The sequence below is a fragment of the Oscillospiraceae bacterium genome, assembly GCA_025757985.1.
GTDB lineage: Bacteria > Bacillota > Clostridia > Oscillospirales > Ruminococcaceae > Gemmiger.
In genome coordinates this window covers 2,125,358-2,182,069 of record CP107210.1, presented here as the reverse complement: position 1 = coordinate 2,182,069, position 56,712 = coordinate 2,125,358, and the positions used below count along the sequence as shown (strand labels likewise).

The window sequence follows — 56,712 nt, the reverse complement described above, 5'->3', positions numbered from 1 at the left end:
CGTTCTGAATCACCTGAGCCTGTATAACTACTTCCCACAGACGGTGCGCGCAGGGTATAGTCCACGCTGCCGGCGACATAGTCCTTGCCGAAAATCAGACTCGCAGTATCTAAGTCATTCCAGCTTACCGTATGCGTTACGACATAGTCCGCCACAAACAGGCTGTGGGGATATTTTTTCTGCTGTGCATATTCCTCGGTGGTTGCCATCTCCGACATGAGCTTGTAGGCGTCCGCCGTCCCTGCGTAGGTAAAAGGCACATAGTGCAGGGTATTATCCGGCAGAGCATCGTTCACCGTGCCGGGAATACCCATTGCCGAGAGGTCAAAGTAATAGGTGCCGCCGGGGGTAAGGGAAAACTGTTCTGATAAAGCAAACTGCGCCGTGAGCTTGGTAACGTCCGCCGGAACACTGGCACCGGGCGCGTAGAGCTTACCGTCGCTGCCAAGCCACATAAAGTAACTGCCTGTATCTCCATTGGGGCGGGTCATGCCGTCGGATGCAGGCGCGGTAAACTCGCTGCCGGTTTTCACGATGATTTGAATATCCTCGGAGCTATTACCCAGCGTGCCGCCGCCAAGGTCAAGGGTAACGACCTTCAGTCCGTCAGAACCCAGTGTGTCAGGGTTCAGGATTTCAAGCACGGGGCGGAAAACGACATTCGGGTCGGAGCTCGCAGCATTGTCGATGCCCCAGAGGCGGGCCGAAATGAACCCGCGAACCGCACGGAACGACGAGTTGTATCTTGTTGTGTCCTGCCCCCACGAATATATGCCATTCCAGTTTTTGATGTAGCCGCTGTTCTTGTTCAGCATTGTGTCCCATTCGTTGCTTTGGGGCACGCCGCGTTGGGAATCGCCCGAACCTGTAGCGTTACTTCCCACAGACGGTGCGCGCAGGGTATAGTCCACGCCGCCGCTGGCATAATTTTTGCCGAAAATCAGACCTTCGTCATTCAGGCCATTCCAGCTTACCGTATGCGTTACGGCATAGTCCGCCACAAACAGGCTGTGGGGATATTTGTTCTGCTGTGCATACTCCTCGGTGGTTGCCATCGCAGACGTGAGTTTGTAGGCTTCTATCGTTCCCGCATAAGTAAAGGGAACATAGTGCAGGGTGCTGTCCGGCAGACTGCCGTTTGCCGTTCCGGGGATGTTTGCGCTGGAGAGGTCAAAGTAATAGGTGCCGCCCGGTTTGAGGGAAAACTGTTCTGATAAAGCAAACTGCGCCGTGAGCTTGGTAACATCCGCCGGAACACTGTCGCCGGGGGCGTAGAATTTACCGTCGCTGCCGAGCCACATGAAGTAGCTGCCTGTATCTCCGTCCGGGCGGGTCAGGCCGTCGGATGCAGGCGCGGCAAAGCTCTCGCTGCTTTTCACAATGATTTGAATATCCTCGGAGCTGCCGCCGAGCGTTCCGCCGCCAAGGTCAAGGGTAACGACCTTCAGTCCGTCAGAACCCAGTGCGTCAGGGTTCAGGATTTCAAGGACGGGGCGGAAACCGACGTCCGGGATGGAGTGCGCAGCATAGTCGAGGTTCCAGCGGCGGGCCGAAGCGTACCCGCGAACCGCAGGGTCCGACGCGTTGCCAAAATAAGCATCCTGCCCCCACGAATACATTTGATTCCAGTTTTGGATATATCCGCTGTTCTTGTTCAGCACCGCGTCCCACTCATTGCTTTGGGGCGTACCGCGCTCTGAATCGCCTGAATCGGTAAACCCACTTCCACAAGACGGCGCACGCAATGTATAGCCCACGCCGCCTGCGGCATAGTCCTTGCCGAAAATCAGACTTTTCGTATTTAAGTCATCCCAGCTTACCGTATGCGTTACATTGTAGTCCGCAATAAACAGGCTGTGAGCGTATTTGTTCTGCTGTGCATATCCCTCGGTGGTCGCCATCGCAGACGTGAGCTTGTAGGCGTTCACCGTTCCTGCGTAGGTAAAGGGAACATAGTGCAGCGACGCATCCGGCAGGCTGCCGTTAGCCGTGCCGGGAATATTCATCGTCGAAAGGTCAAAATAATATCTGCCGCCGGGGGTGAGGGAAAACTGCTCGTTAGGCGAATCATTAGCCAATAGCATTGGCGCAGCCAGCGCCCCCAATGCAGCGGCAGCTTCCGCATACCGGGTCATATCCAGCTCATCGATTTCCTCGTCGGAGAGCGTCTCCTTCGCCTCGTCGATGGCCTCAAGCTGCGCCTTGACTTCTTCGGCGTTATCTTCAGTGATTTCTTCTGCGTTCGGTAAACCGTCGATCATGGCCTGTACCTGATCTGCGGCACTCAGCTCTGTGGGACCATTCGGATCATCGGCTCTCTCGGTGCTGCCGTTTTCGCCGGTTCGGTCCTCAACAGGGACGTATTGACCGCAGTTCTGCGGTATGGCATTCTCCGCTCCACAGACAGGGCATTCCTTGTTCATGTTGTCCGCCGTGCAGGCTGTTTCACAGCTGCACACGGGCGGAGTTTCCGTGCTTTCCTCCGCAAAAGCCGCTGTTGGCATAAGGCATAGCAGCATACACAGGGCAAGCAGGGTGCTGAATATGCGTTTTTTCATTTTGCTTCCTCCGTTTCGCCGTCTCTTGACAGCTTAAAATCGTATTTCATTTCCAGCATGGCAAACAGCTTATACATAACCTCTGTGGCAATCGCCTTGATATCCAGTGTCTGAATAAAGGCAAGCACTTTGGCCTGCTCCTCCTCCGGCACCTTGTACACTCTCAGTTCCGCCGTCAGAAAGCGGCTGATTTTTCGCTCCAGCGGGAAATGAATGTCACATTTGCGTGCCATATAGCTGCGCATCAGCCCCGCCGTGCCGATGTCCATTTCATAAAAATCGCTGTCGCTGTAATCGGGGGAAATTCCCGCCGAAAATCTCTTTTAATTCCGCCGTGGTATGCACATAGATATATTCCGCCGTATCCGGGGCGGTATAGGCTTCGATATAAATCTCCCGCAGATTCTCGTTCAGCTCGGTGAGGGTGAGCTGGATCGCCGTATCCACCGCATAGGCATAAACCGGCGGCAGCTTGCCGTCCGCAATGCTTCGTGCCACACCGAACTGACCGTCGAACATCGTTTCGGTCAAGTCCAGCAAAATTTTATCCTTGGTCGGAAACAGATTCAAATAGCTTCCTCTTGCAACGCCCGCTTCGTCCACGATCTGACTGACCGAGGTGTTTTTATACCCCTGCTCCAAAAAAAGACGAACGCACGCGGTCAGGATTTTCTTCCTTGTTTCGCTGCTGCTTCTCCGCAAATAAATCACCTCACCATAAAAGTGTTAGTATTCGTACTAATAATAACATCTCGAGAATGAAAAGGCAAGTGGTATTTGAGGCTTTCTGCGTTGCGTTGAATTGTGACATTTTCGCAAATGCTGCCTTCTTCCATTACTCACAAAACTTTATGACTTTTTGAATACTTCCCGAAAAAGAAAAGCTGCCGTCGTTTGACAGCAGCCTTAGATAATCTGGAATTACGAACAAGGCTCACATGTAGCATTCGACTCCGAATATCAGCCAGTACACATATGAGGACGGAAAATGTAGCAGCTTTTGAAAAAAATTGCTTTTTTCTGCTCAAAGTGCTATAATCGGTATATACCGAATACAAAGGGAGGAAAGCGCCCATGCCAAGACCGCCACGGTGCCGTCGAATTTGTGGCGTACCACAGGTCGATGCATTCTGTCCCAACGGGTGCGAGAATACCGAGCCGATCCTGCTGACGCTGGACGAATACGAGGTCATTCGGCTGGTTGACTTGGAGCAGCAAACCCACGAGCAGTGTGCCGCGCAGATGGACATTTCACGCTCTACCGTGCAGGAGATTTACGAAAGCGCACGGAGCAAGATCGCAGCGTGTCTTGTCCACGGGAAACCGCTGCACATCACCGGGGGAAACTACCGCATCTGCGGAGGACAGGAGGCAGCCCACTGCGGCCGCTGCTGCCGGATGCAGAGAGCCAACACAGAAAAATTCAACAAAAAATGCAAAGGAGATTCCATTATGAAAATTGCAGTTACCTATGAAAACGGTCAAATTTTTCAGCATTTCGGTCACACCGAACAGTTCAAGCTTTATGAAGTTGCGGACGGCAAAATCGTCCATACGGAAGTCGTTGACACCAACGGCAGCGGTCACGGCGCACTGGCAGGCTTCCTGATGCAGCACGGTGTGGACACTCTGGTTTGCGGAGGCATCGGCGGCGGTGCGCAGGCAGCACTCGCCGAAGCGGGCATCAAGCTCTACGGCGGTGTCAGCGGGGACGCTGACGCGGCGGTGAGCGCGTTGCTCAACGGAAGTTTGGGCTACGATCCCAATGTTCACTGTGACCACCATGACCATGAGCACGGCGAGGCTGGTCACTACTGCGGTGACCACGGCTGCGGCAAGCACGGCTGCCATTGATATGGAACGCACACTGACACAACTTCCGTTCTGGTCATCCTTGACCGAACAGGAGCAAGAAACGCTACGCCGAAGTGCCTTTGTCCGTCATTATGAAAAGGGTGCGTTCGTTCACAGCAGCGACAATGAATGTCTCGGAATGCTGCTTATTCTTTCCGGCGAGATTCGCACCTATCTTCTCTCTGATGAGGGGCGGGAGGTAACGCTGTTCCGCCTGTATCCGGGCGAACTATGCGTGCTTTCCGCCTCCTGCGTGATCAGTCAGATCACCTTTGATACGCAAATGACTGCCGGAATGGATACGGACGTTCTGATTATCCCTGCAATTGTCATTGCTGCACTCAAGGAGAAAAATCTCCATGTCCGCTGTTTTCTCTATGAACTGGCAACGAAACGGTTTTCTGATGTGATGTGGGCGATGCAGCAGATTATGTTCAAGGGATTGGATCAGCGGCTGGCAGAATTTCTCCTTGCCGAAGCGGAGCGTACCGGCTCCGACACGATACGCATGACCCATGAGCAGATCGCCCAGCACATCAGCTCGGCACGGGAGGCAGTGGCACGGATGCTCAAAAGCTTCTCGGAGGACGGGCTGGTGGAGCTGAAGCGTGGTGCAATCACGCTGCGGGATAAGAACAGACTAAATCGTCTAAAATAAAAAGAAATGTGACTTCGTTACAGAAGAAAATCATAGATTTGCTACAATAAAGGCAGAAAAACAGGAAGGAGTATCCAACATGAAAGAAACGAAATACGCAGGAACTCAAACTGAAAAAAACTTGATGGCTGCCTTTGCCGGTGAGTCCGAGGCGCGCAACAAGTACACCTATTTTGCATCCAAGGCCAAGAAGGAAGGCTACGAGCAGATCGCGGCACTGTTCCTCAAAACCGCTGATAATGAGAAGGAACACGCCAAGCTGTGGTTCAAAGAGCTGAACGGCATTGGCGACACCGCCGAAAACCTTCTCTCTGCTGCTGAGGGCGAGAACTACGAGTGGACGGATATGTACGACGGCTTTGCCAAAACTGCCGATGAGGAAGGTTTCCATGAGCTGGCGCAGCGTTTCCGCCTGGTCGCCGCCATTGAAAAGCACCACGAGGAGCGCTACCGTGCCCTGCTGCACAATGTGGAGATGGCGGAGGTCTTCGCCAAGAGCGAGGTCAAGGTGTGGGAGTGCCGCAACTGCGGTCACATTGTGATCGGTGAGAAAGCGCCGGAGGTCTGCCCTGCCTGCAACCATCCACAGAGCTATTTTGAAATTCACGCAGAAAACTATTAAAGTAAAGAAAAGGAGAATTATCATGGATCAGAAGTTTTACATTTGCAAGCATTGCGGTAACATCATTGCCAAAGTTAAGGACGTAGGCGTCCCTGTCGTCTGCTGCGGCGAGCCGATGAGCGAGCTCGTTCCCGGCACCACCGACGCCGCCGTGGAGAAGCACGTCCCTGTCTGGACGGTGGAAAACGGCATCGTCCATGTCAAGGTCGGCTCCGTGGAGCACCCCATGCTGCCGGAGCACTACATCGAATGGGTATCTCTCCAGACCAAGCAGGGCAATCAGCGTAAGGAACTGCATCCCGGCGAAAAGCCGGAGGTCTGCTTCGCTCTCTGCGAGGGCGATGAGGTCGAGGCGGTCTACGCCTACTGCAACCTCCACAGTCTGTGGAAAGCGTAATTCATCTTTCAAAAATCCGGTGCTTTTTTGAGCACCGGATTTTTTTTATCAATGTAACCTCGTCACAGAAAAATGCTTTGTCCTGCGGTATGATATAGCCACAATCAATAAACAAGAAAGATGTGGCGAACATGAAAATCAAGCTCAATCCCGATTAGGAGATTATCAGCACCATCAGAGAAGTGACCGGAGAAGAGGAGAGAATCGAAATGGAGATCAGAAAACGAAACGGGGAGTCTGTTCCCTTTCAACAGGAGAAAATTTTCAACGCCATGAAAAAGGCGTTTGACGGACAGGGCCGGGAGATCGGGAGCAGCGAGCTGGATGAGATCCTCGCCACCGTTCTCGACAATCTCTCCGTCACAGTGCCGCTCACCGTGGAACGTGTGCAGGACGAGGTGGAGCGAACGCTCATGGAGCGCGGACACTATGAGGTGGCCAAGGCGTACATCCTCTACCGCGAAAAGCGGTCTGCGCTGCGCCGTGTCCGGCATACCATCGCTCGGACGGTGGGGGATGACTCGCTTGACGAGGTGCTTCGCCGCATCCAGATGGATTTTACCGAGGAAGTCTACTCCCTCGCGGCGCTTCAAATGAAGTTTGAGAGTTTCTGTCGCCCGGGCATGACGGAGGATGAGCGGGCTGAGGCACTGACCAAGGCGGCGGTAGAGCTGACTACGGCAGAGGCACCCAAGTGGGAGTTCATCGCGGCGCGGCTTCTGAACCACTCCTTTCGCTGTCGCAACGCACAGGAATGGGAGGGGCGCGGCGTCGGCGACCTCTATGGCAGGCTTCGCTATCTGACGGATAAGGGACTCTACGGTGACTATATCCTTGCCCACTATACCCACGAGGAGATTGCCATGGCGGAGGACTTTCTCTGCCCGGAACGGGACGAGCTGTTCACCTACTCCGGCCTTGACCTTCTGCTCAAACGCTATGTGATCCAGTCACGCAGCCGCGTGCCGCTGGAAACACCGCAGGAGATGTTTTTGGGTATCGCGCTGCATCTTGCTATGAACGAAGGCTCTGACCGCATGGGGTGGGTAAAGCGCTTTTACGATATGCTCAGCCGTATGGAGGTCACGATGGCGACACCTACCATGTCTAACGCACGAAAGCCCTACCATCAGCTTTCAAGCTGCTTTGTGGACACTGTGCCGGACAGTCTGGACGGCATCTACCGCTCGCTGGACAACTTCGCAAAGGTCTCTAAATTCGGCGGTGGAATGGGGATGTACTTCGGTAAGGTGCGCGCTGCAGGCAGCACCATCCGCGGCTTTCAAGGGGCGGCGGGTGGTGTTATCCGCTGGATTCGGCTGGTCAACGACACCGCCGTGGCGGTGGATCAGTTGGGGATGCGGCAGGGCGCTGTGGCGGTTTACTTAGACGCATGGCACCGGGATCTGCCGGAATTCCTTCAACTGCGCACCAACAACGGCGACGACCGCATGAAGGCGCATGATGTGTTTCCCGCCGTGTGCTATCCGGATCTCTTCTGGCGACTGGCGGAGGAGAACATAGACGCGCCGTGGCATCTCATGTGTCCGCATGAGATCCTCACGGTCAAGGGCTACGCTCTGGAGGATTACTGGGGTACGGAATGGGAGAAGCGGTATCTGGACTGCGTCAATGACCCGCGCATCGGAAAGCGCAGCGTCACCGTCAAGGACATCGTGCGGCTGGTGCTTCGCTCGGCAGTGGAGACCGGCACGCCCTTCGCCTTCAACCGCGACAGCGTAAATCGTATGAACCCAAACGGCCACACGGGAATGATCTATTGCTCCAATCTCTGCACGGAGATTGCACAAAACATGGCGCCCATCGAGCATATCAGCACTGAGGTGCACACGGAGAACGGCGACACAGTGGTGGTGACGGCCACACGCCCCGGTGAGTTTGTGGTCTGCAATCTGGCGAGTCTGTCTCTCGGTAATCTGCCGGTGGAGGACGAGGCCTATATGGAACGCACGGTGGAAACGGCCATCCGCGCACTGGATAATGTGATCGACCTCAACTTCTACCCGTTGGAATACGCGCGGCTTACCAATCAGAAGTACCGCAGCATCGGTCTGGGCGTCAGCGGCTACCACCACATGCTGGCAAAGCGCGGCATCCGATGGGAGAGCGAGGAGCACCTTGCCTTCACCGATGCGGTATTCGAGCATATCAACTACGCCGCCGTCAAGGCGGACACAGCACTGGCACAGGAAAAGGGCCGCTACGCGCTCTTTGAGGGCAGCGACTGGCAGACAGGCGCGTATTTTGAAAAGCGAGGTTATACCTCAGAAAAGTGGCGGGCGCTTGCGGAAACGGTGGCGGTGCAGGGAATGCGCAACGCCTACCTGCTGGCGGTCGCACCGACCTCCAGCACATCTATCCTCTCCGGCACGTCGGCGGGCATTGATCCAATTATGAAGAAATTCTTCTTAGAGGAGAAAAAGGGCAGCATGCTGCCCCGCGTTGCCCCGGAGCTTTCTATGGATACATGGTGGTACTATAAGGCGGCGCATCTGATCGACCAAAGCTGGTCGGTGCGCGCCGCGGGCCTTCGCCAGAGACATATTGACCAGGCGCAGAGCATGAATCTCTATATCACCAATGACTATTCCATGCGTCAGGTGCTCAGACTGTATTTAGAGGCGTGGAAGGTCGGCGTCAAGACCATTTACTATGTCCGCAGCAAGGCCCTTGAGGTCGAGGACTGCGAAAGCTGCTCGTCATAAGGAGGATAGCATGATGGAACTGAAGAAGAAGCCCCTCTTTAACCCGGAGGGCGACCCTGATGTGCGCCTGCGGCGCATGATCGGCGGCAATACCACCAACCTCAACGACTTCAACAATATGAAGTACGCTTGGGTCAGCGACTGGTACCGGCAGGCCATGAACAACTTTTGGATTCCTGAGGAGATCAATCTCTCGCAGGATGTGAAGGACTATCCCCGCCTGCTGTCAGCCGAGCGCAGCGCCTACGATAAAATTTTGAGTTTTCTTGTCTTTTTGGATTCCATTCAGACAGCGAACCTGCCTAATATCGGCGCCTACATTACCGCCAACGAGGTCAATCTCTGCCTGTCCATTCAGGCGTTTCAGGAGTGTGTCCACTCACAGAGCTACAGCTATATGCTCGACACCATCTGCTCTCCTGTGGAGCGCAATGACATCCTCTACCAATGGAAAACGGACGAGCATCTGCTGCGCCGCAACACCTTCATTGGGGACTGCTACAACGAGTTTCAGGAGCGGAAGGATGCTCCCACGCTGCTGCGCGTGATGATGGCGAACTATATTTTGGAGGGCATCTATTTTTACAGCGGCTTTATGTTCTTCTACAATCTCTCCCGAAACGGGAAGATGCCCGGCTCGGCGCAGGAGATCCGCTATATCAACCGCGACGAGAACACGCACTTGTGGCTGTTCCGCAATATCATCACGGAGCTGCAAAAGGAGCAGCCGGAGTTGTTCACAGCCGAGAGCGTACAAGCGCTGCGCGAGATGATGCGTGAGGGCGTGGAGCAGGAGATCGCATGGGGGCATTATGTGATCGGCGACGACATCCCGGGACTGAACCGGCAGATGATCAGCGATTACATCCGCTATCTCGGCAATCTTCGCTGGACGAGCCTTGGCTATCCGGCATTGTATCCGGGCTTTGAGAGCGAACCGGAGAGCATGGAATGGGTCAGCCAGTACGCCGACGCCAACATGGTCAAGACCGATTTCTTTGAGGCACGCAGTACCGCCTACGCCAAGAGTACCGCATTGATAGACGATTTATAAGAAAACAAAGGAAAGGAGCTGGCAGATATGGCAGCTATGAACATGAATCAGGAGCAGTTTAAGCAGTTGATCCGGGAGGAAAAGCCTGTTTTGGTGGATTTCTGGGCGCCCTGGTGCAGCTATTGCCGGAGGATCGGCCCTGCGTATGAGAAGGTTGGAGAGGAATACGCGGACAGCCTTGTCGTCGGCAAGATCAATATTGACGAGGAGCCGCAGCTGGCGGGGGCCGAGGGAATCAAGGTCATCCCAACTCTGGTGCTGTTCCGGAACGGAAAGGCCGTGGGTTCCATCACCGCGCCCGGCTCAAAGGCAGAGATCGACCGTTTCATTCAGGAAGCCTTGGCGAAATAACGGAGGGTTCAGATATGAACAACAATCATGTTTATGATATGATTGTGGTGGGCGGCGGACCGGGCGGCTACACCGCCGCCCTGTACGCGGCACGGGCGGGGCTGGACACCATCGTGCTGGAAAAACTGTCCGCCGGTGGGCAGATGGCCCTGACCGAGCAGATCGACAACTACCCCGGCTTTGAGAACGGGATCGACGGCTTCTCTCTGGCGGAGAAGATGCAAAAGCAGGCGGAGCGTTTTGGGGCACGCAGCGAATACGCAGAAGTCCTCCGCATGGATCTGACGGCGATTCCCAAGCTCGTGGAGACCAGCGAGGGGATCTTCCGGGGGAAAACCGTGGTGCTGGCCACCGGTGCGGACCCCAGAACGCTGGGCGTGGCCGGAGAGTCGGAACTGGTGGGCCGGGGCGTGGCCTACTGCGCCGCCTGCGATGGGATGTTTTACAAGGGCAAAACGGTGGTCGTGGTGGGCGGCGGCAATTCCGCCGCGGCAGATGCCCTCCTTCTCAGCCGCGTGGCGAAAAAAGTGATCCTCGTCCACCGCAGAGACACCCTGCGGGCCACCAAGATCTATTACGAGCCGCTGGCACAGGCCGAAAACGTGGAATTCCGTTGGAACAGCGTCGTTTCCGCGCTGCTTTCTAGGGACAGGCTGACCGGCGTCCGCCTGCGGGACACCGTCACCGGTGAGGAAAGCGTGGTGGACTGCGACGGCGTATTTGTCAGCGTGGGCCGACAGCCCGCCACGGCGCTGGCGGTGGGTCAACTGGCGCTGGACGGCGGCTATATCGTGGCCGGAGAGACCACGGAAACCAGTATTCCCGGCGTTTACGCCGTGGGCGACGTGCGGACGAAGCCCCTCCGTCAGGTGGTCACCGCCGTGGCGGACGGCGCGGTGGCAGTCCACATGGCGGAGAAATATATCGCGGAAAACCGATAAGGGAGGTAGATTGAAAAAGCCATGTTTAAGGTCAGACCGGATACGACCGCAGTGGGGATGCCGACATATCCGCAAGGCAAACTGCCAGAGTGATGGCAGATAAGATAACCTATGTAAGATTGGGAGATATGTTGTCTCTCCATATCCAGTCCACGCAACAGTGAGCAACTGAACACAAAGCACAGCCACAGATGTACTCTGCGGCTGTGCTTTTATGCGTAGTATACCGCGTGACAAGCGGTTTTACCATGTGAAAGAAAATGACGAGAATTTGATTACCTGTAGGATAGAAATGCAAGGAGAGCACAGGGCAATCAAATACACAAGAAAGCATTTCTTGGCTTTGCAAAAGGCCATCGGGTTTTATTCTGATGATGCTAAATGATGTCGCGGAAAACAAATACTCTGGAAAGAGACACACCAGCTGTGATTGGAAGAACTACAAGATGCTTTTGAAGTGTTTGAGAACGCCGCCAATGGTGATTTGTTATCTAAAAACTTAGGAGCAGCATAGAATAACGCAATCTACCGCCTTATCGTGAGATAGGGCGGTATTTTTTTGAAAAAATTGTAGATTTTTCTCCAACTTTTACCTTCCTAAAGCGATATTCATATATAGAGGGACAAAAAATCCCTCATTCCCCCTTTTCTGCACCTTGATAACCGAATATCCGAATCACCGGCTACATACAACTGACCTTGCCGCAACCCAAGGAGCGTTTCGGCAGGTGCGTCCCGCTTCTGACGCGAGGATACCGCCGTAACGGCGGTGGAGCGCCCCCAGAGGCCGGGAGAGGTGGCGTGGAACACATACCTCAAGCGAAAGGTCAGCAATGATGATACGCACCGTGGCGATACTCTCAAGGTGTCGGCGGTACTGCCAACAATGTGGTACAGGAAGCGGGAGCTGTTTCCAGCAGCCGGGCCGGTGGTTCGCCCTCGTATGTCCGGGAAGTAGTGTCGAATAGGACGTACAATTTGATTTCAGATTATGGCGGCCACTTGTGTTTTCAACAAGTGGCCGCTATGCTTGTGGAATTAAATCCGCAAATTCAAGGAAAAGAGGTGTTCTGTATCAGCAACAAAGGATTTAACCAGCGCGATGCCTACCGTGTCATGCTGCGCAAGTACCCCGATGTAATGAACATCGAACAGATGTGCGATGCCCTGCGAATCAGCACCAAAACGGGGTACAAGCTGCTGCACGAAGGCAAAATCCCGGCGATGAAAATCGGGCGCTCATATCGCATCCCCAAAGCCCACCTGTTTACCTACCTTCAAATTTGCGGTCAACACTGTCGAGCAGAGAATCGACAGTGTTGATTGTTTTGCGCCGATGCGTTATGCTGTTCTTGTCAACAGCAGATCGGGGGCGACCCAAACCAAAGGAGGTATTTTTTTATGGTCGCAGGGCATCTGCAAGAAAAAAATGGTATCTACTATGTGGTACTGACCTACAAAACTTATGACGGCAAACGCAAAACCAAATGGCAATCCACGGGCTTGCCCATCAAGGGCAACAAGCGGCGCGCCGAGGCGATGATGCGTGAGCTGCAAGACGACTTTGAGCCACCCGTTGACCCCAACGGTCCGCCCAGCAAAGCCATGCTGTTTGCGGATTATCTGGTGCAATGGCTGGAAATCGCAAAGTCAACCGTCAAGCTGACAACCTACGCAAGCTACAAAGAACTGTCGAACAGCAGGATCATTCCTTACTTTAGAAATCTCGGCGTTACGCTGGGCGACCTGAAAGCGGTTCATATCCAAGCATTTTATCAGGAACAGTTGGAGCGTGTGAAGCCCAATACGGTCATTCACTATCATGCGGTTATCCACCGCGCCTTGAAATACGCAGTGAAAACAGACCTGATCGATGTGAACCCTGCCGACAAGGTGGACCGCCCGAAGAAAAACGAATTTACTGGGAACTTCTACAGCAAGGATGAAATGAACGCACTGTTCGACGCTGTGCGCGGCAGTAAAATTGAGGTGGCAGTTATGTTGACTGCCTTTTATGGTCTGCGCCGCAGTGAGGTTGTAGGGCTGAAATGGGCTGCTGTGGACTTTGAGCAGAACACCATTGAAATCTGCCACACGGTCACAACGGTTCGGCTGGACGGAAAAGAAGTGCTTGTAGAATCCAATGGCACAAAAACCAAATCCAGCAAGCGCACCTTGCCGCTTGTACCGGTTTTCCGGGAACGGCTGCTGGCCTTGCAGGAGGAACAGAAAGAAAACCGCAAGCTGTGCGGTAGGTGCTACAACAAAAAATACGCAGACTACATCTGCGTAGACGCAATGGGCAATCTGCTCAAGCCGGATTATCTCTCCAATTCGTTCCAGATTATCTTGCAAAATTATCATCTGCGGCGCATCCGTTTTCACGATTTGCGCCATTCTTGCGCCAGTTTGCTTTTGGCAAACGGTGTCCCGATGAAGATGATTCAGGAGTGGCTGGGACACAGCGATTTCTCTACCACCGCGAATATTTATTCGCATTTGGACTACGCTTCCAAGGTTTCTTCGGCAGAAGCGATGCTGAACGGGCTTGGAATGGGTTCAAATCCGGGAAATGACACTTAAAAAAGTGTGATTTCTCTCCAAAACAGGGCGTTTTCTCTCCTGTTATGAAATTGTCAAACTCAAAAATTCCGTTTTTTGCATAAAAAAACGGTACAACGTGCTTAAAAAGCACGTTGTACCGTTGATTGGCGGAGTATCAGAGATTTGAACTCTGGCGGCGCTACAAACGCCCTATCGCATTTCGAGTTAATCTTTGAAAAGGCATTGTGGTGATAACCAAGGCTGATACAGGCTGGTTTGTCCGCTGATTTTGGACGATGCTTGTAGCGGAAATACTGCCCGGAAACCAAAAAACAATGTAGGTACGAAAATAAGCAAAATTGCTCGTTTTGGGGCAAAAATGGCGACTTTTTGGGAAAAATGCAAGATAAGATGCAAGATAAGATGCAAGATAAGCCCTGCCCAAAAAGCTGGATAATGGTGCAGATTTGCGGACACGAATGAGAAAAAATGCAAGAAACAAAAAAATGAGTAAGTGGTTTTTAGGGTTCCACTTTAGAAACAAGGAGAACCCGAAATGAAGAAAGAAACTATAAGCAAAGACCCGCTGGCAGAAAAGATTGAAGAAGTCCTAACGCCCTATCCGGACCCGATGAGCCGCAACGATTTCCGCATCGTATGCCATATCGGAACACGAACCTCGCTTTATCTCCTGCAAAGCGGACTTGTTCCCTGCAAAAACAACGGAAAGAAAACACGCTGCTATAAAATCGCCAAGAAAGATGTTGCCGAGTATCTCTACCGCCGAGAGTCCGACCCGATGCGCTACACTCCGCCCAGCGGGTGGTATTACAACTACCCCAAGCACAAGAAACCTGCCGCATCGTTAGAGCGCAAGCTGAACTATAAGGGTGAAGAACGGCTGCTGGCCAAGGAATGGTACGAGCAGCAACTGGCAAATTACCCGGATGTACTGACCGTTGCGCAAGTCTGCGAGGTCACAGGCTACCAACGCCACACCATTCTGAAATGGTGCAGCAAGGGCTTGCTGAAAACCATCTTACAGACACCCAAGTACATGATTCCCAAAGTATGGCTGCTGGAATTTGTGACATCCGATTTTTTCAACGAAATCAGCCGAAAATGTGGAAAACACTATGCCGCCATCAAGGAAATCGGTGGTTCACGCAAAGCCCGATAAGATGACTATTCGACCTCATGTGAACGCTAACACTTTAAGACTGCTTCCATCGGTCTGATATGGTTCCCATTTCAATTTTCCAGTCACTGACTGGAAAATTGGATATCTGAGATATGCAAGCCCCAAAATCTAGTTAGACAAATCTCCCAAGGCATATTCAGCTTTTACGCAGAACTCAATTTGCCAGACACTGTCTGGTAAATTAGCTAGCCAAATACAACAGGCTTATATGCAACGATCCTGCGGTCATACAAATCAAGAAAAGCGCTCAGATACAGCTTCTTTATCACGGGACCGTCATAGTACTTAAACGCTGTGACATCGGTCAGCCACTTTTCATTGGGTCTGTCTGCGTAAAATTCACGATTCAAAATGTTTTCTGCTGTTGTTTCCGGTGTGGACGGAATATAGCTTGCCCGTTTTCTGCGGCAAACAGACTTTTAAGCGAAGGTATCTCATCAGCCGGCGAATCCGCTTGACATTGTATTGAGTATTTTTGTCACGGTTAATGGTTATCGTCATTTGCCGATAGCCAAGGATTCCATTCTGCTCTTCATACAATTCCTTGACCCATTCGATGATTCGTCTGTTCTCTGTTTCGACTTGGCTTTCCTTTCGCCGTAACCACTTGTAATAGGAAGATCGATTAAGATTAAGAATATCGCATAATCGGTTGACCGAATAGTGCTTCTCCTCATGTACACTGCGGACTGCAAGATGCTTCTTCTCTTGCCTTACTCCGCTCAGACATCCCACCTCTCCAATTCTTTCAATTTTTTTAACAGAGCAATCTCCATCTCCTTGTCTTTGATCTGTGCTTGAAGCAGCTTGTTTTGCACACGAAGTTTCTCGACTTCGGTCATTTCACTCTCCGGCTTGTTCCTGCCTCTGCCATCCACCAGACCTGCAACGCCTTTTTCTTCGTACTTTCGTACCCATGCGTAAATCTGTTGATACGATACGCCATAAGTCTTTATCGTCAGCGGATAGTTCTTGCCATGTTCAATACAAAACGCTACGATCTCCGCGCGTTCCTTTTCTGTTGTCTTTCTGCCCTTGGTCATATAAATCTCCGTTCCGGCTGCTCGCCTCTCCTTGATTTCTTTATGACCATTATACCACTTTATCCAGTTCCGCAGCTGCTTTTTGTCTTTAATCCCGTGTTTTTTGCAAATAGTCCGTAAACTGCCACCGCCTCCAAGATAATCTTGCACTGCTTGCAGCTTTAGTTTCCTGTCGTAGTACTTGTTCCTTCTTCTTGACATAATAAAGCCCCCTTAGTGTAGACTTGAAAATTTTTGCTTCTTTAGATGTCTACTCTAAGGGAACTATATCAGTTCATCCTTTGAACTGCCGGGACGTTGTTCATTCTTTTCGTCGCTGATACTCCGTAGGGGTCAGGCCGTACTGCTGCTTGAACTGCCGGGCGAAGGCGCTCGGGCTGGGGAACGCCAACAGATTGGCCAGCGTGGCGATGGTCGGAGAATAGTTGTCCAAAATATAGCGGGCGTAGTTCAGTTTTTGTGCGCGGATGTACTCGGTGGGGCGAAAGCTGGTTTCCTTAAGAAACAGTGCGGACAGATGATTGGGAGAAAGATTGACCAGCTCGGCCAGTTCCGTCAGGCTGATGGGCTCGTGGATGTGCATCAGGATATACTCGCAGCACTGCTTGATCTCCTTGCGGCAGGATTGCAGCCGCCAGTCCTGCATGACCTGGCAGTATTCCCGGAACGCGCTGAGGGATAAGAACCGGATCTCCTCAATGCTTTCGGTCTCGTCTAAGTGCAGCAAATAGGAATCGCTGATGCTGTAGGCGAGATTCTCCGGCAAGCCGTTGTCGATGGCCGTGCGGCAAAACAGCGTGACCGAAGCCACGGTGGCGTATCGCGCCTGCTGGATCGACGAGGTGCTCATCACCCCAAAGCGAAACGATTCCTGCTTGTTGTAAGCACGAGCCAGAAACTCATCGGCCAGCACGGCGTTGCCCAGTGCGATGAACGACAGAAAGCGTTTTTCCTTGACGCGATTCGAGTCTCCACTTGCCGTTTCCTCCAACTGTGCGTAGGTGCTCGCCCGATAACGCTCACGAATCTTGACCGTGACTTCCTTCAAGTGGTTGTTGGATTTTTCCTCAAAGATACCGGGCCGCATAAAAAATCACCTTTTCGTTGAAATCGTGTTGAGATAGTTTATACCATATAGTCATTATACGTCTTGCTGTGTAAAATAGCAAGTAAGGAATGCGCGGTACAATGCCGTTGCCAAATAACAGACAAGGAGAATAGAATATGAAGCGCGATTTGAAAGCATTGATCGGCCAAATGACATTGGAAGAAAAAGCCAGCCTTTGCTCCGGCTCGGATTTCTGGCACACGCAGGGGATCGAGCGGCTGGGCATCCCGGCCGTGATGGTGACCGACGGCCCGCACGGTCTGCGCAAGCAGGCAGGTGAAGCGGACCACCTCGGCCTGAACGACAGCGTCGAGGCTGTCTGCTTCCCGGCCGGGTGCGCCACCGGTTCCAGCTTTGACCCCGACCTTTTGGAGCACATGGGTCAGGTTTTGGGCGACGAGTGCCAGGCCGAGGATGTCAGCATCCTGTTGGGACCCGCCGTCAACATCAAGCGCAGCCCGCTGTGCGGCCGCAATTTCGAGTACATTTCTGAGGACCCGTATCTGGCCGGTAAGCTGTCCGCTGCGTACATTCGCGGCGTACAAAGCCGGGGCGTGGGGACCTCCATCAAGCACTTTGCCGCCAACAATCAGGAGACCCGCCGCCTGACCATCTCCTCGGACCTCTCGGAGCGTGCGCTGCATGAGATCTACCTGCCCGCCTTTGAGGAAGCCGTCAAGACCGCCCAGCCCAAAACGGTGATGTGCAGCTACAACAAGATCAACGGCGTGTATGCTTCCGAAAACAAGATGCTGCTCACCGACATCCTGCGGGACCAATGGGGCTTTGAGGGGTACGTCGTCAGTGACTGGGGTGCCGCCAATGACCGTGTGAAAGGCTTGGAAGCGGGTCTTGACCTGGAGATGCCTTCCTCCAACGGTTACAACGATGCCAAGATCGTCGCGGCTGTGCAGAACGGCTCGCTGGACGAGGCGGTACTGGACCGTGCGGTGGAGCGCATCCTGAAGGTCATGTTCTCCTATGTGGATGCCCGCCGCCCCGACACCGTGTTCGACCGCGCCAAAGACCACGCCGAGGCCGTTGCCGTCGAGACGCAGTGCGCGGTACTGCTGACCAATCAGGGTGTTTTGCCGTTGGGCACGGATCAGAAGATCGCCTACATCGGCGAGTTTGCCGCGGCACCGCGCTATCAGGGCGGCGGCTCCAGCCACATCCATCCCAGCCGCGTGACCTCCGCGTGGGAGGTTGCGCAGCAAAAGGGCCGCAACGTCTGCTACGCCAAGGGCTTCTCGGCGATGCGGGACGAGATGACCGACGCAGAGTTGGCCGAGGCCATTCAGGCGGCACAAAACGCCGATGTCGCCGTTGTCTTTGCCGGTTTGCCCGAATCGTTTGAGTCTGAAGGGTATGACCGCACTTCGATGGAGCTGCCTGCCTGCCAGAATCGCCTGATCGACGAGATCGCAAAGGTCCAGCCCCATGTGGTCGTGGTCCTGCACAACGGCAGCGCGGTCGAGCTGCCGTGGGCCGACCGCGTCTCGGCCATTCTGGAACTGTATCTCGGCGGCGAGGGCGTCGGTGAGGCCGCCGACCAACTGCTGTACGGCGAGACCAACCCCAGCGGACATCTGGCTGAGACCTTCCCGCTCCGTTTGCAGGACAACCCCAGCTATTTGCACTTTCCGGGCAATGACGAGCGTGTTGCCTATGGCGAGGATGTCTTTGTCGGCTACCGCTACTACGATACCAAGCAGGTCCCTGTCCGCTTTGCGTTCGGTCACGGCTTGTCCTACACCGAGTTCGCTTACAGCAATTTGCAGCTTTCCGCGCCCGCATTGCAGGATGGCCAGACTGTCACCGTCAGTGTGGATGTGACCAACACCGGCAAGGTGGCCGGGCGCGAGGTCGTCCAGCTTTACATCCGCGACAAAAACGGCACACCGGAGCGTCCCAGCAAAGAGCTGCGCGGCTTTGCCAAGGTACTGCTGGAACCGGGCGAGTGCAAGACGGTGACCCTGACGCTGGCGGCACGCGACTTGAGCTACTATGAGGAACGCCTGCACGACTGGTTTGCCCCCAGCGGTGTGTATGAGGTCATGGTGGGTCGCGCCAGCGACGACATCCGCCTGACGGCCGAGTTGTCCTTTACCACCGAAAAACAACTCCCCTTTGTCGTAACACTGACCACCACACTAGGCGAGTTGCTGACCTGCCCCAAGACCGCGCCGACCATCATGCAGTTGTTGGCCCCGCTTGCGCAAAGCGCCGGTACCGACGGGTTGGATGAAGGGTCGATGAACATGATGAAAAAGATGATCATGGAAATGCCGCTGAAATCTCTGGTCAGCGTGATCCCCGGTGATCAGGTCGAGCTGCTGATCCAGCAGATGAACCTGCTGCTGGCGCAGTAAAGGGCTTTGTATCTGAAGTTCTCTCGTGATCCCCTGTTACACGGCGCGGGACATCCGGAAACTCAAGTGAAGAAAGAAGATAGTTTGTATGAAAAAAGTAGGAAAAGTCCTTTTGATCATTGCTCTGATCCTGGTTCTGCTATTAGCGCTGGCTTATGGTGCTCTGCAAGGTCTTTTGGGCCATGGGCCGTTCCGCTTCCTGAACACGATGTACCTCAAAGGCTTGCCCGGCAACGCCGAGATCTACCGCCCCGAAAACGTGGCGCCGGTGGAGAACAGCCCGTTGAGCGGTATGAACCTGTGCTTTTTGGGGTCCTCGGTGACCTTGGGGGCTACCTCGCTGGAAACCTCCTTTGCGGAGTACATTGCCGTTCGCAACAACTGCACCTATGTCAAAGAGGCTGTCGGCGGCACCACATTGGCCGACAACGACAAGACCTCCTACATCCAGCGGATGCTGCACAATATCGACCCCAACGCACAGTTTGATGCGTTCATCTGCCAGCTTTCCACCAACGATGCAAGCAACGCGATCCCGCTGGGGGAAATCAGCAGTTCCCGCAATTTGGAGGACTTTGACACCAAAACCGTCCTTGGCGCGCTCGAATACATCATCGTATATGCCGACACCACATGGCATTGCCCGGTGGTGTTCTATACGGGCACCCAGTACGACAGCCCCGCCTACGGCAAGATGGTGGAGCAGCTGCTGAAGTTGCAGGAAAAGTATGAGATCGGGGTCATCGACCTGTGGAATGATGCCGAGATGAATCAAGTTTCTGAGGAAGATTACAAGCTCTATATGTTCGACGGCATCCATCCCACGCAGGCTGGCTACCTGAACTGGTGGACCCCCAAGATGGAGGCGTACCTGTACGATTATCTGGGCCAATAAAGGGCCGCGTTTTCCTTCTTGACACAACAGGAGGCACCCGAAATGGGTGCCTCCTGTTGCATTTTGAAACTATAAAAACGGTGGTCTTGGCGCGGATCGCACCAAGACCACCGTTTGCTATGGCATACACCGGCGGGTGCGCCCAGAGCCACGCATCGTACGGAGTAAACAAGGGCTCGAATTGTTTGTTCATAAGCAACCTCCTGTAAACGTCCTTGCTGTTTGGGGCGGGAAGCGACTTTATATGATGGTCGTCTCCGTTTCGTTCCCTTACTTTATTATACAGTTTGAGATAGGCAGGCTCTATACGTTATAGACGAAATCTATATGAAATGGACGTTCCTCTCCCGATCGTGCGGCGCAGTTCCACGCCTACCCGGATACAAGCCGTTGGTGTTCCCTTGCGGGATGTACTCCGCTTTCCCGGAACTGCGGAGAAAGCCGTTGAAATCATACAGGATTAGTTGTTTCCGTGTGGTGGCAGCACGTGGAGCGTGCTATAATAATGGCGAGAACCAACCCAACAGCGTAAAAAAGTCGGCATCAAAACCGATGACTGACCATGGACGGCACGCTCTTTGGTTTCCGTTGGGGTAAAGCAGATTTCCCGTAAGATATTCGTAAAAGGGAGGACGAAACGGGTATGAAAATCGTTTGTGGGGCATTGGCCGCTCTTTTGTTCTGTGTGGCAGGCGCGATTTGGTATGTGTATCAAAAAAAGGCGGTGTTTCTGCCGGCACTTTTCGGCTTATGCGGCTTCCCCAAGATAAAGGAAAGCTGTTATTATGATGGAAGCGGCCACTTCCGACCGGCAACCAAGGAGGACAAGGTCGGTTTTTTTATGCAGCATCCAATCTTTGGCGGCTTTTATCATATGTTCTTCAATCTGGAGGATAACGCGCTAAAAGCCATTGCCCCTGCAAAGTACAAGGATTTCATGCAGGCACAGGGCCGTGCGGAACAGACCGACACCGCGCTGGATGCGTTCAATTATCTGACGGGCCTTGTGGAGAAGGGACAAGCCAAATTGGTGTCCGGCCTGTACCCGCAGGAAGCCATGAAGGACCATCCCGATCGAAGCCATCTGACGGGAATGTTTTACTACGGGCAGCCGGGCAAGCCATTTGCCATTGTGGTTCCCGGGGGCGGTTTCATTTCTAATGTGACGGATTGCGAGGGATACCCCATCGCGATGGAACTGCATAAAATGGGATATTCCGTCTTTGTCCTCAGCTATCCGATCGGCAAGCAACTGGGCGAAACAGAGCCGTTGAAGCAGGGGCAGGCAGCTGCTAAGGAACTGACACAGGCGATCCGTTATCTGACGAACCATCAAAAGGAACTTGCGATCTGTATGGATGATTATGCCATCTTCGGGTTCTCGGCCGGGGGACTTATGACGACAGCCTATTCTTTTGCAAGCTATGCCGATTGCTGCCACAATCATCACCTGCCAAGGCCGAAGGCAATTTTTCCTATGTACGGACTGGATTGGAATATCAAAGCACTCCCGGAGGATCAAGGTTTGGCCGTGTTTTCCATCGCAGGGCGTCAGGATGAGTTCGGCTTTGCCAACGTAGAAGCACAGCTTCCGGCGTTGGAAAAAACACTGGGCAGAGAAAATGTGAGCGTCAAAATCATTGACGGTCTGGGGCATGGCTTTGGCATTGGGTCAGAAACCAAAGTGAAAAACTGGCTTCAGGAAGCAGTTGTCTTTTGGGAAGCGCACAGATAACAGAGAAGCGAGGAAAACCGTATGGGCGAGATTTATGCTGCAAAAACCAATCACATCACAAACCCTGTAGGCTATGCTCTGAAGCCGCTGGTGTTTTCGTGGAAGGTAAAAGGGTGCAAAGGGCAGGAACAGCGCCACGCAAGGATCATGATCAGCAAAGAGCCGACCTTTACCACGCTTTGCTTCGATACGGGAGAGGCCGCACTTGACAGCCGCGCCGCAAGGGTAGAATTTGATCCACAACCCTGCACAAGATATTACTGGAAAGTCCTTGTGGCAACGGATGCCGCAGAAACGATCGAGTCCGACGTGCAGTTTTTTGAGACCGCCAAAATGGAGGAGCCATGGACAGCCCAGTGGATCACCTGTGACAGCAGCCAGCAACGTCATCCGATTTTTTCCAAGCGGATCAGCCCGACCCGGGCAGTTGCACGCGCAAGGCTGTATATTTGCGGTCTGGGATTGTACGAAGCATATTTTCTGGGGGAAACCAGCAAAGTATCGAGCAAAATCGGCGACGAGTATTTAACGCCGTACTGTAACAATTATGCACAGTGGATTCAGTACCAGACTTATGATGTTACGGAGCAGGTATCAGAAGGTGGTATGCTGTCGATCCTGCTGGGAAACGGCTGGTACAAAGGGCGGTTCGGATTCAGCGATCCTGAGCGGAAAGAATACTATGGAAGTGAATGGAAGCTGATCGCGGAGATTCACATTGCGTACCAAGATGGCACAAACGAGGTGGTCGGCACCGATGAGACTTGGTCGGTAAAACGAAGCAACCTGTGGTTCTCCAACATTTATGACGGCGAACGGCGGGATGATACCTTGCCGCCTACCCCGGAATGCTGCGCACGGATCGCACAGGCACCGAAGGGGCGGCTTATGGAACGGCTGTCTATCCCGGTCAAGGCACAAATGCTGCGGAAGCCGGTGGCGTTGATCCATACGCCGCGCGGTGAAGAAGTATTCGATTTGGGGCAGGAAATCACAGGAATTTTCCAACTGCGTGTGCGGGAACCGGCGGGGACAACGATTCGCATTCAAACCGGCGAGGTGCTTCAAGATGGGTGTTTCTATAACGAAAACCTGAGAACGGCACTTTCGGAATATATCTATGTCTCAGATGGAAAAGAAAAAACCATTGTTCCCCATTTTACATACTACGGCTACCGTTATGTAAAGGTCAGCGGTGTTTCCAACCTGTCATGCGAGGATTTTACAGCCATCGTGCTGCACAGCGATTACGAGAGCATCGGCAACGTGAAAACGGGCAATGCGCTGGTAAATCAACTGATCTCTAATGTAGAATGGGGCATGAGGGGAAACTTTCTCGATGTGCCAACCGATTGCCCGCAACGCGATGAGCGAATGGGCTGGACCGGCGATACGCAGGTCTTTTCCGCAACGGCAAGCTATCTGGCCGATTCGTTTGCCTTCTATCGGAAATATTTATACGATCTGTATCAGGAACAGCTCTTGGCTGGCGGTATGGTCCCCGAGGTCGTCCCCACATTCGGACCGAGCAAGTGTTCCTGCGCATGGGGCGATGCTGCGTGTATCATTCCGTGGAATGTATATTTGTTCAGCGGTGACAAAACGATCCTTGAAAACCAGATCGAGAGCATGAAAGCATGGGTCGATTATATCCGCAAGATCGACGGCAATCACCATGGATGGAGACAGGTTTTTCATTACGGAGACTGGCTGGCGCTTGACCGTGCCGGGGCCGTTGCAAACAGCGTTTACGGGGCGACGGACGAAGCCTACATCGCTGACATCTACTATGCGGCAAGTGCCCAGATCGTTGCCAAAGCGGCCGCAGTTCTCGGTCTGGAAGAAACAAGACAGAACTACCAGGCCATCGCCGACCGCCAGTGGCAGGTGGTGAAGGAAGAATATTTTACCGCTACCGGCAGATGTGCCGTGAAAACGCAGACAGGGCTCGTCCTTGCACTGAAATACCATTTGTCGGACAATGAACGTCTGACGGAGCAGATGCTCCGAAAACTCCTTCGGGACAACAAAAATAAGCTGAACACCGGCTTTGTGGGGACCCCGCTGCTGTGTAACGTCCTGACCGAGCATGGCATGACGGATTTGGCTTATCGGCTGCTCCTGAACGAGGAGTACCCGGGCTGGCTCCACGAAGTAAAGTTGGGGGCCACAACGGTGTGGGAGCGCTGGAACTCGCTGGATGAAAACGGTCGCATTTCCAGCACCGGGATGAACAGCCTGAATCATTATTCCTATGGCGCTGTATTGGAGTGGATCTTCCGCCATGTAGCCGGGATCGATGTGACGGAGCAAGGCCCGGGCGGCAAGATGATGCGCATCAGCCCCAAGGTGGATCACAAGTTGGGCTCGGCAAGCGCGGTTTACGATTCGGCCAGCGGGTGCTATCGCTGTGGGTGGCAGATCGAAAACGGCGACCAAATCACAGTCACCATCACCGTTCCGTTCGGTGCAAAGGCGCAGGTGATCCTTCCGTATGCGCCAGACTCCGTATACCACGATACGGATAACCCTTTGTTTGAAACGGTGGAAAACGGGATCTGCTGCGTAAAGGCCGGGCAATATACGGTCACCTACAAGGCCGCAAGCCCCTTGAAAAAAAGCTACAGCGTAGACTCCACGCTGGAAGACTTGTTGGCTGAGCCGGCGATCAGGGCGTTCCTTTCCAATATGATGGAGGTGGATATGATCCCGGATCTTGCGTATGGGCTTACGCTGCGGCAGGCCGCAGAAGCTTTCGCGGGCGGGGTGAGCGCGGAGCAAGCACAACGTCTCAACGTATTGCTGGAAGAATTTTGAACGTTTCAGGAACACGTTCCCGACGAAGGAACGCTAATTTCTACAAGCGCAGGAGACCATTATGGAGCTTACAAGACTTAAAGCAAACAGTCAATACAGACCATGAAGATATAGAAGTGGATATCCCCTGCAACACTACGGCAGTGGTAAACCTGCCAGACGGAAGTTCGTACAAGATCGGAAGTGGTCCCTATACGTTTGATTGCGATGTAAAGCAGTAATTCCGGGCAAAACGTCAGATCAGCGGGCGGCACCGCGATGGAACGCCCCATTTTCCAACACACGGAAAGGAAGGATAACATAATGGAAAACGCTGTTACCAAAAAGGAAAAATTCAGCTACGGTATGTATTTTATGGGCCAGAACGTATTCTACGGCCTGATTGGATACATGACCACTTATTTCACGGATGTCGGCATCACGGCGGCTTTGGTTGCGGTCGTGGCACTGATCACAAAAGTATGGGATGCCATCAACGATCCCATCTTCGGCATGATCATGGATAAGGTGCATTTTAAGAAAGGAAAATTTCTCCCCTGGCTCCGAATTTCTGTCATCGCGATCCCGGTCTCTACCATTCTTCTTTTCGTGATCCCTACGGGCATCCCGTTGGTGGCCAAGCTCATCTGGGCGACCCTTGCCTATATGCTGTGGGATACGGCCTATACGCTTTGCGATGTGCCGATTTTTGGCATTGTCACTACAATGACGCTTGACCAGAAAGAGCGCGTGTCCCTGAACAGCATCGGAAGAATTTTTGCAATTTTTGCCGGCATTGTGACCGGCATCCTTTTGCCACTGGTCCGGCAGAGTTTGGGCGGCTGGGCTACGACTGTGATCGTGTTGTCCATTTTGTCCGCTGCCATGATGATCCCGATGTGTCTGTTTGCAAAAGAGCGCGTGATCGAAAGAGAAAAAGCACGGGATGGAGGAGCCGAGGAAAACTATACGCTGCGCGATATGGTCGAATGCCTGCGTTCCAATAAATACCTGTTGATTTTCTTTGCTGCTCCTCTTATCAGCAGTCTGCTCAATGTTGGTGCCACCTGGGGGTTATACATTGCCCGGTATTGCCTCGGCGGCGAAGAAATTGCTTCCTTTGTCTCGATGGCGGTGATCGTTCCGACACTGATCGGTGCGGCGATTGCTGTACAACTATGCAAGAAATATGACAAATTCAAAATTTTCTATTTCTCCTATATGTTTGCTTTGATTTTGGGCATCGTTCGCTACATAGCCGGATATGAGAACATGATGGTCTATGTGATCCTAAACGCACTGGGTGGATTTCCGCTGGGCATCGCCGCGATCCTGCAATACCAATTCACCCCCGATTGTTATGAGTACGGGCAGTACAAAACCGGACTGAAAATGCGTGGCGTTACTTTTGCGGCGCAGACGTTCTTTACCAAACTGAACGGTGCGATCGCAACCGCCGCCAGCGTTTTTGCCCTGACTCTGATCGGTTTCAAAGAAGGTGAGGGCGTCATTCAGGCGGCAGGATTTGCCGATAAATTGTGGACCTTCAGCTGCCTTGGCAGCATCATTGGGGGAATCTGCACGCTGCTCATCCTGCACCTGTACAAACTCAACGACCATGATGTTCAGCTCATGTCCAAGTGCAACAATGGTGAGATCACCCGCGAGGAAGCGGAAGCACAGATGATCAATCGGTACTAAGTCATCTCTACGTCAATCACTTGCGGCTGAGAAGCACTTTTTCCTGCATCCCTCCCAAAAATCCAATCGGTATCAGAATCCCGGATTTTTTGGGGGGGATTTTGCCGCATGATCCCGTTGGACGATCTGATCGGCTGTTTCTCGTTTGTACGGGAGAACAGCATAAAATCATTTGTTTTGCTAAACTTTGGAGGCAAGCTGCAACACATGAATGGATAACGCCCAAAGGCACCGACGACGAACGGTATAGCCTGCGGGAATTGTTTCAGTTCCTTCGCTTCAAGCCAGTCTGGACGCACTTCCTCACGATTCTGCTATCCACGGTCGGCACCTCCCTTAGCAGTGGCACCGGCACCTTTTTCTACACTTATATTATGAAGGATCTTAAACTGATGTCAGGTGTTTCGGTTGTTTCCCTTGTGATTACTCTGCTCGGCATGGCTGTGGCACCTGTTTTGGCAAACAAAGTCGGAAAGAAAAACGTTTTTCTCGCGGGGATCATCGTTGCCGTAGGTGGGTCACTGATCCGGTTTATAGATGTCCGGTCTCTGCTGCTGATCTATTTGGGCGCTGTTTTCGCCGGGATCGGTGGGGGTTTTATCGGACCCCTTGCCTACGGCATTCAGGCCGACAACACGATGTATGTGCAATATAAAACCGGCAAACGAGCCGAAGCCGCCGTCGCATCCCTGTCCTCTTTTGTCTCCAAAGCCGCCCAAGGCGTTGCGGGGGCAATCCCTGGATATATGTTGGCGGCAACAGGATTTATTGGAGGAGCAGCGCAACAACCGCAGAGCGTCGAAGGCGGCATCATCTTCTGTTCCATCATGCTTCCGCTGATTCTGTGCGCTGCTGCCGGGCTGGTTTTTGGGACCTTGTACCCTCTTGGAAAAAAAGAAGTCGATGAAATAACTCTGGCGATTGAACAGGGTGTCTCCACAAAATGACAACCCCAAACACTTTTTCTTACACGCCATCCACCAGAAAATCCAATCGGCATCGGAATGCCGGGATTTATTACGGAAGCAACGCAGCAACCACAGAGCAATGAAGCATAATGCTGCTCAAAAATGCCAGCGCAGAGGAAAAACGGGAGTTCGTGCGGACCTTTTCTGTTGTCTTTCTGCCCTTGGTCATATAAATCTCCGTTCCGGCTGCTCGCCTCTCCTTGATTTCTTTATGACCATTATACCACTTTATCCGGTTCCGCAGCTGCTTTTTGTCTTTGATCCCGTGTTTTTTGCAAATAGTCCGTAAACTGCCACCGCCTCCAAAATAATCCTGCACTGCTTGCAGCTTTAGCTTCCTGTCGTAGTACTTGTTCCTTCTTCTTGACATAATAAAGCCCCCTTAGTGTAGACTTGAAAATTTTTGCTTTTTTAGATGTCTACTCTAAGGGGACTATATCAATTGTCAGCGCATTATCAGTGAATACAACTATTCAAAAATGAGCATTTTGATATATATCATAGGAGATTACGGTACAATTCCCCAAATTCTTTGTCACCCCCGCTGTATCACCCGATACAGCGGTATTTTTTTATCAAAAAGGAGTTTTCTACCTGATAAACGAGAACAAAATCCGTATTCTGTATGTTCAGCCGGGCAAGCATCCGGAAAAACGGTTCGCTATGAATAAGCTGCGCACTCTTCAGCAGCTTGTCGGTGGGGATATGCAAGCCGTATACCCATGGTCAAAGGACGATGTGGCGCTTATCTGCAACGATTCGGGCAAGGTGGACGGTCTGCCGCTGAACCGTTGCATTGAGGACTACGATGTTATCGCGGGCAATTTCTTCATCTGCGGTTTTTCCGGGGAGGAATTTTGCAGCCTGACCGACAAGCAGCTCCGACACTACGAAAAGCTGTTTCGTGACCCGGAGCTGTTCTTGCCGACCCCCATTGGCATTATGCCGATGAAATGCACCCCTGACCAGTACAGACGCCTGATGCAGGAGCGCAGCGCCGCCAATCGTGGGGAGCGTTGACTATGGAGTATAAGAGCAAGCGGCTGATACGCGCGGCATTGCAAAAAGCTGAAGCCAAGCGAAAGCAGACAGTGCGGCAGGCGGAATCGGCAGCAGATACCGAGCAGCAGACGCCGGAAGAATACGCCCAGACGGTTGTTTCCGAAAAAGCTGCACACGCGGCAGAGAACTTGCAAAGCAAGGTGCTGGACACAGGACGAATCAGCTACCGTCAATTTCGGATTTTGCAGGAAAAGCGCCAGCGTGTGCCAACCACACACGTTGCCCAGCCCGCTGAAACAGAAAATACCCCCTTGGGGCAATCCGCTGACAAGAGAGAAACCTTCAAGCGCCAGCGCTTTCGGCAAAAGGCGCTGGATAAGCGGGAAATCAAAACGCCCGATTCCTACCGTGACAAAATGCAGACACTGAAACGCCAACACCTCACGCGCGAAACGGTGCGTCGCCATCTGCAAAAGCAGGCGGGCGGCACGGTGCTTGGCAGCGGCGTCAGACTGCCCGACACAGTTCCTGTCTTTTCCGGTGGAGGCATCAAGCAAGCCGCGCTGGGCAGAGTTCGCACGTTGCTACAAGCTGCGTGGCTGCGGCTGAAAGCGATACTGACGCGCACGATACGGCGTGCAGCCGGTTCGCTGATGGCGCTGCTTGGCGCGGGCGGCGTGGTGCTGTTGCTGGCGATGGTCATAGGCGCGGCCGCGGCGGTCATCGGCTCACCGATGGGCATTTTGTTTGCCGATGAATCTGGCGACCCGAACAGCATCCGCATTGCCGAAATCGTTGCCGAAACCAATACAGACTTTGGCACAGCGATCAACGACATTGTGTCGGCGCATCCGGAATGCAGCGAAACCACGATGGAATACGACTACGAGGACGGTCACACTTGGGCGAGCTACTGGCCCGAAGTGCTGGCCGTCTTTGCTGTACAGAACAACCTGAACAATGACGGCGATGTGGTCGTCATTGACGAAAGCAAGAAGCGGTTGATTCAGGACACCTTTTGGGCGATGCACGAAATAAGCGCCGAGGTGGAGGAAATAACCGCCACGCCGGAACCGACCGAAGACGAACCCGACCCGGAGCCGGTCACGGAGTACGTTCTGCACATCACGGTCAGCAGCAAATCGGTGGACGCGCTGGCAGATTTGTACCGCTTTACGCAAGACCAGCGGGACATTTTGCACCAGCTGCTTTCCGAGGAAATGCGCCCCAGTCTGCTTGCCCTGTGCGGTGGGATTGCCGTTGCCGATGGCGCGCTGTGCTGGCCGCTGCCGGGACATACTTATATATCCTGCCACTTCGGGGAAGTGGACGCTTTCGGCAATGCCGGGCATCGCGGCACAGATATTCCTGCACCGGAGGGAACACCCATCTTGGCTGCCCACAGCGGCACGGTGCTAATCAGCGGCTGGAACGACAGCTACGGCAATCAGGTGTTGCTGGATAACGGCGCAGGCTTGTCCACGCGGTACGCCCACATGACGCAAACTGCCGTTACCGCAGGGGAAGCGGTAACGGCAGGGCAGGTTATAGGTTATGTAGGCAATACCGGCGACAGTACTGGGAATCATCTGCATTTTGAGGTTATGCAAAATGGCGTGAGAATGAACCCCTTGGAGTTAGTGTTCGGACAGTAATGGTGAGATACTGGCAGTTTATAAGCAGCTGAAGCAAGAATCTTGATGATTGTTGTATGAACTATTTACCTTATATCTGTTACTTCGAGCAATTTCGACACAAATAAGAACTACAATTCATACTAGATTCACCAATTAAAAACAAGGAGTGGTCTTTTATGGAAAAGAAATTCGCAATGTCGTTATCACAATCCTATCGGAAGGATCTTCTCGATGCCATGCAGCTGGCTGAACAGGGGATGCTGTCGCCCTCGCAGCAGGCATACTGCTTTGAGGAAATCGAGGACACCAAGGGTACTGCATTGTACCCTGCGGACGGGGACGAGTTGTTCCGGAAGCTACGCGCTGCATTGGGCAAAAGAACGCAAATTTCCGAGCGCCAGCGGGCGGAAACCGAGCTACACAAGTTGGGCGTAGAACTCTTGTTCCATATCTATATAAACAGGTTCACCTTCGCAGAAATCACCCACAACACGGCAACCACCAAATATGACGCCATCATCTACCTTGATGAGTGTGCCACCAACGAGGAAAAGCGCGCCAATGCCGCAGCGATACGCAAGGCGTTTGATGCGTGGCTGGAGGAAAACGGTCTTACGGCAGATCCCACCTCCTTAACTGAAGTGCCCGATCCGTGCGAGGGGCGCTTTGATACATTAACCGGGGCGATTGCGCATATCGACCATATTTTACGCTTTCCCGACCTGCTGCATATCTGAAACACCGCGTCTGAAAAAACTTTTTTCAAAATTCGGTATTCATTCGTTAATATAATGGCAATCACGCGAAAACTGATACATCAATGCTGAACGCTCTACCGCGATTTATATTACAATATTTACATATTATAGTATAAATGGGAAAGGGTGTATCTGCTTGCTTCAGGTAGCCGAATATGAGAATTTTGTCCGTAAGCGCATCACGCAGCTGCGCCATCGCCTTCATGTTTCTGAACATAAAATGAGCCTTGACCTTGGCAAAAGCGGCAGCTATATGCGCAGTATTTCGATCGGCAAGGCAATGCCCTCAATGCACGAATTCCTGCGCATCTGTGAATACCTCGGCGTAACCCCGCAGGAATTCTTTACCGGTGCCGGGGACGAATCCGACCGTATCAACATTTTTAACCGACTGCAAGACCTCGATGACGGTGACATACAGAAATTGCAGATAATCCTTGATTGGATAGAAGAAAAGTAAATCCGCTTTCTGCCCGACAAGTTTTTGCTTGCCGGGCTTTTCTTTTTGTAGGGCTTATTTAGTGGAAAGGCGTATTGCATGGCAGATGTGCTTGACGCTCCGGTAAGCGGAGACATGCCGTATTAAGGCAGGGAAAACTTCAAGCGCTACTGTGTCCTTTCAAAAGTCCCTTCGCCGCGTAGTTTTTCGTGTATTATTCGTATGCCAGATGGTTTTTATAACCATCTGGCGTATTTTTTTGTTCCTTTTTTGTTTTGGCGGCAGAGGACCGCCGTTTTCTGCCCGCGCGCCTCCGAATTTTGAGGTCTATTCAATGAAACCCAAAATTCAGGAGGTTTACGATGGCAAAGAAAAATAAGCTATGGTTTAGTGGTGAGGACGCGCAACTGGCTGCGCGCTTTACAAAGTGTTTGACGAAAGCCCTTTACAATCGCCGCGTATCCTATCTGCGCGCGAAAGCAGAGGAGGCCGCAAACGAAATTTCTATCGAGGAATGTTCCGAGGAAGTGGATAAAATGTATATGCCTACGACAAGACCGGTGGAGGAAATTGTCGAATCGAAACTGATGTGGGAGAGCATCCGAAAGTATCTGCACAAGCTGACGCCGAGGGAATGCGAGGTTATGATCTCGCTGTATGTGGAACAGCTTTCTGTGTCCGAAACGGCTGCCAAGCTGGGTGTCGAAAAGAACACCGTAAGTACACACCGGCGCAACGCTTGCGAGAAAATCCGTAAGGAAATGGAGGAAAATTAAGATGGGCGCATTTAGAGATGCACTATTTGGGGCAAAGAACGGCGACAGCAATGCTGTGGAGCTGCTGTATAACCAGTTTTCGCCGCTTTTGCTGAAATGCAGCATAGTGAATGGTCACCGCGATGAGGACTTGTATCAGACCTTGCTGATTGAGTTTTTGCAGGTCATCCGGAAATTCAGGGTCTAAAAAAGAGAAAGTGGAGCCTCGGCTCCACTTTCTCTTTTGGTTTGGTATTCGTAATTACAGTTCCGGCAGAATAATCACAAATATGTCGTAATCGTAGGAACCGTCTATATTCAGGGGGTTTTTCTGGAACACCATATAGCAAAAAAATCACCATTCGTGTAGCCCGAAAAAATATTTTACCAAAATCGAAAATTTTTCTCGAACTTTTTTGATTTTTCGCGTTGTTCTTATATAGAGGGACAAAAAAGCCCTCTTTCCCCCTTTTCTGCACCTTGGCAACCGAATATCCGAATCACCGGCTACATACAACTGACCTTGCCGCAACCCAAGGAGCGTTTCGGCAGGTGCGTCCCGCCTCTGACGCGATGAGGCTGCCTAACCGCAGCGGAGCGCCTCCAGAGGCGGGAGAGGTGGCGTGGAACACATACCTCAAGCGAAGGGTCAGCAATCATGATACACACCGTGGCGATGCTCTCAAGGCGTCGGCGGTACTGCCAACAACGTGGTACAGGAAGTGTGAGCTGTTTCCAGCAGCCGGGCCGGTGGTTCGCCCTTATATCCGGGGAGTAGTGTCGAATAGGGTATACAATTTGATTCCAGATTATGGCGGCCACAAGTTTTCAACAAGTGACCGCCATGCTTGTGGAATTAAATCCGCAAATTTTCAAAAAAGAGGTGTTTTGTATAAGCAGCAAAGGATTTAACCAGCGCGATGCCTACCGTGTGATGCTGCGCAAGTATCCCGATGTGATGAACATCGAGCAGATGTGCGATGCCCTGCGAATCAGCACCAAAACGGGGTACAAGCTGCTGCATGAGGGCAAAATTCCGGCGATGAAAATCGGGCGCTCGTATCGCATCCCCAAAGCCCACCTGTTTACCTACCTTCAGATTTGTGGTCAACACTGTCGAGCAGAGAATCGACAGTGTTGATTGTTTTGCGCCGATGCGTTATGCTGTTCTTGTCAACAGCAGATCGGGGGCGACCCAAACCGAAGGAGGTATTTATTTATGGTCGCAGGGCATCTGCAAGAAAAAAATGGTATCTACTATGTGGTATTAACCTACAAAACTTATGACGGCAAACGCAAAACCAAATGGCAATCCACGGGCTTGCCCATCAAGGGCAACAAGCGGCGCGCCGAGGCGATGATGCGTGAGCTGCAAGACGACTTTGAGCCACCCGTTGACCCCAACGGTCCGCCCAGCAAAGCTATGCTGTTTGCGGATTATCTGGTGCAATGGCTGGAAATCGCAAAGTCAACCGTCAAGCTGACAACCTACGCCAGCTACAAAGAACTGTCGAACAGCAGAATCATTCCTTACTTTAGAAATCTCGGCGTTACGCTGGGCGACCTGAAAGCGGTTCATATCCAAGCATTTTATCAGGAACAGTTGGAGCGTGTGAAGCCCAATACGGTCATTCACTATCATGCGGTTATCCACCGCGCTTTGAAATACGCAGTGAAAACAGACCTGATCGATGTGAACCCCGCCGACAAGGTAGACCGCCCGAAGAAAAACGAATTTACCGGGAACTTTTACAGCAAGGATGAAATGAACGCACTGTTCGACGCTGTGCGCGGCAGTAAAATTGAGGTGGCAGTTATGTTGACTGCCTTTTATGGTCTGCGTCGCAGCGAGGTTGTAGGGCTGAAATGGGCTGCTGTAGACTTTGAGCAGAACACCCTTGAAATCTGCCACACGGTCACAACGGTTCGGCTGGATGGAAAAGAAGTACTTGTAGAATCCAATGGCACAAAAACCAAATCCAGCAAGCGCACCTTGCCGCTTGTACCGGTTTTCCGGGAACGGCTGCTGGCCTTGCAGGAGGAACAGAAAGAAAACCGCAAGCTGTGCGGTAGGTGCTACAACAAAAAATACGCAGACTACATCTGCGTAGACGCAATGGGCAATCTGCTCAAGCCGGATTATCTCTCCAATTCGTTCCAGATTATCTTGCAAAATTATCATCTGCGGCGCATCCGCTTTCACGATTTGCGCCACTCTTGCGCCAGTTTGCTTTTGGCAAACGGTGTCCCGATGAAGATGATTCAGGAGTGGCTGGGACACAGCGATTTCTCTACCACCGCGAATATTTATTCGCATTTGGACTACGCTTCCAAGGTTTCTTCGGCAGAAGCGATGCTGAACGGGCTTGGAATGGGTTCAAATCCGGGAAATGACACTTAAAAAAATGTGATTTCTCTCCAAAACAGGGCGTTTTCTCTCCTGTTATGAAATTGTCAAACTCAAAAATTCCGTTTTTTGCATAAAAAAAACGGTACAAAGTGCTTAAAAAAGCTCGTTGTACCGTTGATTGGCGGAGCATCAGAGATTTGAACTCTGGCGGCGCTACAAACGCCCTATCGCATTTCGAGTGCGACCCCTTCGACCTCTTGGGTAATGCTCCCTATAGTAATCCCCCAAAATCTTCTCCGGAAAAAGGAGAGAAAAGTAGGAGAGAACAGCAAATATTTAATTGTAGAAAATGGCGTGTTTTTGACGATGGTTCGCTAGAAAATCAATAGCAACTTCCAAAATGCCTGCTTGATTTCGAGTCAATCTCGTTACGACCGCTTCGATACGTCTGCTTATTTAGTTTTTATCGCACCGCCCCGCACAGCGTTTGGAAAAATGCGAGATTTCGATGCAAGATAACGATGAAAAGTTGAGTACGCGACACCCGATAAAGCCCGCCGTTATGGGATTTCCTGCGGACAAGGTGACCTGCCGGATGCAAACTTTCGAGTGCTCCCTCTTACGACCGCTTGAGTACATCTGCTTATTCGGCGGTCGGCTGTGCAAAGCAAATTGCGTATACAGTATTATACCAGCTGCAGCGGGGATTGTCAATTCTTCGGGGGCGGGAAGTTGGAAAATTTGGCGGGCGCTGTGCGGATGGCGGTGCTTCTAAGGTGCGGCCGGTGTGTTTGCGTAGATAGGCGGGGAAAAGGAGTCACAAAAACGCCGCGCGGGGTTTCCGGGGCGGGAGACACCGTGCGGCGTTGTGTTGGAAGGGGAACAGCAAAAGCCCTGCGCGATCAGGCGCAGTTTTTCAGGATGCCGAAGGCGGCGGCTACCAGAGCCAGAGGCAGCAGCAGCGGCAGCAGGCTGCCCAGAATGGCGAAAACCACCAGCAGCGGCAGTGCGATGACGAAGAGCAGCGTGGCGGCAATTTTGGCAAGGCCCCAGGTGACATGAAACGCCAAGCCGACCGATTTGACGAAAAGCCAGACAAAAACAAAAATGACAAACAGGGTAAACATACGATCTATCTCCTTTTTTCTGCGTGTCGATACAAGCTGCAGACAGGCAAGCCACCTTCGAGATGTCGGGACGATCGGGGCTGCCTTACTGTGTAATACGATTCTAGCATGCGGCTTATTGCAAAAACAGGTAGAAAAAAGAAAAATAGAGGGCTTTATTCTCTCCTGACAGAGAAAATAGCGGCTGCGCGGCGGCGTTTTACGGCTGCGACAGCTTGGCCTTGTAGGCCTCGGCATCGATCTGGCCGTTGGCGAGCATCCGCTCGGTCCAGAGCTGCAGCGTTTCGACGGTGACCGAGATGCGCTCAAGTTCCTGACGGATGCGGATGAAGTCATCGATCTCATCGCTGGAGATCTGGCCATCGGCAGTGATCTCGATCAGGCGCTCCTTTTTCTTGTCCATTGCGTTCAGGGAGGCCAGCATCTCGAGCACGATGGCGGACAGCTCCCGCACCGAGACCTGCGGCACATACTCCCGGCCGATGGGGCACTGGCGCGAGCAATAGTAGTTGCACAGCGCGGGCCGCTTGTATTTTTCGGCCATGGTCAGCACCTCATCGGGGCGGGGGACGGTGCGCTCGTTTTCAATCTTTTCAATGCGCTCGGGGGCTATCGTTTCCAGCAGCTCGCTGGCCTTTTCCCGGGTGAGGCCCAGTTCCTCGCGGGCAAGCTGGTAGCTGTTTTTGTTTTCTTTGGTGGATGTACGTCCCATGTTTGGCCTCGTTTCCTTATTATAGATAAAAGCGTAGCACATTTTCCGGTTTGCCGCAAGGGATTCGACAGGGAATTGTTGCACTTTGCGCGCGGAATTGCTATAATATATTCTGTAAATTTGTATGCAACGGAGGGCTTCTCCCATGAACTGGATCGATAAACTCGAACGCCGCTATGGCAACCTTGGTATACCGTACCTTATCAACGGGCTGATGATCGGTCAGCTGGCAGCGGGCCTGATCGTGCTGCTGTTCGACTGGAAATTTGCCTCGATGATCTCGCTCAGCCGCATCTCGGTGCTGCAGGGGCAGATCTGGCGTCTTGTCACATTTTTGTTTCAGCCCATCTGGCTGGGCGGCGTGCTGGGCGTGCTGAACCTTGTGTTTTACTTCTGGATCGGCAACGCGCTGACCCGCGTCTGGGGCGATTTCCGGATGACGCTGTTTATGGCGTTGGGCGTGCTGGGTGCCTGGGTGGGCTGCTTCCTGACCGGCTCGGCCGGGCCGAGCGCCATCTTCCAGAGCATGCTGTTTGCTTACACCTGGCTTTGGCCGGACCAGATGGTGCTGCTGTTCGGCATCATCCCCTTTAAAATGAAGTATCTGGGCTGGTTTGAGCTTGCCTTGTGGGCCGTCAGCTTTGTGATGGGCGACTTTGCGACCAAGATCAGTCTGGTGCTGGGGCTGTCCGGCTTTCTGGCGTTCTACGGACGCGAGGTCTTTGACTGGTGCCGCGATGCCCTGACAAGCTGGAAGCGCCGCCGCGACTGGGAAAACCGCAACCGCTGATTTTGCATGGATACCAAACTACCGATAGAAAGGGCGAATGTATTATGAAACTGATCACTGCGATCGTCAATAAAGAAGATTCGAGAAATGTCTGCAATGAGCTGCTGAAAAGCAAGTTCTATGTCACCCGTCTGGCCACGACCGGCGGCTTTTTGATGGCGGGCAACATGACGCTGCTGATCTGCACCGAGGATGAGCGTGTCGATGACTGCATCAATGTAATCTCGAAGTGCTGCAAGCAGCGCACCGAGATCGTGCCCGGCACCGCCACGATGGGTCTGGGCATCGAGAGCGCCATGCCGATGGAGGTCACGGTCGGCGGCGCTACCGTGATGGTTACGAACGTCGAGCGTTTCGAGAAGCTGTGATGCTCGAACGCCTGGCCGGCAATGACGCGCTCAAGCGTGAGCTTGGCACGGCGCTGCACAGCGGGCGGCTGCCCCATGCGGTTTTGCTGGTGGGGGAGCCGGGCTGCGGTGCGGGCTTTGCCGCGCGCTGCCTTGCGGCAGATTACCTCTACCCGGCGGGCGGCCCCCATGCCGAGGCCGTGCTGAAGGGGGAAGATACTGAGTGTCTGGCCCTGCGGGGCGAGGGTGCCAGCGGGCAGATCCCCGTCAAAAGGGTCCGCGAGGCCCGCGAGGCGATCCAGCGCTCGGCGCTGTCCACCGATGCGGCGGGCCGTGTGCTGTTCATCTACGGTGCGCAGAACCTGAACGGAACGCAGGGCTCGTCTGCCAATGCGCTGCTCAAGATCATTGAGGAGCCGCCCGAGGGGGTGCTGTTTTTGCTGACGGCACCCAGCGCAGCGGTGGTGCTGCCGACCATTCGCAGCCGGTGTGCGGCCTATACGATCGCACCGGTGCCGGTGGCGGACTGTGCCGCCCACCTGCGCGCCGAACGGCTGCCTGCCGCTGCGGCCGGGGAGCTGGCCTTTCTGTATGAGGGGCATATCGGCACGGCGCTGAAAAGCTGGAACGACCCGCCGACAAAGGCGGCGCTGGGCATGGCAAAAACGCTGTGCGGCTATGCGGCGCAGGGGGATACCTACCGGGCGCTGGCGCTGCTGACAAAGTATGAGCGCGACAAGGAGGGCTTTGCCGCGCTGCTGTGGCAGCTGGACCAGCTGTGCAGTGCGGTGCTGCGCCGCCCTGCCTACGGGCAGGAGCAGTGCGGCGGCCTGACGCCCGAGGGTGCCGCTAAGATCCTGCGGGCCGACGCCGGGGCGCGCCGCAGCCTGCAGGGCAACGGCAACCTGCGGTTGAATGTCGCCGTGCTGGCGGGGGAATTGACATAAACATCTGCCGCTGCGTTCCCGGGTCGTCGGGGACGCCGACCCCTACACTTATTTTCTTATATACCAACAATAAAAGGACCGACCCATGAAAGTAGTTTCCGTTAAATTTAAAGAAAATGGCCGGGCGTACTATTTTGACCCGGGCGAGTTCAAGATCAAGGAGGGCGACTTTGTGGTCGTCACAACGGCCCGCGGCACCGAATGCGGCGAGGTCGTGCGCGCGGCACATGAGGTGCCGGGCTTTTCCCGCGAGGTAAAGCCGGTGCTTCGGATCGCAGACGCCGTGGATGTGCGCCGTATGCGCCAGAACCGCGCCGATGTGCAGCAGGCCTACCAGATCTGCGAGCAGCGCATCGCCGCCCACGGCCTGAAGATGAAGCTGGTCGATGCCGAGTACACGCTGGACCGCAGCAAGCTGGTGTTTTATTTCACCGCTGACAACCGGGTCGATTTCCGCGAGCTGGTCAAGGACCTGGCATCGCAGTTCCACACCCGCATCGAGCTGCGCCAGATCGGCGTGCGCGATGAGAGCAAGATGCTTGGCGGTCTGGGCCTGTGCGGCCAGCCGTTCTGCTGCAGCCGGTTCCTGAAGAACTTCCAGCCGGTGTCCATCAAGATGGCCAAGGAACAGGGCCTGAGCCTGAACCCCGCCAAGATCAGCGGCTCCTGCGGGCGGCTGATGTGCTGCCTTGCCTATGAGCAGAAAAGCTACGAGTACCTCAATTCCATCACCCCGCAGGTAGGCAGCATCGTCCGCACGCCGGACGGCGAGGGGACCGTGATCGAAACAAATGTGGTCGCCGGTACGCTGAAGGTGCGCTCCAATGTCGAGATCCTGGCACCGCGCATTTACAAGCGGGAGGAATGTGTCTATATCCGCGGCGGCAAGCGCGCGCCGCAGCCCGCTGACCCGGAGGATTGACGGCCTGCGGCTGAGGAAGTTGCTTGTGTCTTACCGCTGAAAAAAATCAAGATATGGCACTTGCCAAAATCGAACGGATATGATACACTATGTATAACGCAGTAGGCAGAGCAAACCGACTGTGTGCCGATCCGGGGAGCAGCCGTGCAGGGCCGGATAGGTACAAAATATACAACTAGCACGGAGATAAGGAGTACATGATGGCTCATTCCGTTAACGAGTCCTGCGTTGCTTGCGGTGCATGTGTTGACACCTGCCCTGTTGGCGCAATCACTCTGGAGGACAAGGCTGTTGTCAATGCAGACACCTGCATCGATTGCGGCGCTTGCGAGGGCGTCTGCCCCACCGGTGCTATTCAGGCTGAGTAAGCTACATTAGCACAAATTCAGCGCGTTCTCTCCGGCAAAGAGAGAACGCGCTTTTTGTTTTGAGAACAGGCGTTTTTTATTGCAGCAGTGCCGTAGGGGCCGGGCATGCCCGGCCCCTACAGGTGCGTTACAGGTGCGCGGTTATTAGCTTCGCCTTCAGCAGATCCGCGGGCGGCTGGCCGGGGGCGCTGGCGGCTGTGCCGGAGGTCACGCCGAAGGTGGCGCAGCTGCCGAAGGCCCCGCCGCAAAAGCGGGTGACGGCACCCAGCTGGCCCATGCTCATCGTGATAAGCGGTGTGCCGGGGCGTGCGACCATGGCGCAGGCGGTGGCCTCCAGCAGGCGGGCGGCATCGGCGGCGGTGTGGGGCATAACGGCAAGCTTGGCAATGTCAGCCCCGGCGTCCGCCATGCCGGTCAGGGCGGCGGTCATCGCCTCGGTGGCGGGGGTGCCGTCAAAGTGATGCTCGCTGAAAAGCGCGGCGGCCCCGGCGGCGCGGGCAGCGCTGCGCAGGGCATCGCGGTGGGGGCCGCAGGCGCGCCACTCAATGTCCAGCACATCCACGCCGCCGCAGGCCAGCAGGGCGCGGCAGCAGGCTGCGTAGGCATCGGGCGTCAGGGCCAGCTCACCGCCCTCGGCCCGGGTGCGGATCGTGACGATAAGCGGCTTATCGGTAAGGCTGCGCACCAGCGCCAGCGCGGCGGTGTGGTCGGCGGCGGGCAGCGGGTCAAGGCGCAGCTCCACCAGCTCGGCGGCGGGGTCGGCCTGCGCGGCGGCGGCCAGAGGACGCAGGGCGTCAAGGCTGCGGGCGAACAGCGGCACGATGATGCGCGGCGCAGCGGCGGTGAGGGTAAGGCCGCGAAGGGTCAGCATAAAGATCATCCTCTCGGGGCGTTTTCTCTATTTTAGCACAATTTGGCCGAAGTGTAAAACAGTCCCGCATTTTCGCTTGAAACCCGTTTGTCAATACGGTAAAATGCTGAATATGAGGTGAATTTTATGAGCAAAATCACGATACCGGAAAATTCGATCCTGCTGCTGGAGGGCGGCTCGCTGCGTGGGCTGTACACGGCCGGTGTGCTGGATACATTTATGGAGAACGAGCTGTATTTCCCGGCGGTGGCGGGTGTGTCGGCAGGGGCGCTCAACGCGCTGAACTATGTCTCGCACCAGCCGGGGCGGGCGGCCAGCATCAACCTGCGCTACCGCCATGACCCGCGCTACTTCGGGCCTAAGGCGGCGCTGCGGGGCGGCAGCCTGTTCGGCCTGAAATTCATGCTGTACGATGTTAAAAAAGAGGTTCCCTACGATGAGGACACCTACCGGCACGGCGGTATGCGGATGATCGCCGTGGCAACGAATGTCGAGACCGGCAAGCCTGCCTACTTTGAGAAGGGCAAGACGGATTTTGATTTCAACGAGGCGGTGCGCGCATCGGCCAGCCTGCCGCTGGCGTCCACGCCGGTCATGCTGGACGGCCAGCCCTATCTGGACGGCGGCTGCTCCTGCCCCATTGCGCTGAACTGGGCGCTCAAGCAGGGGTTTGACAAGATCGTTGTCGTGACCACGCGGCAGAAGGGCTTCCGCAAGAGTCAGCCCGGCCAGCGGATGGTAGACCTTTACGATGATTTTTACGGCGATAAGCCGCTGTTTCTGGCCACGATGCTGACCCAGGAGCTGCGCTACAACGCCCTGATGGATGAGCTGGACGAGCTGGAGCAGAACGACCGCATCTACTGCCTGCGCCCGCAGGAGCCGATCACGATCAGCCGGTTTGAGGGCAATGTCGATACATTGACCGAGTTGTACGCCCGTGGCCACCGCGAGGGGCGGCAGGCGCTGGCGGGCCTGCAGGCGTATCTTGCAGGGCCTGCCCTGCAGGGGTGAGCACCGGCGGAGAATGCCGGAATACCCCCGCAAAAGAAACCTGAAACGCCGTGGGCCGGGGTGTTGCGTGAACGCCAAAACTGCGGTACAATAGCCTTGAACAGACAAAACAAAACCGTGAAAGGATGACCCCCGATGGTTAAAGGCGTTATTTTTGATATGGACGGGCTGATGTTTGACACCGAGCGGCTGTGGGATACCCTGTGGGAGCCGGCCTGCCGGGAGCTGGGACTGCCCCTGCCGCCGGATATGCAAAAGTTTACGGCCGGCGGGCGCGGGCTGGCGGGGGAAAACCTCTGCCGCCATGTGGCGTCCTACATACCCGGCGACCCGAAGAAGCTGCTGGCCAAGATCTGGCAGCTGGCTGACACCCGCTTTGCCGAGGGCGTACCCTGCAAAAAGGGGCTTAAGGAGCTGCTGACGGCGCTGGAGGATCTCGGTATGCCGCGCATTGTGGCAAGCTCCAGCCCGCGCAATATGATCGAGATGAACCTGCAGACCACCGGCACGGCGCGGTATTTCCATGATGTCGTCTCCGGCACCGAGGTCGCGCACAGCAAGCCCGCGCCCGACACCTTTCTGCTGGCGGCACAAAAGCTACGGCTTGCCCCTAAGGACTGCCTTGTATTGGAGGACAGCTTCAACGGCATCCGCGCCGGCCGCGCCGCCGGCTGCGTGACCGTGATGGTGCCGGACCTTATGCAGCCGACCGAGGAAATCACGCGGCTGTACGACCGGAAATGTGACGATCTGCTGCAGGTGCGGGATCTGCTGATCGAAGGAAAGCTTTGACCGCCAAGTTCCCTCTTGCGTTTTGACGGATATTGCGCTATACTAAGCGTTGGCGGCCCGCCCGGGCCGTACATTTGCGCTGTACTCCCGAATTGTAGGAGACGGCAGCAGGAGGAAAATTGAATATGAAAAACCGTACCAACATCCGTTGGCTGACCCAGCTTGCACTGCTGGTCGCCATTCTGCTTGTGCTGAACTACACCCCGCTGGGCTACCTGCAGATCGGCCCGCTGTCGGCCTCGCTGCTGACGGTGCCGGTGGCAATCGGCGCCATGACGATGGGCCCCACGGCGGGCGCGATCCTCGGCGGCGTGTTCGGCGCAACGAGCTTTATTCAGGCGCTGGAGGGCAAGTCTGCAATGGGCAGCGCCCTGTTTCAGGTCAGCCCGTTCGGCACCTTTGTGGTCTGCTTTGTGGCCCGCGTGCTGGTGGGCCTGTGCGCCGGCCTGATCTTTAAGGCGCTGTGCAAGGCACTGCCCAAAAAGGAAAAGCTCTGCTGCTTTCTGGGCGGTCTGGCAGCCCCCGTGCTGAACACCGCGTTCTTTATGGGTTTTCTGGTACTGATCTTCTATAACTGTGAGTATGTGCAGAATCTGGCCGGTACGCTGGGCGCTACGAATGCGTTCATGTTTATCGTGCTGCTGGTCGGCGTGCAGGCAATTTTTGAGTGGGTCATCTGCTGCCTCGTGGCCGGTGCGGTTTCCCTGCCGGTGCGGAAATATTTGAAAATGAATTAAAATAAAAATCCGATGGGATGTGTTGTCCCATCGGATTTTTTGTGAGTGAAAAGCCTTCCCCTCAGGGGGAAGGTGGCCCGAAGGGCCGGATGAGGGGCGGGTGTGCCAGAACCGAGCCGTAAAAGCGCAGCGAGGCAAGGCTGCCCCTCATCAGTCTGCTTCGCAGACAGCTTCCCCCTCGGGGGAAGCCTTTAGGCGTCACACCGCCCCGTAGATTCCCCTGACGCTGACCTCGCCGGTGAAAACGCGGGTGTCGCCGCGCTCATCATGGACGATCAGGCGGCCGTCGGTATCGACATCGGTTGCAACACCGGCACCGCCGTCATAGGTCACGCGGCGGCCCAGATTGACGCAGAGGGCCTTGTAGCGCTCCCGATAGGGGGCAAAGCCCTCTGCTTCATAGGTGTAGAGCGCGCGGTCAAAGCCGAAATCCGTCAGATACTGCGCCAGCCACTCGGGGTCGGCGGCGGTATCGACCGGCACACCCTGCAGGGCAAGGCTGGTGCCGTGGGGCAGGCCGGCGGCATCGAAATAGGACTGCGGCTGGGCAAGGTTGATGCCGATGCCAACCACGATGCTGTGGCCGTCCGGCGCGCCCTCGCAGAGGATGCCGACGATCTTTTTGCCGTTCAGCAGCAGGTCGTTGGGCCATTTGATCTGACATTCCACGCCGTAGCGGGCACGCAGGGCATCGCAGACGGCAAGGCTGGCAAAGAGCGGCAGGGTGGCGGGCTGCACAAGGTCTACCCGGATGACTGCCGTGTAATAAAGCCCCAGACCCGGGGCATCGGTCCAGCTGCGGCCCAGACGGCCGCGCCCGGCGGTCTGGTGGGTCGAGTAGACCGCGCCGACCGGGCCGAATTTGTCAAGATTTTGCTTGGCCCAGAGGTTGGTGCTGTCTACCTCCGGCAGATAGATGACGCTTTCATTCATAGTGAGGGCACCCTCTTCCAGCTGAATTCACAATGGCCGTCCTTAATGGTGATGACGCCGTAGCTGCCGCCGTCCCGCAGGCTGCCGGGGTTAAAGACGGTGGCCGCCGTGCCGACGCCGCGCACCAGCTCCCGGCGGTGGGTGTGGCCGAAAAGCGCAACATCGGCCCCGCGCTCACCGGCGGATTCAGCCAGGCGCTCGCTGCCCATCTTGACGCCGTAGTGGTGGCCGTGGGTGTAGAAGAAAAGCACCCCGCCGAAGGGGGCCAGCCCCTCAGACGGTTCGCTGTAGTTGACATCGCAGTTGCCGGCCACCCGGTAGATGGGGTAGGGGATCGGCGGTCTGCACATCTCAAGGGCGGCGTTCAGGTCATACAGACCATCGCCCAGATAGAACATGGCATCGGCGGTCTCATGCGCCAGCAGCCAGCGCAGGTCCCGCAGGCGGCCGTGGACATCGGAGACGACGAGGATTTTACACATAGAAATACTCCTAAGAAGATAAAAGATAGTAGATAAAAGATAATAAAATTGGTGAATCGCACCGCTTGCGCGGCGCTTAAAATTTGTTTTTGCCCCGCGGGGCAAAAACTCCACACTTTTTATTATCTATTATCTTTTATCTATTCTCTAAAAAATCACCCATTGATGAGTTGGCGGTACACCTCACCTTTGCTGAACGGTGTCCCGGCGGCAGCCTGCTTGGCGGCGGCGGCGGGGGGCAGGCCGTCTGCCTGCAGGGCGCGGGCGGCGGCTACGGCCTGCTCCAGCGTGGGGGCGGCGGCATCGGCCACGGCGGCGGGGTCGGCACCGGCCAGCACCAGCACATACTCACCGCGGGGGTCGTTTTCCTTATAGTAAGCAACGGCCTCGCCCAGCGTGGTCTTTTTGATCTCCTCATGCAGCTTGGTCAGCTCACGGCAGAGGGATACCGGGCGGTCCGCGCCGAACGCGGCGGCAAGATCCTCAAGGGTGCCGCGCAGCTTGTGCGGTGCTTCATAGAAGATCATCGTGCGGGTTTCGTTCTGCAGAAAGGTCAGCCGCTCCCGCCGGTCGCGCTTAGGGACAGGCAAAAAGCCCTCAAACACAAAGCGGGCGGTGGGCTGACCGCTGGCAGCCAGCGCCGTGACGCAGGCGGATGCGGCCGGGATGGGCACGACCCGGATGCCGCGCGCATGGGCCTCGCGGACGATCTGCTCCCCGGGGTCGCTGATGCAGGGCATACCGGCGTCACTGCAGAGCGCGCAGTTCTCCCCGGCCTCAATGCGGTTTAAGATGGCCTCGCCGTGGTGGAGGGCATGCTCGTAGTAGCTGACCATCGGCTTTTTGAGGCCGAGATGGTTCAGCAGACGCAGGGTCACGCGGGTGTCCTCGGCGGCGATGAAGTCCGCCATGCCGAAGGTGGCAGCCACGCGGGGCGGCATATCATCAAGATTGCCGATAGGCGTAGCGACAAGATATAAAGTTCCGGGCAAAACGAAAACCCCTTTTGATATTGATATAGTATTATTATAGCCGTAACAGCGGGTAAGTGCAAGCAAAAAAGCGGGCAGCGCTGCCATTCGGCAGCGCTGCCCGTAAATTTAATCCCCGCTCCGTTCCTCAAACCCGTACTCATGCTCCTTGAGGGGGAGGGTGGCGGTCTCGATGTTCTCGATGCGGGCCCAGCGGTTGGTGCGCTCGATCGTGGGGACAAGCTCGTCCAGCGCGGCGCGGGTGCCCTGAGCCTCCAGCGTGACGCTGCCGTCCCAGTTGTTGGCGACCCAGCCGGTCAGGCCCAGATGCTGGGCGGCGGCGCGGGCGTAATAGCGGAAGCCAACCCCCTGCACCTCGCCGGTAAAGCGCCAGCGGCGGCGGATGACACTCATGCGTCGATGCCCGTGACGGTGTAGTCCTTGGCCTCCACGGCGGCCTTCAGGTCAGCATCGGCTACATCGCGGCTCAGGGTGACAACGGCCGTGCCGGCCTCGTGGCTGACCGCGGCGCCGGTCACGCCGTCCAGTGCCTCCAGTGCCTTTTTCACGGTGGCCTCGCAGTGGCCGCACATCATGCCTTCGATATGAATGGTCTTGCTCATAATAACTTCCTCCGTTGTATCGTTTGTTTCGGCAGGCTGCACAGGGCAGCTGCCGGTGGGGCAGGCAGCTGGCGCGGCGGCCGGTGCGCGCGCCGGGGCTTTGTGCTTCGGCGGGGCATCGTGGGCGGCGCTGCGCGGGTCAAAGGTGTTGAGGCGCAGTGCATTCGTGACCACGCAGACGCTCGACAGGCTCATCGCGGCCGAGGCGATCATCGGGTTGAGGGTGATGCCGAGGCCGGTGAAAACACCCGCCGCCAGCGGAATGCAGACGGCGTTGTAGAAGAACGCCCAGAACAGGTTCTGGTGGATGTTGCGCACGACCGCGCGGGACAGCCGCACGGCGGCGGGGACATCGGCCAGATCGCTGCGCACCAGCACGACATCGGCGGCATCGAGCGCCACATCGGCACCGGCACCGATCGCAATACCGGTCTCGGCGCGGGTCAGGGCGGGGGCATCGTTGATGCCGTCACCGACCATGGCCACGCGGCCCTGCTTCTGCAGGCGGCGGACCTCCGCCTCCTTACCGGCGGGCAGGACCCCGGCAATGACATGGTCGGCGTCCAGACCGACCATCGCGCCGATGTGGCGCGCGGTGGCCGTGTTGTCACCGGTCAGCAGCACGACCTGCAGGCCGAGGGCCCGCATCTGGTCGATGGCGGGCTTGGAGGTGGGCTTGACGACATCGGCCACGCCGATGACACCGGCCGGCCGCCCCGCCAGCGAGAAGTAGAGCGGGGTAATGCCGTCGCGGCTCATCTCGGCACCGGCCTGCATAAGGTCATCGGGCAGGGTGCAATGCGTGCCGATGAAATCGGCGTTGCCGCCCGCGATGACTTTGCCTGCGACCTTGCCCTGCAGCCCCTTGCCGGGGACGGCAGTAAAGTCCGACACCGTGGCGTAGGAGAGCTTGTCGGTGTCGGCGCGCTGCAGGATCGCGCGGGCCAGCGGGTGCTCGCTGCGCAGCTCCAGCCCGGCGGCCATGCTGAGCAGGAACTTTTCCGGCACATTGCGGGTGCCGATGATCCGGACAACGCTCGGCTCGCCGGTGGTGACGGTGCCGGTCTTGTCCAGCAGGACGGTGTCAGTGTAGCCGGTGGTCTCAAGGCTGGCGGCTGTTTTAAACAGGATGCCGTTTTTGGCACCCACACCGCTGCCGACCATGATGGCTACCGGCGTGGCCAGCCCCAGTGCGCAGGGGCAGCTGATGACCAGCACGCTGATGCCGCGGGCCAGCGCAAAGGTGAAGGTTTGGCCGAGCAGCAGCCAGATCAAAAAGGTGGCCGCTGCAATGCAGATGACGGTGGGTACAAAGATGCCGGAAACCTTGTCGGCAGTCTTGGCCAGCGGGGCCTTGGTGGCGGCGGCATCCCGCACAAGGCGGATGACCTGCGACAGGGTGGTGTCCTGCCCGACACGCTCGGCCCGGCAGGTCAGTGCGCCGTTCTGGTTGATGGTGGCGGCGCTGACCGGGGAGCCGGGGAACTTGTCTACCGGCATACTCTCGCCGGTGAGGGCCGCCTCGTTGACCGAGGAAAGCCCCTCGGTGACGGTGCCGTCCACAGGGATGCTCTCGCCGGGGCGGACTAAGAACAAATCGCCGACAGAGACCTCGCTGACAGGGACGGTGACCTGCTCCCCATCGCGGAGCACGCAGGCGGTCTGGGGGGCCAGCTTCATCAGGCTTTTCAGCGCATCGGTCGTTTTGCCCTTGCTGTAGGCCTCCAGCGTTTTGCCGACTGTGATCAGCGTTAAGATCATCGCTGCCGACTCAAAGTAGAGGTCGTGGCGGTACTGCATGACGAGGTCGTCATTGCCGGAAGAAAGGCCAATGCAGATCATGACGATGGCAAACAGGCCGTAGGCGAGCGAGGCGCCTGCGCCGAGAGCCACCAGCGTGTCCATGCCGGGGGCGCGGGTTTTGACGCCCTTCCAGCCAGAAATGAAGAAGGCACGGTTGATCCAGCAGACCGGCAGTGTCAGCGCAAGCTGTGTGCCGGCGTACAGGATGGCATGCCAGCCGCCGCCGTGGAATACGCTGCCGAGCGGCAGGCCGATCATGTGGCCCATCGAGACATACATGAGCGGCACAAGGAAGCAGAGGCTCGCAATCAGGCGCTTTTTCAGCCGGGGGGTCTCGGTGTCCTCCAGCTCAGCGCTTTCGCTCTCGGCGGTGGCGGGGGATGCGCCGTACCCGGCGGCATCCACGGCGCGGAGGATGCGTTTGGCGGTGGCGTCAGGGTCGGCATCGGGGGTGTAATCGACCTGCATCGAGTTGGTCAGCAGGCTTACCGTGACCGATGCCACACCCGGCACCGCCGCAACGGCTTTTTCTACATGGCCGGCGCAGGCCGCACAGCTCATGCCGGTGATATCGTAGCGTTGCATGTGGGGTACTCCTTTTTTAGAGAATAGATAAAAGATAATAGATAATAAAAATGGTGGAGTTTTTGCCCAAGGGCAAAAACAGAATTTTGAGCGGAGCGTCAGCGACGCGATCCACCTGTTTTATTATCTTTTATCTATTATCTTTTATCTTAATTAAAACAGCCCTTCCGGCAAAACAATGTCGTTTTTCGGCACTCTGGCCCAGTCGAAGGTGCGGGCCAGATCTTGCGGGGTCGTGGGGGCGGGGGTGTCCTGCAGGCCGCAGGCGAAGGCCAGCCTGCCGATGATCTCCTCGGGCGAATAGCGGGTGCGCAGGTGTTCAAGGCTCTGGTCGCCGTCCCGCTTGGAGAGGCGGCGGCCGTCACTGGCCAGCAGCAGCGGCAGATGGTAAAACTGCGGGGCGCGCAGGCCCAGCTCGCGGTAAAGCCAGAGCTGGCGCGCCGTGCTGGACAAAAGATCGCTGCCGCGCACGACTTCGTTGACCCCCATCAGGGCATCGTCCACAACGACCGCCAGCTGGTAGGCAAACACGCCGTCCGCCCGGCGCAGGTAAAAATCCCCGCAGTCCCGGGCCAGATTCTCGGCGCAGGGGCCCATGTGGCCGTCCTCAAAGGCGATGACTTCATCGGGTACCCGCACCCGCCAGGCGGGGGCGCGGGTTTTGGCGCGCTCGGCAATCTCAGCAGGCGTCAGGCTGCGGCAGGTCCCGGCGTAGACGACCTGACCATCGCTGCGGTGGGGCGCACTGGCGGCGTGAAGCTGGCTGCGGCTGCAAAAGCAGGGGTAGACCAGCCCGCGGCGGGCAAGCTCCTCAAAATACTGCGCATAGACGGCACTGCGCTCGCTCTGGTAGACCGGCGGCTCGGGGCCATCGGCGGCAAGGCCCAGCCACGCCAGATCATCTATGATGGCGTCCGCGTAGCGGCGCGGGCAGCGCTGGGCGTCCAGATCCTCTATGCGCAGCAAAACCTGCCCGCCCTTGCTTTTGGCGCTCAGCCAGGCGAGCAGGCAGCACATCAGGTTGCCCAGGTGCATCCGCCCGCTGGGGCTGGGTGCGTAGCGTCCGGTCGTCATTCCAGCGTGTAGGTGCCGTCGCCAAGGGCACGCAGGTGGACGCGGTAGAAGGCGGCCACGGCCTTGATCATCGCCTCGGCATCCGCCACGGAGGCAGTTTCAACGGCACTGTGCATGGCCAGCTGCGCACAGCCGATGTCCGCCATCGGGATGGGCAGGGTGTGGCTCTGCAGGTTGCCGAGCGTTGAGCCGCCCGGCTCATCGGCGCGGTTGGTAAAGACCTGCACCGGCACGCCGGCCTTCTCACACACAGCGCGGAAAACCGCACCGCTCACGGCGTTGGTCGTGTACTTCTGGCTGGCGTTGTACTTCAGCACAACACCGCCGCCCATCCGCACGGGGGCGCAGGGGTCAGCCTTCTGCGGGAAGTTCGGGTGGGTGGCGTGGGCGTTGTCGGCGCTGAGCATAAAGCTGTTTGCCATCGCGCGCGCGGCAGCCTGCCCGCTGTGGGGCACAGCATCGAGGATGCGGTCCAGCACATCCCGCAGGAAGCTGCTCTCGGCGCCCATCCGGCTGGAGGAGCCGACCTCCTCGTTGTCAAACATGGCCCAGACGGGGGCGCAGGCGCTGTCGGCCTCGCCGGAGGCATCCAAAAACGCGAGCAGCGTTGTGGCGGCGCACTCCAGATCGTCGATGCGCGGAGCCATGAAATATTCGTTGTCGGGGCCGATCTGCACGGGGGCCTGCCGGGTGACAAGCTGCAGATCCCAGTCGAGGATATCCTCCGCCGTGATGCCAAGCTCCTCACAGACAAGGTCAGTCAGCGTGCGGCTGCCTGCGGGACCCCACAGCGGCTGCATGTCGATCTGGGGATTGAACACCTTGCCCTTGTTCACATCCCGCTGGAAGTGGATGGCCAGTGACGGAATGACGAGCAGGTCGCGGTCGATGTAGACAAGACGGCTCTGCACGCCGTCCTGCGTTTTGACCAGCACACGGCCGCCTACGGTCAGCGGGCGGTCCAGCCAGCTGGCCATGATCATGCCGCCGTAGCCCTCCACGCTCAGTCGGCGGCAGCCCTCATTCTCGGGCATGTCGGCCTTGATCTTCCAGCAGGGGGAGTCGCTGTGGCTGGCAGCGATGCGCCAGCCGCCGATAGCGTGCTGCGGCACCCGCCATGCAATGACAGCCGAGCCGTTGCGGGTGATGTAATAGCCCTTGCCGGGCTCAAGGTTCCAGTAGTCAGCCTCCTCCAGACGGGTGAAGCCGGCAGCCGCAAGCCAGCTTTCGGCGGTGGCGGCGGCGTGGAACGGGGTGACGGATTCCTGCAAAAATTCTACGAGTTCATCGTACATAGGTTGTTTTCTCCTCTTACACATTTCCCTGCGCAAAGGGCGGGGCGATCGTTCGATGTATGCTACTATTCTAACGCAAAAGCAGTGCAGAAACAAGTTGCAAACGCGGGAAAAATGCTCTATACTCAGTATATTCCAATGGTCGATTTTGACAAGTACGCACTTTTTAGAAACCGCTATCCAAAAGGAGAGTGTGACAATGCACCCGAACGAACACTGCAACTGCCGCTATGCCGATGTGGGCTGTGACAAGATGGAGCAGGTCATGGACCAGATCAGCGGCAAATGGAAGATGCGCATATTATTTATGGTGGGCGCGCACGGCACCCTGCGCTATGGTGAGCTGCGCAGGCTGCTGGACGGTGTGACCCACAAGATGCTGTCCAACCAGCTCAAGGAGCTGGCTGCGGACGGTCTGGTCGAGCGGATCGACTACAACGAGGTCCCGCCCCGGGTCGAATACCGGCTGACCCCGAACGGCGAGGCGCTGATGCCGATCTTTGATGATATTCAGGACTATATCCGCAAAAATACCTGCAAGAGCTGCTGCGCCCCGGATACAAGGCGGGGCTGCTGCGAATAGTATACGGCAGAGGAAAAGTACCACACAGGGGGGATCATGATGCGTAGGCTTGCAGTTCTTTTGGCGGCGGCAGTTCTTTTGGCAGGGTGCGGCGCGGAGGCGGCCCCGCCGACCGAGCCTTCATCAGCCCAAAGCGCAGCTGCCGGGGCACCGTCTGCCGCAGACACCGCAGCGGCGGTGCTGGACGGCTTTGTCTGCTATGGAGCGGATACGGCCGGCTGCAGCCTGAAAAGCGCACAGGCGGCGGCCGTGCTGGTAGAATACCTGAGCCGCGCCGACATCAGCGCCGAGACCGTGACCGACTGGCAGGGCGGGCTGGACGCGCAGCAGCAGGAACTGCTTGCCTTGAACTGGGACGGCATCCTGTACAACGCCCGTCAGATCTGCGAGGACCCGGCTGACGGGAGCGGCCTGTTGGAGGCTGCCGGCGTGACAACGGACTTTGGTACCATCGACCTGAGTGCAGTGCCCCAAAGGCTGGACGCGCTGTACGAGGTGCTGCGGCCTTCCGCATAGCGGAAAAACGCTTTGCAGGGCTGGGCGTGTGACCGGCCTTTTTCGACAGCGGAAAACAACCATCCCCAAAATAAACCGGCGTTCGGTCTTATAAACCAGCAGGATTCGACAGCGCGCTGTGTTACGATATACCTGCAAGCCGAAGAAAAGCAGACGAAGGCAATACCGCACAATTCCCGCCTAACGGCTTAAGCACCGCTCCGGCGGCTGCGGCACGGCATCTGCGTTGCCAAAATGCTCGATAAGACATCCAGTATTATCTGCGCTTTTGGCTTAGCAGCTGCCGCACCTCGCTCGCCGTATCGGCACTTAGAATTATGTGGTATTGCCCTAAATAAGAATAGCATCCCCACGCAAGGCAGCGGCGCTGTCTTAGGTGGGGATGCCTGAATGCAAAGGATGGTTATACGCTATGGAAAATCAGCAGATGAACAGACTGGCAGCCGCTTATCGCGCGGATCTCCTGTACGCTGTCGAGCGCGCAAAGCAGGGAAACTGCGCACCCTGCTGGCAGGATTACTGCATGGAGGAACTCGCCGCGGCAAAGGATACCAGCGCCTACCCGCAGGACGGTGATGCCCTGCGGGCCGAACTGCAGCGGCTGACGGCCGCTGTACCCCAGATCACAAACCGGGAGGCGGAGGCGGCTGAGCTTGCCGCATACGGCGGCAAGCTGCTGTTTTACCTTGATCGTGACCGCGGCACACTGGTCGAGCTGGCCTATCTGCCCGCGCCGGGCAGATACAGCGCCTGCGCCTACATAGATGCGCAGGCCAGCCGTGCCGACCGCCCGGCCTACGCCCGCAGCATCGCCGCGCAGCTTGACGAATGGCGGCAGGAGCAGGGGATTCCCTTTGATAAATCCACTCTGCCCGCCCACCCCGCCGACAGTGACAGCGGCGAGTTTGACACGGTGGAGGAGGCACTGGGCTACCTGTACACCTGCCTGCACTGCCCTGACAGCGTCCTGTGCTGAAAAGCCCCGACGCCGTAAGACCGGAACGGTTTTGCGGCGCCGGGAATGTTATTTTATGGGGGATATGCAATAAGAATGTGATTTTTTGATACGCAGCTGTCTGCTTACAGTTCGTACAGCTCGGTATACTTCTTCTTTAAATACTCGGTGAAGTGGTGTGGGTCGAACTTGCCGCCGCAAAGGCTTTCCACAAGCCACTGCGGCTCCTTCATGCAGCCCCACTGCCAGACGCGCGCCTTGAGGGCAGCCTTCAGCGGCTCCAGATCACCGGCGGCCCACTGGGCATCGAGGTCCATCGTTTTGCGCAGATCATCGACCGCCTGTGCGCCGTAGGCGCTGCCGAGGGCATAGCTCGGGAAATAGCCGAGGTCGCCCATCGCCCAGTGGATGTCCTGCAGGCAGCCGTGGGCGTCATCGGGCACATCCACGCCGAGGTACTCCTTGTACTTGGCGTTCCATGCGGCGGGCAGGTCGGCCACGGCCAGCGTTCCCTGCATCAGTGCCTTCTCCAGCTCATAGCGGACCATAATGTGCAGCGCGTAGGTCAGCTCGTCAGCCTCGGTGCGGATCAGGCCGGGCTCGGCGCGGTTGACGGCGCGCCAGACCTCCTCGGCAGTGACATCGGCCAGCTGATCGGGGAAGATTTCCCGCAGGGTCGGGTAGAGGAAGCTGACAAAGGCACGGCTGCGGCCGACAAGGTTTTCAAACAGGCGGGACTGGCTCTCGTGGAGGCCCATTGTGGCACCGCCGGTCACGGCCGTGTAGTCGTAGGCGGGGTCGATGTTCAGCTCATACAGCGCATGGCCGCCCTCATGGGCAACGCTGTAAAGGTTGGAGAACATGTCGCGCTCCATATAGTGGGTCGTGATGCGCACATCGCCGCGCCAGAATTCGGTGGTGAAGGGATGCTCACTCTCGGCCAGATAGCAGTGGGCCGGATCAAGACCCCACAGCTCCATGATCTTTTTGCTGACGGCGCGCTGACCGTCCAGCGGCCACACCTGATCGAGAAAATCGGTGCGCACGGCCTTGCCCCGGGCCTGAATGTCGGCGAGCAGCGGCACGATGGTCTCGCGCAGCGTGGCAAAAAACGCATCGCACTGGGCGATGGTCAGGCCCTTCTCGTACCGGTCAAGCCAGACCTCATACGGGTCGCGGTCGGGGGCAAAATAATGCGCCTGCGCCCGGCGGGCGGCCACGATTTTTTCCAGATACGGCGCAAACAGGCTGAAATCGTTCGTGCGCTTGGCCTTGACCCAGACCGGGATGCTCTGGTTGCAAAGCTTGGTGAAGGCGGCGTACTCCTCAGCCGGGATCTTTGCAATTTCATCGTACTGGCGCTGCAGCTGGCGGACCTCGGCCTGCTCCTGCTCGGTCTCGGCCTCGGCGGCAGCCTGCTGCAGCAGGGCAGCGGTGTCTGCGTTGACAAGCAGCTCAAAGCTGGCGCGGCTCAGCACCTCGCAGGCCTCGGCGCGGCCGTCGGCGCTGCCCTCGGGGGCAACGGTTTCGGCATCGAAATCAACGGTGTTGAGCGCGTAACGGTAGGCAAAAAGCTGCTTTTCCAGCGCGCGCAGGCGGATGATGGAAGGCTTCATGTTGGTGACCTCGTTTCATAGTGATGCCTTCCCCCCTTGGGGGAAGGTGGCCGAAGGCCGGATGAGGGGCAGGTCTGCGGGGGCAGCCCGTGAACAGGCTGCGGCGGAAGGTTGGCCCTCGTCAGTCCGCTTCGCGGACAGCTTCCCTCGATGGGGAAGCCTTTATAAGCATCATACCACATCTCGCGCACTTTTTCCATTGCCAAGCGGGGAATTTTGTGGTATTGTGGTTATACTATCGGGAAAAGGAGGCCCGCCGCCATGACGGAAAAGCCGCTTGTAAGTATTATTGTGCCCATTTATAACGCACAGGATCATATCGCGCGCTGTGTGGAGAGCATCCGCCGCCAGACCTACCAGAACCTTGAGATCCTGCTGCTGAACGACGGCAGCAAGGATGTCAGCCTTGAGGTCTGCAGGATGTACGCCAAGGTGGACCCCCGCATCGTGCTGATCGACAAGGCCAACAGCGGTGTGGCAGCCACTCGCAATATGGGTCTGCGTGAGGCAAAGGGAAAATACCTGCAGTTTGTCGATGCGGACGATACGATCCAGCCCTACGCCACCGAGCTGCTCGTCCGCCATGCCGAGGAGAGCGGGGCAGATCTGGTCATTGCCCATTACAACCGCATCTCGCCGCCCAAGCCCCGCGCCGAGGGCAGCCAGCGGCCCGAGCGTCCGACCCGGGTGCAGACCTTCGGTTTCCTGATGGAGGGGCCGATGACGAAGGAGGAGTTTGCCGCCGGGCTGATGCAGGAGCCGGCCAGCTTCTACTACGGCGTGATGTGGAACAAGCTCTACCGCGCCGACATCGTGCGCGCCCACGATGATGTCATCTGCGCCGAGGATATGGACTGGTCGGAGGATCTCTACTTTAACCTGAGCTATATCCGCTATGCGGAGAAGTTCTACGCGCTGTCAACGCCGATCTACAACTACTTCAACACGCCGGGCAGCGCGGTGCATACGGCGCTGAACCCGGTGAATGTGGTGGCCACCCGTGCCACGCTGTTTGCCTATTACAAGGAGCTGTATGAGCATCTGGGCCTGTATGAGGAGTACAAGCCGCAGATCTATAAGTATCTGGTTGCTGTAGCAGAGGCGTGATGCCCGCCGCGAGGCAGGGCACTTATGGTGAGGTTGAGGGCCGGGCATGCCCGGCCCCTACAGGGTATAAACAAAAAACCGTCGATGATATATCGACGGTTTTTTTGTTTATACCCAATGCCCGAAGCGGTATTTGGGTTCTGTCGGGTCCGGCACACGGAACTCATTGCCGAGGTAGACCTCGATCGCGTTTTTCTGCAGGCGGCGGGCAACGGCCGGGGGCAGATGGTCAAAGCCCTCCCGCAGGTTGGGCGGGCGTTTTTCGGGGTGGTGGCAATCGCTGGAGAGCAGATGCACAAGGTTCCAGTCCAGCAGCTTGTGCAGCCAGCGGCTGGTATGCCCCTCGCGGATCAGGCCGGTTGCGTTGATCTGCGCCAGGCACCCGGCATTGACCCAGTTGTACAACAGGGTGGGATCCTCGGTCACAAAGGGGTAGCGCTCGACATGGGCGAGGATCGGCGTGTAGCCCTGAGCACGGATGGCAAACAGCGTTTCATCAATGCCCGGCGGCTGGATGGTGGTGGGAAATTCAATCAGAATGTAGCTTGTGTCGGCAAAGGCCAGCTTGCTCAGATCAAGGCTGGGCAGAGCGGTGGAATAGTACACCTCCGCCCCAAGCTTGCCGGCTACGCGCAGCCCCTCGGTGCGGACCGCAGCCGCGACCTGCCGGAAGGCGGCCTTGCGCAGTTCGACAAACTTTTCTACTGTGATGCGCTCATAATGAAAGTGCGGCGTAAAGACAACGCCGACAACGCCGTCAGATACCTCCCGGCGCAAAAGCGACATCGACATATCCAGATCTCTGGCGCCGTCGTCAATGCCCGGCAGGATGTGGCAGTGCAGCTCTACAAGAGAGTTTTTCATTCATCGGTTTCCTGTTTGGAGTCGTAGTAGCCGTACGAATAGGCGTAGGAGTAGCCATCGCGGCGGCCGGTCTTTTTGGCGTTGTAGCCGTTCATGATGACGCCCAGAATGTGGGCGTTTACGGCCTCGAGGTTCTTTTTGCTCAGCTGGGCACCCTGGATCGTGGTGACGCCGGGGCGCACAACGAGCAGCACACCGTCCGCCACGCGGCAG

At 56.0% G+C, this 56,712-nt stretch carries 57 protein-coding genes and 1 tRNA gene (2 of these 58 only partly in view); 37 read left to right on the top strand and 21 right to left on the bottom strand.

Going from position 1 to position 56,712, the window contains the following annotated elements; all coding sequences use genetic code 11:
* The 3 genes in view from OGM67_10590 to OGM67_10580 are tightly spaced (at most 1 nt apart) and all read right to left on the bottom strand, a layout consistent with a single transcriptional unit that may run on beyond the window.
* Window positions 1-2,558, bottom strand: the 5' portion of a protein-coding gene (locus OGM67_10590; protein UYJ34029.1) for an InlB B-repeat-containing protein. The gene continues 2,539 nt to the left of window position 1, outside the view; only the first 2,558 of its 5,097 coding nucleotides appear in the window; the start codon lies at window positions 2,556-2,558; its stop codon lies beyond the left edge, outside the window.
* Complete coding sequence (locus tag OGM67_10585) at window positions 2,555-2,827, bottom strand: hypothetical protein (GenBank protein UYJ34028.1); 273 nt, start codon at window positions 2,825-2,827, stop codon at window positions 2,555-2,557. Before OGM67_10585 ends, OGM67_10590 begins: the two co-directional genes overlap by 4 nt.
* 1 nt (window position 2,828) lies before the next feature.
* Window positions 2,829-3,200, bottom strand: coding sequence for a TetR/AcrR family transcriptional regulator (locus OGM67_10580; GenBank protein ID UYJ34027.1), 372 nt, complete (start codon window positions 3,198-3,200; stop codon window positions 2,829-2,831).
* A 432-nt stretch (window positions 3,201-3,632) separates the two neighbouring features.
* On the opposite strand from OGM67_10580, the gene OGM67_10575 reads away from it, so the two are divergent.
* From OGM67_10575 to OGM67_10525, 11 genes are all read left to right on the top strand, one after another.
* Entirely contained in the window at window positions 3,633-4,412 is a 780-nt protein-coding gene (locus OGM67_10575) for a DUF134 domain-containing protein (GenBank protein UYJ34026.1), read from the top strand.
* 1 nt (window position 4,413) lies between these two features.
* The gene (locus OGM67_10570; protein UYJ34025.1) at window positions 4,414-5,070 is read left to right on the top strand and encodes a Crp/Fnr family transcriptional regulator; all 657 of its coding nucleotides are present in this window, start codon (window positions 4,414-4,416) and stop codon (window positions 5,068-5,070) included.
* Window positions 5,071-5,149: 79 nt separating this feature from the next.
* Window positions 5,150-5,692, top strand: coding sequence for a rubrerythrin family protein (locus tag OGM67_10565; GenBank protein ID UYJ34024.1), 543 nt, complete (start codon window positions 5,150-5,152; stop codon window positions 5,690-5,692).
* 22 nt (window positions 5,693-5,714) lie between these two features.
* A complete protein-coding gene (locus tag OGM67_10560; GenBank protein ID UYJ34023.1) occupies window positions 5,715-6,089 on the top strand; it encodes a desulfoferrodoxin family protein in 375 nt (124 codons plus the stop codon).
* Window positions 6,090-6,298: 209 nt separating this feature from the next.
* Complete coding sequence (locus OGM67_10555; protein ID UYJ34022.1) at window positions 6,299-8,815, top strand: ribonucleoside-diphosphate reductase subunit alpha; 2,517 nt, start codon at window positions 6,299-6,301, stop codon at window positions 8,813-8,815.
* Window positions 8,816-8,825: 10 nt separating this feature from the next.
* Window positions 8,826-9,869 (top strand): ribonucleotide-diphosphate reductase subunit beta, encoded by a 1,044-nt coding sequence (locus OGM67_10550; GenBank protein ID UYJ34021.1) that lies wholly within the window; start codon window positions 8,826-8,828, stop codon window positions 9,867-9,869.
* A 27-nt stretch (window positions 9,870-9,896) separates the two neighbouring features.
* Window positions 9,897-10,220, top strand: a complete 324-nt coding sequence (locus OGM67_10545; GenBank protein UYJ34020.1) for a thioredoxin family protein — start codon at window positions 9,897-9,899, stop codon at window positions 10,218-10,220.
* Between the two features lie 14 nt (window positions 10,221-10,234).
* Window positions 10,235-11,161 carry a thioredoxin-disulfide reductase gene (trxB, locus tag OGM67_10540; protein ID UYJ34019.1) on the top strand — a complete coding sequence of 309 codons (927 nt, stop codon included), beginning with the start codon at window positions 10,235-10,237 and terminating at the stop codon, window positions 11,159-11,161.
* A gap of 978 nt (window positions 11,162-12,139) precedes the next feature.
* A complete protein-coding gene (locus OGM67_10535) occupies window positions 12,140-12,484 on the top strand; it encodes a helix-turn-helix domain-containing protein (protein UYJ34018.1) in 345 nt (114 codons plus the stop codon).
* A 78-nt stretch (window positions 12,485-12,562) separates the two neighbouring features.
* Window positions 12,563-13,744, top strand: coding sequence for a site-specific integrase (locus OGM67_10530; protein UYJ34017.1), 1,182 nt, complete (start codon window positions 12,563-12,565; stop codon window positions 13,742-13,744).
* A 517-nt stretch (window positions 13,745-14,261) separates the two neighbouring features.
* Window positions 14,262-14,885, top strand: a complete 624-nt coding sequence (locus OGM67_10525; protein ID UYJ34016.1) for a helix-turn-helix domain-containing protein — start codon at window positions 14,262-14,264, stop codon at window positions 14,883-14,885.
* A 206-nt stretch (window positions 14,886-15,091) separates the two neighbouring features.
* On the opposite strand, the gene OGM67_10520 is transcribed toward OGM67_10525, so the two are convergent.
* From OGM67_10520 to OGM67_10510, 3 genes are all read right to left on the bottom strand, one after another.
* Window positions 15,092-15,256, bottom strand: coding sequence for a hypothetical protein (locus OGM67_10520; GenBank protein UYJ34015.1), 165 nt, complete (start codon window positions 15,254-15,256; stop codon window positions 15,092-15,094).
* A 372-nt stretch (window positions 15,257-15,628) separates the two neighbouring features.
* On the bottom strand, window positions 15,629-16,150 hold the full coding sequence (locus tag OGM67_10515) for a helix-turn-helix domain-containing protein (protein ID UYJ34014.1): 522 nt from the start codon (window positions 16,148-16,150) through the stop codon (window positions 15,629-15,631).
* 100 nt (window positions 16,151-16,250) lie between these two features.
* Window positions 16,251-17,036 carry an AraC family transcriptional regulator gene (locus OGM67_10510; protein UYJ34013.1) on the bottom strand — a complete coding sequence of 262 codons (786 nt, stop codon included), beginning with the start codon at window positions 17,034-17,036 and terminating at the stop codon, window positions 16,251-16,253.
* A gap of 137 nt (window positions 17,037-17,173) precedes the next feature.
* Here OGM67_10510 and OGM67_10505 point away from each other — a divergent pair, with 137 nt between their 5' ends.
* The 6 genes from OGM67_10505 (at window position 17,174) to OGM67_10480 (ending at window position 27,503) form a co-directional block, all read left to right on the top strand.
* Window positions 17,174-19,429 (top strand): glycoside hydrolase family 3 C-terminal domain-containing protein, encoded by a 2,256-nt coding sequence (locus OGM67_10505; protein ID UYJ34012.1) that lies wholly within the window; start codon window positions 17,174-17,176, stop codon window positions 19,427-19,429.
* Between the two features lie 88 nt (window positions 19,430-19,517).
* Window positions 19,518-20,324: an SGNH/GDSL hydrolase family protein gene (locus tag OGM67_10500; protein ID UYJ34011.1), complete on the top strand. Its 807-nt coding sequence runs from the start codon at window positions 19,518-19,520 to the stop codon at window positions 20,322-20,324.
* 643 nt (window positions 20,325-20,967) lie between these two features.
* The gene (locus OGM67_10495; protein ID UYJ34010.1) at window positions 20,968-22,059 is read left to right on the top strand and encodes an alpha/beta hydrolase; all 1,092 of its coding nucleotides are present in this window, start codon (window positions 20,968-20,970) and stop codon (window positions 22,057-22,059) included.
* Between the two features lie 21 nt (window positions 22,060-22,080).
* Window positions 22,081-24,876, top strand: a complete 2,796-nt coding sequence (locus tag OGM67_10490) for a glycoside hydrolase family 78 protein (GenBank protein UYJ34009.1) — start codon at window positions 22,081-22,083, stop codon at window positions 24,874-24,876.
* Window positions 24,877-25,179: 303 nt separating this feature from the next.
* Window positions 25,180-26,556, top strand: a complete 1,377-nt coding sequence (locus OGM67_10485; protein ID UYJ34008.1) for an MFS transporter — start codon at window positions 25,180-25,182, stop codon at window positions 26,554-26,556.
* A gap of 101 nt (window positions 26,557-26,657) precedes the next feature.
* Window positions 26,658-27,503, top strand: a complete 846-nt coding sequence (locus tag OGM67_10480; protein ID UYJ34007.1) for an MFS transporter — start codon at window positions 26,658-26,660, stop codon at window positions 27,501-27,503.
* Between the two features lie 70 nt (window positions 27,504-27,573).
* Here OGM67_10480 and OGM67_10475 read toward each other — a convergent pair whose 3' ends face one another.
* Window positions 27,574-27,894, bottom strand: coding sequence for a transposase (locus OGM67_10475; protein UYJ34006.1), 321 nt, complete (start codon window positions 27,892-27,894; stop codon window positions 27,574-27,576).
* A 293-nt stretch (window positions 27,895-28,187) separates the two neighbouring features.
* On the opposite strand from OGM67_10475, the gene OGM67_10470 reads away from it, so the two are divergent.
* From OGM67_10470 to OGM67_10435, 8 genes are all read left to right on the top strand, one after another.
* Window positions 28,188-28,544 carry a DUF3846 domain-containing protein gene (locus OGM67_10470; protein ID UYJ34005.1) on the top strand — a complete coding sequence of 119 codons (357 nt, stop codon included), beginning with the start codon at window positions 28,188-28,190 and terminating at the stop codon, window positions 28,542-28,544.
* 2 nt (window positions 28,545-28,546) lie between these two features.
* A complete protein-coding gene (locus OGM67_10465; GenBank protein ID UYJ34004.1) occupies window positions 28,547-30,181 on the top strand; it encodes a peptidoglycan DD-metalloendopeptidase family protein in 1,635 nt (544 codons plus the stop codon).
* A gap of 158 nt (window positions 30,182-30,339) precedes the next feature.
* Window positions 30,340-30,900 (top strand): hypothetical protein, encoded by a 561-nt coding sequence (locus OGM67_10460; GenBank protein ID UYJ34003.1) that lies wholly within the window; start codon window positions 30,340-30,342, stop codon window positions 30,898-30,900.
* A 157-nt stretch (window positions 30,901-31,057) separates the two neighbouring features.
* Entirely contained in the window at window positions 31,058-31,381 is a 324-nt protein-coding gene (locus OGM67_10455; GenBank protein ID UYJ34002.1) for a helix-turn-helix domain-containing protein, read from the top strand.
* A gap of 341 nt (window positions 31,382-31,722) precedes the next feature.
* Window positions 31,723-32,136, top strand: a complete 414-nt coding sequence (locus OGM67_10450) for a sigma-70 family RNA polymerase sigma factor (protein ID UYJ34001.1) — start codon at window positions 31,723-31,725, stop codon at window positions 32,134-32,136.
* A gap of 1 nt (window position 32,137) precedes the next feature.
* On the top strand, window positions 32,138-32,323 hold the full coding sequence (locus OGM67_10445; protein UYJ34000.1) for a helix-turn-helix domain-containing protein: 186 nt from the start codon (window positions 32,138-32,140) through the stop codon (window positions 32,321-32,323).
* Between the two features lie 603 nt (window positions 32,324-32,926).
* A complete protein-coding gene (locus tag OGM67_10440) occupies window positions 32,927-33,256 on the top strand; it encodes a helix-turn-helix domain-containing protein (GenBank protein ID UYJ33999.1) in 330 nt (109 codons plus the stop codon).
* A 78-nt stretch (window positions 33,257-33,334) separates the two neighbouring features.
* Window positions 33,335-34,516 (top strand): site-specific integrase, encoded by a 1,182-nt coding sequence (locus OGM67_10435; GenBank protein ID UYJ33998.1) that lies wholly within the window; start codon window positions 33,335-33,337, stop codon window positions 34,514-34,516.
* Window positions 34,517-34,644: 128 nt separating this feature from the next.
* Here OGM67_10435 and OGM67_10430 read toward each other — a convergent pair.
* The 3 genes from OGM67_10430 to OGM67_10420 form a co-directional block, all read right to left on the bottom strand.
* Window positions 34,645-34,736: transfer RNA gene (locus tag OGM67_10430), tRNA-Ser, on the bottom strand.
* Window positions 34,737-35,367: 631 nt separating this feature from the next.
* The gene (locus OGM67_10425) at window positions 35,368-35,592 is read right to left on the bottom strand and encodes a hypothetical protein (GenBank protein ID UYJ33997.1); all 225 of its coding nucleotides are present in this window, start codon (window positions 35,590-35,592) and stop codon (window positions 35,368-35,370) included.
* Between the two features lie 199 nt (window positions 35,593-35,791).
* Complete coding sequence (locus OGM67_10420; protein ID UYJ33996.1) at window positions 35,792-36,304, bottom strand: helix-turn-helix domain-containing protein; 513 nt, start codon at window positions 36,302-36,304, stop codon at window positions 35,792-35,794.
* A 145-nt stretch (window positions 36,305-36,449) separates the two neighbouring features.
* Between OGM67_10420 and OGM67_10415 the strand changes: the two genes are divergently transcribed.
* From OGM67_10415 to OGM67_10395, 5 genes are all read left to right on the top strand, one after another.
* Window positions 36,450-37,094, top strand: coding sequence for a Rhomboid family protein (locus tag OGM67_10415; protein UYJ33995.1), 645 nt, complete (start codon window positions 36,450-36,452; stop codon window positions 37,092-37,094).
* 44 nt (window positions 37,095-37,138) lie between these two features.
* Window positions 37,139-37,462, top strand: coding sequence for a cyclic-di-AMP receptor (locus OGM67_10410; GenBank protein UYJ33994.1), 324 nt, complete (start codon window positions 37,139-37,141; stop codon window positions 37,460-37,462).
* Window positions 37,462-38,388: a hypothetical protein gene (locus OGM67_10405; GenBank protein UYJ33993.1), complete on the top strand. Its 927-nt coding sequence runs from the start codon at window positions 37,462-37,464 to the stop codon at window positions 38,386-38,388. The genes OGM67_10410 and OGM67_10405 overlap by 1 nt, the downstream gene beginning before the upstream one ends.
* A gap of 85 nt (window positions 38,389-38,473) precedes the next feature.
* Complete coding sequence (locus OGM67_10400; GenBank protein ID UYJ33992.1) at window positions 38,474-39,310, top strand: stage 0 sporulation family protein; 837 nt, start codon at window positions 38,474-38,476, stop codon at window positions 39,308-39,310.
* A gap of 200 nt (window positions 39,311-39,510) precedes the next feature.
* Entirely contained in the window at window positions 39,511-39,678 is a 168-nt protein-coding gene (locus OGM67_10395) for a 4Fe-4S binding protein (GenBank protein UYJ33991.1), read from the top strand.
* A gap of 127 nt (window positions 39,679-39,805) precedes the next feature.
* Here the strand turns inward: OGM67_10395 and aroD are convergent, their stop codons facing one another.
* Entirely contained in the window at window positions 39,806-40,549 is a 744-nt protein-coding gene (aroD, locus tag OGM67_10390) for a type I 3-dehydroquinate dehydratase (protein UYJ33990.1), read from the bottom strand.
* A gap of 126 nt (window positions 40,550-40,675) precedes the next feature.
* Here aroD and OGM67_10385 point away from each other — a divergent pair, with 126 nt between their 5' ends.
* The 3 genes from OGM67_10385 to OGM67_10375 all read left to right on the top strand — a co-directional run bounded on the left by OGM67_10385 (window position 40,676) and on the right by OGM67_10375 (window position 43,092).
* Entirely contained in the window at window positions 40,676-41,563 is an 888-nt protein-coding gene (locus OGM67_10385; GenBank protein ID UYJ33989.1) for a patatin family protein, read from the top strand.
* Between the two features lie 135 nt (window positions 41,564-41,698).
* Window positions 41,699-42,355 (top strand): HAD family phosphatase, encoded by a 657-nt coding sequence (locus OGM67_10380; protein UYJ33988.1) that lies wholly within the window; start codon window positions 41,699-41,701, stop codon window positions 42,353-42,355.
* A gap of 125 nt (window positions 42,356-42,480) precedes the next feature.
* Window positions 42,481-43,092, top strand: coding sequence for an ECF transporter S component (locus OGM67_10375; GenBank protein UYJ33987.1), 612 nt, complete (start codon window positions 42,481-42,483; stop codon window positions 43,090-43,092).
* Between the two features lie 198 nt (window positions 43,093-43,290).
* Here OGM67_10375 and OGM67_10370 read toward each other — a convergent pair whose 3' ends face one another.
* The 7 genes from OGM67_10370 to OGM67_10340 all read right to left on the bottom strand — a co-directional run bounded on the left by OGM67_10370 (window position 43,291) and on the right by OGM67_10340 (window position 50,858).
* On the bottom strand, window positions 43,291-44,025 hold the full coding sequence (locus OGM67_10370) for a biotin--[acetyl-CoA-carboxylase] ligase (GenBank protein UYJ33986.1): 735 nt from the start codon (window positions 44,023-44,025) through the stop codon (window positions 43,291-43,293).
* The gene (locus tag OGM67_10365; GenBank protein ID UYJ33985.1) at window positions 44,022-44,507 is read right to left on the bottom strand and encodes a metallophosphoesterase family protein; all 486 of its coding nucleotides are present in this window, start codon (window positions 44,505-44,507) and stop codon (window positions 44,022-44,024) included. Before OGM67_10365 ends, OGM67_10370 begins: the two co-directional genes overlap by 4 nt.
* Window positions 44,508-44,662: 155 nt before the next feature.
* Complete coding sequence (gene rsmI, locus OGM67_10360; GenBank protein ID UYJ33984.1) at window positions 44,663-45,499, bottom strand: 16S rRNA (cytidine(1402)-2'-O)-methyltransferase; 837 nt, start codon at window positions 45,497-45,499, stop codon at window positions 44,663-44,665.
* A gap of 108 nt (window positions 45,500-45,607) precedes the next feature.
* Window positions 45,608-45,892 (bottom strand): acylphosphatase, encoded by a 285-nt coding sequence (locus OGM67_10355; GenBank protein ID UYJ33983.1) that lies wholly within the window; start codon window positions 45,890-45,892, stop codon window positions 45,608-45,610.
* The gene (locus OGM67_10350) at window positions 45,889-48,489 is read right to left on the bottom strand and encodes a heavy metal translocating P-type ATPase (protein ID UYJ33982.1); all 2,601 of its coding nucleotides are present in this window, start codon (window positions 48,487-48,489) and stop codon (window positions 45,889-45,891) included. The genes OGM67_10355 and OGM67_10350 overlap by 4 nt, the downstream gene beginning before the upstream one ends.
* A 153-nt stretch (window positions 48,490-48,642) precedes the next feature.
* On the bottom strand, window positions 48,643-49,563 hold the full coding sequence (gluQRS, locus tag OGM67_10345; GenBank protein UYJ33981.1) for a tRNA glutamyl-Q(34) synthetase GluQRS: 921 nt from the start codon (window positions 49,561-49,563) through the stop codon (window positions 48,643-48,645).
* Window positions 49,560-50,858, bottom strand: a complete 1,299-nt coding sequence (locus tag OGM67_10340; protein UYJ33980.1) for a M18 family aminopeptidase — start codon at window positions 50,856-50,858, stop codon at window positions 49,560-49,562. Before OGM67_10340 ends, gluQRS begins: the two co-directional genes overlap by 4 nt.
* A 199-nt stretch (window positions 50,859-51,057) precedes the next feature.
* Between OGM67_10340 and OGM67_10335 the strand changes: the two genes are divergently transcribed.
* The 3 genes from OGM67_10335 to OGM67_10325 all read left to right on the top strand — a co-directional run bounded on the left by OGM67_10335 (window position 51,058) and on the right by OGM67_10325 (window position 52,933).
* Window positions 51,058-51,441, top strand: a complete 384-nt coding sequence (locus OGM67_10335; protein UYJ33979.1) for a winged helix-turn-helix transcriptional regulator — start codon at window positions 51,058-51,060, stop codon at window positions 51,439-51,441.
* 36 nt (window positions 51,442-51,477) lie between these two features.
* Window positions 51,478-51,957 carry a hypothetical protein gene (locus OGM67_10330; GenBank protein UYJ33978.1) on the top strand — a complete coding sequence of 160 codons (480 nt, stop codon included), beginning with the start codon at window positions 51,478-51,480 and terminating at the stop codon, window positions 51,955-51,957.
* Window positions 51,958-52,369: 412 nt separating this feature from the next.
* Entirely contained in the window at window positions 52,370-52,933 is a 564-nt protein-coding gene (locus tag OGM67_10325) for a hypothetical protein (protein UYJ33977.1), read from the top strand.
* A 104-nt stretch (window positions 52,934-53,037) separates the two neighbouring features.
* Here OGM67_10325 and OGM67_10320 read toward each other — a convergent pair whose 3' ends face one another.
* The gene (locus tag OGM67_10320; GenBank protein ID UYJ33976.1) at window positions 53,038-54,528 is read right to left on the bottom strand and encodes a carboxypeptidase M32; all 1,491 of its coding nucleotides are present in this window, start codon (window positions 54,526-54,528) and stop codon (window positions 53,038-53,040) included.
* Window positions 54,529-54,789: 261 nt separating this feature from the next.
* Between OGM67_10320 and OGM67_10315 the strand changes: the two genes are divergently transcribed.
* Window positions 54,790-55,635 carry a glycosyltransferase gene (locus OGM67_10315; protein ID UYJ33975.1) on the top strand — a complete coding sequence of 282 codons (846 nt, stop codon included), beginning with the start codon at window positions 54,790-54,792 and terminating at the stop codon, window positions 55,633-55,635.
* A gap of 108 nt (window positions 55,636-55,743) precedes the next feature.
* Here OGM67_10315 and OGM67_10310 read toward each other — a convergent pair whose 3' ends face one another.
* Both OGM67_10310 and OGM67_10305 read right to left on the bottom strand, forming a co-directional pair.
* Window positions 55,744-56,499, bottom strand: a complete 756-nt coding sequence (locus tag OGM67_10310) for a capsular biosynthesis protein (protein ID UYJ33974.1) — start codon at window positions 56,497-56,499, stop codon at window positions 55,744-55,746.
* Window positions 56,496-56,712, bottom strand: the 3' end of a protein-coding gene (locus OGM67_10305) for a CpsD/CapB family tyrosine-protein kinase (protein UYJ33973.1). It continues 524 nt past the right edge of the window; only the last 217 of its 741 coding nucleotides appear in the window; the start codon falls outside the window, past its right edge — the gene reads right to left on this strand; its stop codon occupies window positions 56,496-56,498. Before OGM67_10305 ends, OGM67_10310 begins: the two co-directional genes overlap by 4 nt.

Excerpts from the sequence above, each read along its gene's own strand:
- OGM67_10405 (UYJ33993.1), top strand. The coding sequence starts at position 37,462 with ATGCTCGAACGCCTGGCCGGCAATGACGCGCTCAAGCGTGAGCTTGGC.
- OGM67_10435 (UYJ33998.1), top strand. The coding sequence starts at position 33,335 with ATGGTCGCAGGGCATCTGCAAGAAAAAAATGGTATCTACTATGTGGTA.
- OGM67_10555 (UYJ34022.1), top strand. The coding sequence starts at position 6,299 with ATGGAGATCAGAAAACGAAACGGGGAGTCTGTTCCCTTTCAACAGGAG.
- OGM67_10445 (UYJ34000.1), top strand. The coding sequence starts at position 32,138 with ATGGGCGCATTTAGAGATGCACTATTTGGGGCAAAGAACGGCGACAGC.
- OGM67_10570 (UYJ34025.1), top strand. The coding sequence starts at position 4,414 with ATGGAACGCACACTGACACAACTTCCGTTCTGGTCATCCTTGACCGAA.
- OGM67_10530 (UYJ34017.1), top strand. The coding sequence starts at position 12,563 with ATGGTCGCAGGGCATCTGCAAGAAAAAAATGGTATCTACTATGTGGTA.
- OGM67_10415 (UYJ33995.1), top strand. The coding sequence starts at position 36,450 with ATGAACTGGATCGATAAACTCGAACGCCGCTATGGCAACCTTGGTATA.
- OGM67_10355 (UYJ33983.1), bottom strand. The coding sequence starts at position 45,892 with ATGAGTGTCATCCGCCGCCGCTGGCGCTTTACCGGCGAGGTGCAGGGG.
- OGM67_10470 (UYJ34005.1), top strand. The coding sequence starts at position 28,188 with ATGAATAAGCTGCGCACTCTTCAGCAGCTTGTCGGTGGGGATATGCAA.
- OGM67_10420 (UYJ33996.1), bottom strand. The coding sequence starts at position 36,304 with ATGGGACGTACATCCACCAAAGAAAACAAAAACAGCTACCAGCTTGCC.
- OGM67_10485 (UYJ34008.1), top strand. The coding sequence starts at position 25,180 with ATGGAAAACGCTGTTACCAAAAAGGAAAAATTCAGCTACGGTATGTAT.
- OGM67_10365 (UYJ33985.1), bottom strand. The coding sequence starts at position 44,507 with ATGTGTAAAATCCTCGTCGTCTCCGATGTCCACGGCCGCCTGCGGGAC.
- OGM67_10440 (UYJ33999.1), top strand. The coding sequence starts at position 32,927 with ATGGCGGCCACAAGTTTTCAACAAGTGACCGCCATGCTTGTGGAATTA.
- OGM67_10465 (UYJ34004.1), top strand. The coding sequence starts at position 28,547 with ATGGAGTATAAGAGCAAGCGGCTGATACGCGCGGCATTGCAAAAAGCT.
- OGM67_10575 (UYJ34026.1), top strand. The coding sequence starts at position 3,633 with ATGCCAAGACCGCCACGGTGCCGTCGAATTTGTGGCGTACCACAGGTC.
- OGM67_10375 (UYJ33987.1), top strand. The coding sequence starts at position 42,481 with ATGAAAAACCGTACCAACATCCGTTGGCTGACCCAGCTTGCACTGCTG.
- OGM67_10515 (UYJ34014.1), bottom strand. The coding sequence starts at position 16,150 with ATGTCAAGAAGAAGGAACAAGTACTACGACAGGAAACTAAAGCTGCAA.
- OGM67_10410 (UYJ33994.1), top strand. The coding sequence starts at position 37,139 with ATGAAACTGATCACTGCGATCGTCAATAAAGAAGATTCGAGAAATGTC.
- OGM67_10585 (UYJ34028.1), bottom strand. The coding sequence starts at position 2,827 with ATGGACATCGGCACGGCGGGGCTGATGCGCAGCTATATGGCACGCAAA.
- gluQRS (UYJ33981.1), bottom strand. The coding sequence starts at position 49,563 with ATGACGACCGGACGCTACGCACCCAGCCCCAGCGGGCGGATGCACCTG.
- OGM67_10510 (UYJ34013.1), bottom strand. The coding sequence starts at position 17,036 with ATGCGGCCCGGTATCTTTGAGGAAAAATCCAACAACCACTTGAAGGAA.
- OGM67_10460 (UYJ34003.1), top strand. The coding sequence starts at position 30,340 with ATGGAAAAGAAATTCGCAATGTCGTTATCACAATCCTATCGGAAGGAT.
- OGM67_10370 (UYJ33986.1), bottom strand. The coding sequence starts at position 44,025 with ATGAATGAAAGCGTCATCTATCTGCCGGAGGTAGACAGCACCAACCTC.
- OGM67_10315 (UYJ33975.1), top strand. The coding sequence starts at position 54,790 with ATGACGGAAAAGCCGCTTGTAAGTATTATTGTGCCCATTTATAACGCA.
- OGM67_10450 (UYJ34001.1), top strand. The coding sequence starts at position 31,723 with ATGGCAAAGAAAAATAAGCTATGGTTTAGTGGTGAGGACGCGCAACTG.
- OGM67_10550 (UYJ34021.1), top strand. The coding sequence starts at position 8,826 with ATGATGGAACTGAAGAAGAAGCCCCTCTTTAACCCGGAGGGCGACCCT.
- OGM67_10395 (UYJ33991.1), top strand. The coding sequence starts at position 39,511 with ATGGCTCATTCCGTTAACGAGTCCTGCGTTGCTTGCGGTGCATGTGTT.
- OGM67_10475 (UYJ34006.1), bottom strand. The coding sequence starts at position 27,894 with ATGTCAAGAAGAAGGAACAAGTACTACGACAGGAAGCTAAAGCTGCAA.
- OGM67_10525 (UYJ34016.1), top strand. The coding sequence starts at position 14,262 with ATGAAGAAAGAAACTATAAGCAAAGACCCGCTGGCAGAAAAGATTGAA.
- OGM67_10495 (UYJ34010.1), top strand. The coding sequence starts at position 20,968 with ATGAAAATCGTTTGTGGGGCATTGGCCGCTCTTTTGTTCTGTGTGGCA.
- OGM67_10385 (UYJ33989.1), top strand. The coding sequence starts at position 40,676 with ATGAGCAAAATCACGATACCGGAAAATTCGATCCTGCTGCTGGAGGGC.
- OGM67_10350 (UYJ33982.1), bottom strand. The coding sequence starts at position 48,489 with ATGCAACGCTACGATATCACCGGCATGAGCTGTGCGGCCTGCGCCGGC.
- OGM67_10400 (UYJ33992.1), top strand. The coding sequence starts at position 38,474 with ATGAAAGTAGTTTCCGTTAAATTTAAAGAAAATGGCCGGGCGTACTAT.
- aroD (UYJ33990.1), bottom strand. The coding sequence starts at position 40,549 with ATGCTGACCCTTCGCGGCCTTACCCTCACCGCCGCTGCGCCGCGCATC.
- OGM67_10565 (UYJ34024.1), top strand. The coding sequence starts at position 5,150 with ATGAAAGAAACGAAATACGCAGGAACTCAAACTGAAAAAAACTTGATG.
- OGM67_10545 (UYJ34020.1), top strand. The coding sequence starts at position 9,897 with ATGGCAGCTATGAACATGAATCAGGAGCAGTTTAAGCAGTTGATCCGG.
- OGM67_10560 (UYJ34023.1), top strand. The coding sequence starts at position 5,715 with ATGGATCAGAAGTTTTACATTTGCAAGCATTGCGGTAACATCATTGCC.
- OGM67_10380 (UYJ33988.1), top strand. The coding sequence starts at position 41,699 with ATGGTTAAAGGCGTTATTTTTGATATGGACGGGCTGATGTTTGACACC.
- trxB (UYJ34019.1), top strand. The coding sequence starts at position 10,235 with ATGAACAACAATCATGTTTATGATATGATTGTGGTGGGCGGCGGACCG.
- OGM67_10320 (UYJ33976.1), bottom strand. The coding sequence starts at position 54,528 with ATGAAGCCTTCCATCATCCGCCTGCGCGCGCTGGAAAAGCAGCTTTTT.
- OGM67_10425 (UYJ33997.1), bottom strand. The coding sequence starts at position 35,592 with ATGTTTACCCTGTTTGTCATTTTTGTTTTTGTCTGGCTTTTCGTCAAA.
- OGM67_10490 (UYJ34009.1), top strand. The coding sequence starts at position 22,081 with ATGGGCGAGATTTATGCTGCAAAAACCAATCACATCACAAACCCTGTA.
- OGM67_10505 (UYJ34012.1), top strand. The coding sequence starts at position 17,174 with ATGAAGCGCGATTTGAAAGCATTGATCGGCCAAATGACATTGGAAGAA.
- OGM67_10325 (UYJ33977.1), top strand. The coding sequence starts at position 52,370 with ATGGAAAATCAGCAGATGAACAGACTGGCAGCCGCTTATCGCGCGGAT.
- OGM67_10310 (UYJ33974.1), bottom strand. The coding sequence starts at position 56,499 with ATGAAAAACTCTCTTGTAGAGCTGCACTGCCACATCCTGCCGGGCATT.
- OGM67_10335 (UYJ33979.1), top strand. The coding sequence starts at position 51,058 with ATGCACCCGAACGAACACTGCAACTGCCGCTATGCCGATGTGGGCTGT.
- OGM67_10500 (UYJ34011.1), top strand. The coding sequence starts at position 19,518 with ATGAAAAAAGTAGGAAAAGTCCTTTTGATCATTGCTCTGATCCTGGTT.
- OGM67_10330 (UYJ33978.1), top strand. The coding sequence starts at position 51,478 with ATGATGCGTAGGCTTGCAGTTCTTTTGGCGGCGGCAGTTCTTTTGGCA.
- OGM67_10340 (UYJ33980.1), bottom strand. The coding sequence starts at position 50,858 with ATGTACGATGAACTCGTAGAATTTTTGCAGGAATCCGTCACCCCGTTC.